The 57671-nt window shown below is 68.2% G+C and carries 48 protein-coding genes and 2 tRNA genes (2 of these 50 cut by a window edge); 30 read left to right on the plus strand and 20 right to left on the minus strand.

All coding sequences use genetic code 11. From position 1 onward, the window contains the following. A protein-coding gene (locus E8A74_RS11160; protein WP_136928943.1) for a Crp/Fnr family transcriptional regulator crosses the window boundary here: on the plus strand, positions 1 to 382 show its 3' portion. Its footprint begins 344 nt before the window's first position; the window shows 382 of its 726 coding nt (coding positions 345–726); its start codon lies off the left edge, out of view; its stop codon occupies positions 380 to 382. Here E8A74_RS11160 and E8A74_RS11165 read toward each other — a convergent pair. After that, entirely contained in the window at positions 336 to 785 is a 450-nt protein-coding gene (locus E8A74_RS11165) for a response regulator (protein WP_136928944.1), read from the minus strand. The two genes, E8A74_RS11160 and E8A74_RS11165, sit on opposite strands and share 47 nt — an antisense overlap. A 456-nt stretch (positions 786 to 1241) precedes the next feature. On the opposite strand from E8A74_RS11165, the gene E8A74_RS11170 reads away from it, so the two are divergent. The 9 genes from E8A74_RS11170 to nhaR all read left to right on the plus strand — a co-directional run bounded on the left by E8A74_RS11170 (position 1242) and on the right by nhaR (position 15892). Beyond that, positions 1242 to 2639, plus strand: a complete 1398-nt coding sequence (locus E8A74_RS11170) for a hypothetical protein (RefSeq protein WP_232379499.1) — start codon at positions 1242 to 1244, stop codon at positions 2637 to 2639. A 103-nt stretch (positions 2640 to 2742) separates the two neighbouring features. After that, a tRNA-Leu gene (locus tag E8A74_RS11175) sits at positions 2743 to 2827 on the plus strand. A 314-nt stretch (positions 2828 to 3141) separates the two neighbouring features. Beyond that, positions 3142 to 6180: a preprotein translocase subunit SecA gene (gene secA, locus E8A74_RS11180; RefSeq protein WP_136928946.1), complete on the plus strand. Its 3039-nt coding sequence runs from the start codon at positions 3142 to 3144 to the stop codon at positions 6178 to 6180. Next, positions 6177 to 8243: a class I SAM-dependent methyltransferase gene (locus E8A74_RS11185; protein ID WP_136928947.1), complete on the plus strand. Its 2067-nt coding sequence runs from the start codon at positions 6177 to 6179 to the stop codon at positions 8241 to 8243. The genes secA and E8A74_RS11185 overlap by 4 nt, the downstream gene beginning before the upstream one ends. Positions 8244 to 8332: 89 nt before the next feature. Further along, positions 8333 to 12202: a hypothetical protein gene (locus tag E8A74_RS11190; protein ID WP_136928948.1), complete on the plus strand. Its 3870-nt coding sequence runs from the start codon at positions 8333 to 8335 to the stop codon at positions 12200 to 12202. Between the two features lie 44 nt (positions 12203 to 12246). Then, positions 12247 to 12972, plus strand: coding sequence for a Crp/Fnr family transcriptional regulator (locus tag E8A74_RS11195; protein ID WP_136928949.1), 726 nt, complete (start codon positions 12247 to 12249; stop codon positions 12970 to 12972). Between the two features lie 126 nt (positions 12973 to 13098). Then, a complete protein-coding gene (gene folB / locus E8A74_RS11200; RefSeq protein WP_136928950.1) occupies positions 13099 to 13476 on the plus strand; it encodes a dihydroneopterin aldolase in 378 nt (125 codons plus the stop codon). Between the two features lie 36 nt (positions 13477 to 13512). After that, on the plus strand, positions 13513 to 14910 hold the full coding sequence (locus tag E8A74_RS53850; RefSeq protein WP_211365333.1) for a CehA/McbA family metallohydrolase domain-containing protein: 1398 nt from the start codon (positions 13513 to 13515) through the stop codon (positions 14908 to 14910). 82 nt (positions 14911 to 14992) lie between these two features. Beyond that, positions 14993 to 15892, plus strand: a complete 900-nt coding sequence (gene nhaR / locus E8A74_RS11205) for a transcriptional activator NhaR (protein ID WP_211365334.1) — start codon at positions 14993 to 14995, stop codon at positions 15890 to 15892. Positions 15893 to 15901: 9 nt separating this feature from the next. Here nhaR and cobA read toward each other — a convergent pair whose 3' ends face one another. Continuing rightward, complete coding sequence (cobA, locus tag E8A74_RS11210) at positions 15902 to 17512, minus strand: uroporphyrinogen-III C-methyltransferase (RefSeq protein WP_136928952.1); 1611 nt, start codon at positions 17510 to 17512, stop codon at positions 15902 to 15904. A 109-nt stretch (positions 17513 to 17621) separates the two neighbouring features. Here cobA and E8A74_RS11215 point away from each other — a divergent pair, with 109 nt between their 5' ends. Beyond that, positions 17622 to 18395, plus strand: coding sequence for a GAF domain-containing protein (locus E8A74_RS11215; RefSeq protein WP_136928953.1), 774 nt, complete (start codon positions 17622 to 17624; stop codon positions 18393 to 18395). 22 nt (positions 18396 to 18417) lie between these two features. On the opposite strand, the gene E8A74_RS11220 is transcribed toward E8A74_RS11215, so the two are convergent. Continuing rightward, positions 18418 to 18492: transfer RNA gene (locus E8A74_RS11220), tRNA-Cys, on the minus strand. A gap of 155 nt (positions 18493 to 18647) precedes the next feature. On the opposite strand from E8A74_RS11220, the gene E8A74_RS11225 reads away from it, so the two are divergent. After that, positions 18648 to 19865, plus strand: a complete 1218-nt coding sequence (locus E8A74_RS11225) for a hypothetical protein (protein ID WP_136928954.1) — start codon at positions 18648 to 18650, stop codon at positions 19863 to 19865. Between the two features lie 4 nt (positions 19866 to 19869). Here E8A74_RS11225 and E8A74_RS11230 read toward each other — a convergent pair whose 3' ends face one another. Both E8A74_RS11230 and E8A74_RS11235 read right to left on the minus strand, forming a co-directional pair. Continuing rightward, positions 19870 to 21081 (minus strand): hypothetical protein, encoded by a 1212-nt coding sequence (locus E8A74_RS11230; RefSeq protein WP_136928955.1) that lies wholly within the window; start codon positions 21079 to 21081, stop codon positions 19870 to 19872. Positions 21082 to 21236: 155 nt separating this feature from the next. Next, positions 21237 to 22622, minus strand: coding sequence for a sigma-54-dependent transcriptional regulator (locus E8A74_RS11235; protein WP_136928956.1), 1386 nt, complete (start codon positions 22620 to 22622; stop codon positions 21237 to 21239). Between the two features lie 287 nt (positions 22623 to 22909). On the opposite strand from E8A74_RS11235, the gene E8A74_RS11240 reads away from it, so the two are divergent. Beyond that, positions 22910 to 24433, plus strand: coding sequence for a tetratricopeptide repeat protein (locus tag E8A74_RS11240; protein WP_136928957.1), 1524 nt, complete (start codon positions 22910 to 22912; stop codon positions 24431 to 24433). A gap of 636 nt (positions 24434 to 25069) precedes the next feature. Here E8A74_RS11240 and E8A74_RS11245 read toward each other — a convergent pair. After that, positions 25070 to 26335, minus strand: coding sequence for a neprosin family prolyl endopeptidase (locus E8A74_RS11245; protein WP_170229047.1), 1266 nt, complete (start codon positions 26333 to 26335; stop codon positions 25070 to 25072). A gap of 270 nt (positions 26336 to 26605) precedes the next feature. Between E8A74_RS11245 and E8A74_RS11250 the strand changes: the two genes are divergently transcribed. Continuing rightward, positions 26606 to 29656, plus strand: a complete 3051-nt coding sequence (locus tag E8A74_RS11250; protein WP_211365335.1) for an N-6 DNA methylase — start codon at positions 26606 to 26608, stop codon at positions 29654 to 29656. A 66-nt stretch (positions 29657 to 29722) separates the two neighbouring features. After that, positions 29723 to 30565 (plus strand): hypothetical protein, encoded by an 843-nt coding sequence (locus tag E8A74_RS11255; protein ID WP_136928959.1) that lies wholly within the window; start codon positions 29723 to 29725, stop codon positions 30563 to 30565. 12 nt (positions 30566 to 30577) lie between these two features. On the opposite strand, the gene E8A74_RS54695 is transcribed toward E8A74_RS11255, so the two are convergent. Further along, positions 30578 to 32503, minus strand: coding sequence for a hypothetical protein (locus E8A74_RS54695; RefSeq protein ID WP_232379500.1), 1926 nt, complete (start codon positions 32501 to 32503; stop codon positions 30578 to 30580). A 147-nt stretch (positions 32504 to 32650) separates the two neighbouring features. Here E8A74_RS54695 and E8A74_RS54700 point away from each other — a divergent pair, with 147 nt between their 5' ends. Beyond that, complete coding sequence (locus E8A74_RS54700) at positions 32651 to 33925, plus strand: metallopeptidase family protein (RefSeq protein WP_136928960.1); 1275 nt, start codon at positions 32651 to 32653, stop codon at positions 33923 to 33925. A gap of 53 nt (positions 33926 to 33978) precedes the next feature. Then, positions 33979 to 35010 (plus strand): peptidyl-prolyl cis-trans isomerase, encoded by a 1032-nt coding sequence (locus E8A74_RS11270; protein WP_136928961.1) that lies wholly within the window; start codon positions 33979 to 33981, stop codon positions 35008 to 35010. 6 nt (positions 35011 to 35016) lie between these two features. Here E8A74_RS11270 and E8A74_RS11275 read toward each other — a convergent pair whose 3' ends face one another. Further along, positions 35017 to 35832 (minus strand): hypothetical protein, encoded by an 816-nt coding sequence (locus E8A74_RS11275; protein WP_232379501.1) that lies wholly within the window; start codon positions 35830 to 35832, stop codon positions 35017 to 35019. 105 nt (positions 35833 to 35937) lie between these two features. Next, a complete protein-coding gene (locus tag E8A74_RS11280) occupies positions 35938 to 36561 on the minus strand; it encodes a zinc ribbon domain-containing protein (RefSeq protein ID WP_232379502.1) in 624 nt (207 codons plus the stop codon). Positions 36562 to 36628: 67 nt separating this feature from the next. Here E8A74_RS11280 and E8A74_RS11285 point away from each other — a divergent pair, with 67 nt between their 5' ends. The 3 genes from E8A74_RS11285 to E8A74_RS11295 are packed head-to-tail and all read left to right on the plus strand — an operon-like array spanning position 36629 to position 38170. After that, entirely contained in the window at positions 36629 to 36925 is a 297-nt protein-coding gene (locus tag E8A74_RS11285; RefSeq protein WP_136928962.1) for a 4a-hydroxytetrahydrobiopterin dehydratase, read from the plus strand. A gap of 19 nt (positions 36926 to 36944) precedes the next feature. Next, positions 36945 to 37730, plus strand: a complete 786-nt coding sequence (gene rnc / locus E8A74_RS11290) for a ribonuclease III (protein WP_136928963.1) — start codon at positions 36945 to 36947, stop codon at positions 37728 to 37730. 23 nt (positions 37731 to 37753) lie between these two features. After that, entirely contained in the window at positions 37754 to 38170 is a 417-nt protein-coding gene (locus E8A74_RS11295) for a hypothetical protein (protein WP_136928964.1), read from the plus strand. Positions 38171 to 38246: 76 nt separating this feature from the next. Here the strand turns inward: E8A74_RS11295 and E8A74_RS11300 are convergent, their stop codons facing one another. After that, the gene (locus E8A74_RS11300; RefSeq protein ID WP_136928965.1) at positions 38247 to 39407 is read right to left on the minus strand and encodes a hypothetical protein; all 1161 of its coding nucleotides are present in this window, start codon (positions 39405 to 39407) and stop codon (positions 38247 to 38249) included. 104 nt (positions 39408 to 39511) lie between these two features. Between E8A74_RS11300 and E8A74_RS11305 the strand changes: the two genes are divergently transcribed. Then, complete coding sequence (locus tag E8A74_RS11305; protein ID WP_232379503.1) at positions 39512 to 40030, plus strand: tRNA (cytidine(34)-2'-O)-methyltransferase; 519 nt, start codon at positions 39512 to 39514, stop codon at positions 40028 to 40030. A 56-nt stretch (positions 40031 to 40086) separates the two neighbouring features. Then, positions 40087 to 40560, plus strand: coding sequence for a hypothetical protein (locus E8A74_RS11310; protein WP_232379504.1), 474 nt, complete (start codon positions 40087 to 40089; stop codon positions 40558 to 40560). An 89-nt stretch (positions 40561 to 40649) separates the two neighbouring features. Here the strand turns inward: E8A74_RS11310 and E8A74_RS11315 are convergent, their stop codons facing one another. The 3 genes from E8A74_RS11315 to E8A74_RS11325 form a co-directional block, all read right to left on the minus strand. Beyond that, a complete protein-coding gene (locus tag E8A74_RS11315; protein WP_136920397.1) occupies positions 40650 to 41156 on the minus strand; it encodes a CarD family transcriptional regulator in 507 nt (168 codons plus the stop codon). A gap of 443 nt (positions 41157 to 41599) precedes the next feature. Then, positions 41600 to 42550 carry a Ppx/GppA phosphatase family protein gene (locus E8A74_RS11320; protein ID WP_136928967.1) on the minus strand — a complete coding sequence of 317 codons (951 nt, stop codon included), beginning with the start codon at positions 42548 to 42550 and terminating at the stop codon, positions 41600 to 41602. A 42-nt stretch (positions 42551 to 42592) separates the two neighbouring features. Further along, positions 42593 to 43417, minus strand: a complete 825-nt coding sequence (locus tag E8A74_RS11325) for an OmpA family protein (RefSeq protein WP_136928968.1) — start codon at positions 43415 to 43417, stop codon at positions 42593 to 42595. Positions 43418 to 43796: 379 nt separating this feature from the next. Here E8A74_RS11325 and E8A74_RS11330 point away from each other — a divergent pair, with 379 nt between their 5' ends. Both E8A74_RS11330 and E8A74_RS11335 read left to right on the plus strand, forming a co-directional pair. Next, positions 43797 to 44138: a histone H1 gene (locus tag E8A74_RS11330; RefSeq protein ID WP_136928969.1), complete on the plus strand. Its 342-nt coding sequence runs from the start codon at positions 43797 to 43799 to the stop codon at positions 44136 to 44138. A 219-nt stretch (positions 44139 to 44357) separates the two neighbouring features. Then, a complete protein-coding gene (locus E8A74_RS11335; RefSeq protein WP_136928970.1) occupies positions 44358 to 45614 on the plus strand; it encodes a spinster family MFS transporter in 1257 nt (418 codons plus the stop codon). On the opposite strand, the gene E8A74_RS11340 is transcribed toward E8A74_RS11335, so the two are convergent. Then, entirely contained in the window at positions 45611 to 47215 is a 1605-nt protein-coding gene (locus E8A74_RS11340) for a hypothetical protein (protein ID WP_136928971.1), read from the minus strand. The genes E8A74_RS11335 and E8A74_RS11340 overlap by 4 nt on opposite strands. A gap of 15 nt (positions 47216 to 47230) precedes the next feature. Beyond that, positions 47231 to 47878 carry an AgmX/PglI C-terminal domain-containing protein gene (locus tag E8A74_RS11345; RefSeq protein WP_136928972.1) on the minus strand — a complete coding sequence of 216 codons (648 nt, stop codon included), beginning with the start codon at positions 47876 to 47878 and terminating at the stop codon, positions 47231 to 47233. A gap of 78 nt (positions 47879 to 47956) precedes the next feature. Here E8A74_RS11345 and E8A74_RS11350 point away from each other — a divergent pair, with 78 nt between their 5' ends. Continuing rightward, entirely contained in the window at positions 47957 to 48418 is a 462-nt protein-coding gene (locus E8A74_RS11350) for a hypothetical protein (protein ID WP_136928973.1), read from the plus strand. Next, the gene (locus E8A74_RS11355; RefSeq protein ID WP_136928974.1) at positions 48415 to 48894 is read left to right on the plus strand and encodes a hypothetical protein; all 480 of its coding nucleotides are present in this window, start codon (positions 48415 to 48417) and stop codon (positions 48892 to 48894) included. The genes E8A74_RS11350 and E8A74_RS11355 overlap by 4 nt, the downstream gene beginning before the upstream one ends. On the opposite strand, the gene E8A74_RS11360 is transcribed toward E8A74_RS11355, so the two are convergent. Continuing rightward, positions 48891 to 49637, minus strand: a complete 747-nt coding sequence (locus E8A74_RS11360) for an HNH endonuclease (protein ID WP_232379505.1) — start codon at positions 49635 to 49637, stop codon at positions 48891 to 48893. The genes E8A74_RS11355 and E8A74_RS11360 overlap by 4 nt on opposite strands. A 111-nt stretch (positions 49638 to 49748) precedes the next feature. Here E8A74_RS11360 and E8A74_RS11365 point away from each other — a divergent pair, with 111 nt between their 5' ends. The 4 genes from E8A74_RS11365 to coaD are packed head-to-tail and all read left to right on the plus strand — an operon-like array spanning position 49749 to position 53499. Continuing rightward, positions 49749 to 50669 carry an SDR family oxidoreductase gene (locus E8A74_RS11365; RefSeq protein ID WP_211365338.1) on the plus strand — a complete coding sequence of 307 codons (921 nt, stop codon included), beginning with the start codon at positions 49749 to 49751 and terminating at the stop codon, positions 50667 to 50669. Further along, positions 50669 to 51511, plus strand: coding sequence for a 3'-5' exonuclease (locus E8A74_RS11370; protein WP_136928975.1), 843 nt, complete (start codon positions 50669 to 50671; stop codon positions 51509 to 51511). The genes E8A74_RS11365 and E8A74_RS11370 overlap by 1 nt, the downstream gene beginning before the upstream one ends. A 26-nt stretch (positions 51512 to 51537) precedes the next feature. Continuing rightward, the gene (locus E8A74_RS11375; protein WP_136928976.1) at positions 51538 to 53010 is read left to right on the plus strand and encodes a tetratricopeptide repeat protein; all 1473 of its coding nucleotides are present in this window, start codon (positions 51538 to 51540) and stop codon (positions 53008 to 53010) included. A gap of 3 nt (positions 53011 to 53013) precedes the next feature. Then, a complete protein-coding gene (gene coaD / locus E8A74_RS11380) occupies positions 53014 to 53499 on the plus strand; it encodes a pantetheine-phosphate adenylyltransferase (RefSeq protein ID WP_136928977.1) in 486 nt (161 codons plus the stop codon). Here the strand turns inward: coaD and E8A74_RS11385 are convergent. From E8A74_RS11385 to E8A74_RS52130, 4 genes are all read right to left on the minus strand, one after another. After that, a complete protein-coding gene (locus E8A74_RS11385; RefSeq protein ID WP_136928978.1) occupies positions 53496 to 53855 on the minus strand; it encodes a hypothetical protein in 360 nt (119 codons plus the stop codon). The genes coaD and E8A74_RS11385 overlap by 4 nt on opposite strands. Positions 53856 to 53896: 41 nt before the next feature. Then, positions 53897 to 56665 carry an ArnT family glycosyltransferase gene (locus tag E8A74_RS11390; RefSeq protein ID WP_136928979.1) on the minus strand — a complete coding sequence of 923 codons (2769 nt, stop codon included), beginning with the start codon at positions 56663 to 56665 and terminating at the stop codon, positions 53897 to 53899. A gap of 257 nt (positions 56666 to 56922) precedes the next feature. Next, entirely contained in the window at positions 56923 to 57381 is a 459-nt protein-coding gene (locus tag E8A74_RS11395) for a toll/interleukin-1 receptor domain-containing protein (RefSeq protein WP_136928980.1), read from the minus strand. A 28-nt stretch (positions 57382 to 57409) separates the two neighbouring features. Continuing rightward, on the minus strand, positions 57410 to 57671 hold the 3' portion of the coding sequence (locus E8A74_RS52130) for a hypothetical protein (RefSeq protein WP_170229048.1). The gene runs 86 nt beyond the window's last position; the window shows 262 of its 348 coding nt (coding positions 87–348); its start codon lies off the right edge, out of view; it ends in the stop codon at positions 57410 to 57412.

The raw sequence follows: 57671 nt of genomic DNA on the forward strand, positions 1-57671 counted from the left end.
AGCCCTCGTGATCCCGGCAGCTCTCGTGCGCCGGCTCACGACCACGGACACCACCTTGCAAGCCGCGGTGGCGCGGGCGCTGCTCGAAGGGCAACGCGCCGCGGAAGACCGGCTCGCCTCTCTCCTCTTGCGCAGCGTGCGCGCGCGGCTCGTCGAGCTCCTCCTCGACGGGCTCGACCGCTGGGGCGAACCCCACGTCCGCGGCATCACCCTCTCTGCGCCCTTCACCCACGCCGATCTCGCGAGCCTCATCGGCTCGACGCGCGAGACGGTCACGCTCGAGCTCGGCAAGTTGCGCCGTGCCAAGCTCATCGAGCTCGACAGGCGCCGGATCGTCATACTCGACCGCGGCGCGCTTGCGCGGTACGGCGAGACGCAGTGATGCGACGCACGAGCGGGAAGATGCCCGAGCGCGGAGCCGCCCGCCGCGACGAACGCGCGCCGAAGACCGCGTCGAGGAGCCGCTCGAACGGATAGGGCTTGACGATCACGTCCGTGAGGTCGGCGGACTCGTGCCGGGGCAAGGGCTGGCTCGTCGTGACGATCACCCGGTGCGGCACGTTTCCGTGCGAGCGCATCCGCTGGAGGATCTCCACGCATTTCGGCGAAGAGTTCGAGAGATCGATGACCGCGACGTCGTACGTCCGGTGCCCGAGCTCTGCGAGCGCCTCGTCGAGCGTCGCCGTCTTCGTCACCTTCGCGCCGCGATTCGTGAGCAAGAGCGCGGTGGCCTCACGCATCAGTTGTTCTTCATCCAAGAGCAGGATCGTCGGTACATTGAGCATGGCGCCGCGGCACCTTGCAGCGCGCGTGCCGTCACGGTTCGGCGTCGGCGAGTTGGTTTCTGAGCTTACCAGCGTTCGTCGACGCGCCCGAAGATCCCAGGTTCAAACAGCGCTCCCGCGGCTGCCTGGCCCCATTCCGTACGATTACGATCTGTGCCCGAAGGGGGCTTGCGTGAGGCTCCTTGCGCGCAAATCGGTGACCAAACACGGGGAATCGTCGTCCGAGGACATTGCAGCGTCGAAGTCGTGCGCGGATTCTTCCCATCAACGAGCGGTCTGGACGTGGAAACGCGGGAGGCCAGACAGAGCAACCAAGGGCGCCCAGCACGTTCTTCCTCGACTCCAAGATCAAACCTGATTTCAGGTACTTGCACGTCCTCGACGTCATGGATCGAATCGTGCACCACGCGGGTCCGCCGGGTCGGTCCTCCCGGCCCAGGTTTCCTTGGAGGCACGATGATGCATTCGCTTCGCGTCATGACGATTTCCACGCTTTCCCTTGCAATGGCCGCGCTCGTGGGCTGCGGCGACGACGAGCCGCCGAACGACGAGAACAAGAGCTGCTCCGTCCAGGCGCAGACGGGATGCGGGACCGGGCTCGTATGCGAGGAGGTCGAAGGAGGAGAGCCGACCTGCTTTTCGCCCGTGGCATTCAAAGGAAAGGTCGTGAACGCCCTCGACGACAAACCCGTCCAGGGAGCACGAATCGTGGCCCGCGACGCAAATGACGCGGCCGTCTCGCCGGTCGCCATTTCGGCGGCAGACGGGACGTACACGCTGCACGTTCCGGCCAAACGCAATGCGGAAGGCAAGCCCCTTCCCGCAAAGCTGACCCTGCGCGCGGACGCGTCGAGCTACCAGACGTTCCCGGTGGCCCCGCGCATCGCGCTGCCGATCGACGTGGACACGGCCACGGGCAGCCCGCCCGTGGTGCAAAACGCATCGACGGACATCGCGCTCGTGCCGCTGCAAAACGCGTCCGGGCTCGGGTCGATCGCAGGCCATGTGGTGGCCGACGAAGGCGTGAACCTGGTGCCCGCGGGGGCGCTCGTGGCCGCCGGCGGATCGACGGGCATCGTGGATTTCGACGGGAACTTCGTCGTGTTCAACGTGCCGGTGAGCATGAGCGTGGACGTGAAGGCCTACGCCGCGGGCCTGCAGATCAGCCCGAAGACGGTGGCCGTCGAGGCGGGCAAGGAGACGGGCAACGTCGAGCTGCACATCACGGGCGCGGCGACGGCGGACGTCTCGGGGAAGCTCTCGATCGTGAACGGCAACGGATTCAGCGCGACGAGCGTGGTGCTCGCGCTGGAGGACACGTTCGTCGAGGATGTGGCCCGCGGCGAGGTGCCGAAGGGGCTGCGCGCGGGCGGCGTGACGGGTGACTTCCTGTTCAAGGGCGTGCCCGACGGGAAGTACGTCGTGCTCGCGGCCTTCGAGAACGACGGGCTCGTCCGGGATCCGGACACCTCCATCGGCGGGACGCAGATCGTCCACATCGAGGTCGCCGGCCAGAACATCGCGCTCGCGGAGAGCTTCAAGGTGACGGGCTCGCTCGCCACCGAGTCGCCCGGCAAGGACGGGATCGAAGAGGTCGCGGGCACGCCGACGTTCGTCTGGGCCGACGACTCGAGCGAGGACAGGTACGAGGTGCGCGTGTTCGACGCGTTCGGCGTGAAGGTCTGGGAAGACCTGGCGGTGCCGAGCGTGAGCGGCTCGAAGACGGTCAGCGTCGCGTACGGCGGCGAGGCGCTGATCCCGGGCATGATCTACCAGTTCCGCGCGACGTCGATCAAAGACGAAACGCCGATCGCCCAGACCGAAGACCTGCGCGGCGTGTTCATCGCCCGCTGACCCTTTTCCACGGCTCGGCGTGGCCCCCCCGAACCTGAAAATCCCGCCCTTCGCCGGAAGAATGCGCAGCTCCGCCACATGCTGCTAGAGTGCCGGTCCCCGAGCACGAGTGGCGGAACTGGCATACGCACCGGGTTTAGGTTCCGGCGCCGCAAGGATTGAGGGTTCGACTCCCTCCTCGTGCACCACCCAACGTGGGGGGCTCCGGTCGGCCCTGGAGCGATTTTTCGCGATGCGAAAGATCGCCGGGCCTTCCTCTGCCCCCCACCCTCCGCGCGCTCCCCTCCCCTTTGCTGCGCTCCGTTGCGGGAAGCGCCTCGAACCGGTACGTGTTCAGGTCCCATCTCGGGGGGCGTGTTCAGGCCCTCCCCTGCGGGAACCCATCCCGCGGGGGATTTGCGCCCGCTTGCCGTAAGGACTACGTTCCGCAGGCTCCGCGCCACCCCCTACGCACCGCACGATCCGACCGGGACGACGAGCCCCGGAGCCAAGGCGAAAGACGATGCTCACCTGGGCGATGAAGAAGATCTTCGGCACCTCGCACGACCGTGCCGTCCGCCGCATGCGACCGAAGGTCGAGGCCATCGGGGCCCTCGAAAAAGACCTGAAAAAGCTCTCGGACGCCGAGCTCCAGGCCAAGACGGCCGAGTTCAAGACCAAGCTCGACAACGGCGCGAAGCTCGACGACATCCTCATCCCAGCCTTCGCCGTCTGCCGCGAAGCCTCCCGGCGCGTGCTGCGCATGCGTCACTACGACGTGCAGCTCATCGGCGGCATGGTGCTCCACCAGGGCTCGATCGCCGAGATGCGCACCGGCGAGGGCAAGACGCTCGTCGCCACCCTGCCCTGCTACCTCAACGCGCTCGAAGGCAAAGGCGTCCACGTCATCACCGTGAACGACTACCTCGCCAAGCGCGACGCCGAGTGGATGGGCAAGCTCTACGGCGCCCTCGGCCTGAGCACGGGCGTCGTCGTCAACCAGCAGAACGACGCCGACAAGCGGCTCGCCTACCGCTGCGACATCACCTACGGCCAGAACAACGAGTTCGGCTTCGACTACCTCCGCGACAACATGAAGTTCTCGGCGCTCGACTACCACCAGCGCCCGCTGAACTACGCGATCGTCGACGAGGTCGACTCCATCCTCATCGACGAGGCCCGCACGCCGCTCATCATCAGCGGCCAGGGCGAGCGGTCGAGCGACAAGTACCGTGTCATCAACGACATCATCCCGCGCCTCCGCAACGAGGAGCACTACAACGTCGACGAGAAGGGCCACTCCGTCACCCTCACCGACGACGGCGTGGAGCTCGCCGAGAAGCTGCTCGAAGCGATCGGGGTCCTGAAGAGCAAGAACCTCTACGACCCGGTCAACCTGGAGACGCTGCACATCCTGAACCAGTGCCTGCGCGCGCACTCGCTCTACAAGCGCGACGTCAACTACCTGGTCAAGGAAGGCAAAGTCCTCATCGTCGACGAGTTCACCGGCCGCGTGCTCGCAGGCCGCAGGTGGTCGGACGGCCTGCACCAGGCCGTCGAAGCCAAGGAGAACGTGCGGATCCAAGAGGAGAGCCGCACGATGGCGACGATCACGTTCCAGAACCTCTTCCGCATCTACAAGAAGCTCTCCGGCATGACCGGCACGGCGGACACCGAGGCCTCGGAGTTCCACAGCACGTACAAGCTCGACGTCATCATCATCCCGACGAACAAGAACATCATCCGCAAGGACGAAGAGGACGTCGTCTACAAGACCGAGCGCGAGAAGTTCACCGCCGTCGTCAAAGAGATCATCGAGAAGAACGAGAAGGGCCAGCCGATCCTGGTCGGCACGACGAGCGTCGAGAAGAGCGCTGCGATCGCGAAGATCCTCTCGAAGAAGGGGATCAAGCACAGCGTGCTGAACGCGAAGCAGCACGAGAACGAGGCCTACGTCGTCGCGCAGGCGGGCCGCAAAGGCGCGATCACGGTCAGCACGAACATGGCCGGCCGCGGCACCGACATCCTCCTCGGCGGCAACCCCGAGATGCTCGCGAAGCTGCGCTTCAAGGAGCAGAACCGCCTCCCCGAGGCCGAACCCGAGGCCTTCGAGGAGCTCACCGATCAGATCCGCAAGGAGTGCGAGGCCGAAGGCGCCGAGGTGCGCGAGGCCGGCGGGCTCTACATCATCGGCACGGAGCGGCACGAGTCGCGGCGCATCGACAACCAGCTCCGCGGCCGCGCCGGCCGCCAGGGCGACCCCGGTTTGTCGCGCTTCTACCTGTCGCTCGAGGACGACCTCATGCGGATCTTCGCGGGCGACCGCGTGAAGAACCTCATGGAGAAGATGGGCATGCCCGACGACGAGCCCATCGAGCACCCCTGGGTCACGAAGAGCGTCGAGAACGCGCAGAAGAAGGTCGAAGAGCGCAACTTCGACATCCGCAAGAACCTGCTCGAGTACGACGACGTGATGAACGCGCAGCGCAAGACGATCTACGACATCCGTCAGCAGTTGCTCGTCGGGCGCTACTCGCCCGACATCGTCGACGAGGAGGGCAAAGCGACGGGCGAGAAGCGCACGATCAAGGCGCTGCCGAAGCTGGTCGAGGACGTGGTGCCCGACGTCGGCTACCTGCTCGGCATGTTCGCGGCCGACCCGATCTCGCCGCGCGACAAGGAAGGCAACCCGCGCACGCTGACGCGCAAGGACTTCGAGAAGGTCGAGAAGTTCGTCGAGACCGACAACCTGCAGAAGGAGCTCTACACGCGTTACGGCGTGAAGGTCGACTTCGAGGGCCGCGAGGACGCGGGCGTCGAGATTTACGACGAGTGCGTCGACCTCGTCCCGCGCGCGCTCACCGAGCAACGCGACCGCTTCCTCGACCTGATGGACCGCATCATCGGCGCGATGGTCGAGGAGAACTGCCCGCCCCGCAAGCCGCCGGAGGACTGGGACTGGGGCGGGATCTTCCAGGGCTTCCGCGAGCACTTCGGGATCGAGCTGCCCGACGAACTCGCCGAGCACGCCGAGCCGCAGGCCCTCGCCGAGGACCTCTTCAACCGCGCCGAGAAGGCCTTCGAGGCCCGCGAGAAGGAGATCGGGACGGAGCTGCTCCTGCGGATCTTCCGTCACGTGTACCTGGAAGAGCTCGACAAGTCCTGGGTCGATCACCTGACCGACATGGACCACCTGCGCGACGGCATCGGCCTGCGCGGCTACGGCCAGAAGGACCCGAAGCAGGAGTACAAGAAGGAAGGCTACAACCTCTTCGTGACCATGGTCGCGCGCGTGCAGTCGAACGTGATGACCAAGGTCTTCGCGATGAAGGTGCGTCGCGAGGAGGAGGAGCAGGCGATCGAGGAGCGAGACCTCGCCCGCCACCAGGAGCAGCTCGACCACGCCGTGGCCCACCACGACGAGGAGCTGCCGCCCGGCGCCTCCGAAGAGCCGCCCGCGCAAGAGCCGATCATCGCGGCCGAGCAGGAGTGCCCCTGCGGCAGCGGGAAGCCCTTCATGCAGTGCCACGGCGCCGAGATGGAGGACGAGGCGTCGGTATGAGCACTGCTGCATCACAAACACCGGTCCACCCGTCGATGGTGCTCGGGGCCTACCTCGAGCGCCTCGTCCGCGCGCGTCGCGTCGCCGTGCTCGGCGACGCGACCCTGGAGCTCGCCGAGAGGCTCGTCGAGCGCGGCGCGAGGCTCGTCCACGCCTACGATCCCGATGCAGCGCGCGCGGCCGAGGCCTTCGCGCGCACCGCGCAGGATCGCGACCGGCATGTGATGCACGCAGTGCTCGCCGGAGACCTCGGCGTGCGTGACGGGGCCTTCGACGTGGTCGTTCTGCCCGACCTGTCGATCTTCGCGGACCCGTCCGACGTGCTCCGCAGAGCACGGAAGCTCGTCGGCACGGCCGGCATCGCCGTGATCGCCTCGCCAAACCCGGATGCGTCCCGGCGCCTGCTCGCGCTCGCCGCGCCGCGCGGCAAGGACACGTCGCCGCCCGGGTACTACGCGCTCTACGACCTCGTCTCGCTCCAGTTCCCCGTCGTGCGCATGCTCGGACAAGCGCCGTTCGTCGGGTACACGGTGGCAGACTTCGCCGCCGGCCCGGATCTCGAGGTCAGCGTCGACACGTCGCTGCTCAAGGCGACCGAGGAGCCCGAGCACTTCATCGCGATCGCCAGCGAGCGCAAGGTCTCCGTCGACGCGTTCGTGGTCGTGGAGCTCTCGCTCTCCGAGGTGCGCGACGCGATCGGGACGGCGGGCGCGAAGGCCGCAGACACGGGCCGCGTGAAGGAGCTCGAAGCCGCGCTCGCCGTGCACGACGAGCGCAAGCGCGCGGACGAAAAATCCGCCGAGGAGCGCGCGGCCGCCGCCGTGGCGACCGCGGCGCGCGTGGTCGAGCTCGAAGCGAAGCTCGAACGGCTGCGCGACGTGGACACGCGCGCGGGCGACACACACGTGCGCGCCGAGCGGCTGACGCACCAGATCCGCGACCTCGACGAGGAGCTGCGTCGCCAGCGCGACCGCGCGACCAAGCTCGCGAAGCAGCTCGACGACGAGAAGAAGTCCCGCACGAAGGCCGAAGTGGAGCTCGGGCTCGCCCGCGGCAGGCCGGAGATCCCGGGCGCGAAGGAGCGCATCGAGCAGCTCACGGCCGAGCTCTCCGCGACGCGCTCGCGGGCCCTGGAGCTCGAAGGCGAGCTCAGCGCGGCAGGCGTCGGCCTCGAGGAGCTCTCGAACGATCGAGCTGGGCTGCGCGCGCGTGTCGCCGAACTCGAGCTCCGGCTCGCCGCCCAGGAAGCAGCCGCGCGGGAGCCGGATCCCGGCCTGCTCTCGCGCGTCGCCCAGCTCGAAGCCGCGCTCGAACGGTCGGAGGCCACACGGCAATCCGCCGTGCGCCGCGCCGACGAGCTCGCCGAGACGCTCGCGGCCACGACGGCCGAGCGGCTTCACCTGGCCGAGAAGACGCAGACGCTCGAAAAGCAGACGGCCGCGCTCCTCGCCGAGCGCGCCGCGAGCGAGTCGCTCGCGCCGGAGATCGACGCGCTCGAAGCGCAGCTCCGGGCGCGGGGCCATCGCATCACCGTGCTCGAAGCAGAGCTGCGCGAGGGCCTGCGCGTGGGCAAGGAGCTCGTCGAGGAGCTCGAAACGCTCCGCGGCGCCGCCGTGGCCCCCGCAGGCGAAGCCGCTCCTCCGGCGGCCACGCCGCAGAATGGCGCGCCCGTCCCCCCGTCGACGCTCGTGGGTCATGCCTCGGCAAGGGAAGCGGCTCCCGCAGAGACCGCCGACGCAACGCCCGTCGACGACACCGAGACGATGAAGACGCAGCTCGACACGCTCGCCGCCCGCGCGGCCCGCTCCGAGGCCGATCTCAAGGCTGCGGAGTGGCGCATCGCGCAGCTCGAGCTTGCCCTCGCGTCCGCCGAGCGCGGCGAGGGAGAGCCCGCGGCCGTGGCGGTCGAGCTGGAGCAAGCCCTCCTCGCGGCCCACCAGGAGCTCGCGACGCTGCGCCGAGCGGTCGGCCCCGAGGGCGGGCACGTCGCGCCGGGCGTGGTCGAGCAGGCAGTCCTGCTCCACCAGATCTCGAATCTGACGATGGGGGACTCCGCTCCGTAAACGGAGCAGCGCCCCCCACCCTCGCCAACTCGACGGCGTCGTCCCCGGACGGCTCGCCCCCCCTGCTTGGCCGCGCTAACACGTCGGCCATGCGTTCTCGCCTGATCGCCGCGATCGCTCGCATCGCAACCGCCGCCACGCTCGTCGCGGCCCTCGGCGCCTGCGGATCGGCCGTCCCCAAGACGGCCGCTGATCCGATCGAGGCCATGCGCGCCGATGCGAGCGCCTCGCAGGACGGCGAGGTCCTCGGCCGGTGGCTCCTCGGCGAGCTGCTCGTCCCCGGCGGCGACGCGGCGCGGGTCCGCGAGGCGCGCGGCAAGCTCGACAAGGCCTCGAACAAGGGCCTCTACGCCTCGCTCGCGCGCGCCGTCGACGACGAGATCCACGGACGCTTCCGCGCGGCCGCCCTCGCCCACCTCGACGCCGTGAACGCCGCTCGCACCACCGATCACCCCGACGCGCCGCTCGTCGGCTGGTACGCGGCGAGCCACCTGCTCCGCCTGCGCTCCAGCGTCCCCGGCATCTGGGACCTCGCGAAGGACACGGTCCTGCGCACGATCGATCAGCCGGGCCACATCGGCTGGCGCGCGCGCAGCGACCTCGCCGAGTGGTGGAGCGTCGAAGGCCTGCGCAAGGATGCCGAAGGCAAGGACAAGAGCCCGACGGAGATCGCGGCCGATCGCTTCGGCTGCGCCAAAAAAGCGCGCGTCGCCGGTCCTTTTGGCCACCTCGCCCCGAGTGATCACCGCATGCATTTCGAGGCCGAACGCGCCGGCCCCTGGCCTCGCCGCTTCCCGGCCGATCCGCGCCGCGCCGATCGCCCGCGTGTCCTCGCCACCGAGCGACGCGGCTGCCAGATCCGCAGCGCCGAGCCTGTCGCCGGCGGCGTCTTCTACGCCGAGACCTACCTCGAGTTGCCGGCCGAGCGTGAGCTCATCGTCGCCGTGCAGGGCGCGTTCTCGATCCGCATCGACGACGTCGAGGTCATCACGCGTGACCCGCGCGACTGGGGCATCTGGCCTCGTTTCGGCGCGCGCGTCCGCCTCTCTGCGGGCCGCCACCGCATCCTCGCGCGGATCGGCAGCGCCGAGACCGGCATCCGCATCCTCGCGCCGAACGGCTTGCCCCTCGGCGCCGAGACCTCCGACGATCCTACGGCGCCGTACGTCCTCGAACCGCCGCTCGTCCTGCCCGATCCCAACGTCCTCGAACCGTTCCTCCTCGCGCTCGGCGTCCCCGCCGCGCCGCGCACCCCGCGCCCGGCGCCGCGCGACACGAACGATCCCGTCGCGCGTTACCTCGCCGCGTGGCTCTCGCACATCGAGGGGCAGGACGACCTCGCCTCCGTGCTGCTCGAACCGCTCGTGAAGGATCCCTCGCGCGCGACCGGACCTGCGCTCTCCACGCAAGCGCTCTTCATCGAGAAGGACCCGATCTTCCCGCAGAACGACGCGCGTGATCTCGTGAAGGACGTACGCGCGCGCGCCGTCGCCAAGGACCCGGACCTCTGGCTCTCGCTCTTCTGGCTCGCGCTCGACGAGGCCGACAAGGTCGGCGCGCCCGAGGCCGCGGCCAAGGTCGCGAGGCTCGCCGATCGTTTTCGCGAGGTCCCGGACATCTTGAAGGGGCTCGGCCGCATGTACGCGCAGATCGGCTGGAGCGTCGAGCATGCGCGCACCGTCAAGGACACGGCCGCGCGCTTCTCCGAGGACACCGAGGCCCTCTTCGCGCTCCTCCGCCTCCACGACGAGCGCGGCGACGTCGCCGAGGCCGACAAGATCGCCAAGCGCATCGAGGCCCTCGACCCCGACGCCGAGGTCGCCCTCCAGCGCGCGCTCGAACGACGCGACTGGGGCGGCGCGATCCGCGAACTCGATCGCATCGGAAAGACCCGCCGCGATCGCACGGACGTCGCCATCAAGATCGCCGATCTCCTCACCCGCGCCGGCGCGCAACGCGAGTCGATCGATGCCCTCGAACGCGCCGTCAAGACCGACCCCGAGAACGCCTCCGCGCGCCTCGCGCTCGCCGACGCGCGCCTCGCCCGCGGCGACAAAACGGCGCTCCGCAGCGCGCTCGTCGAGGCCATCCAGACCGGCGCGGATCCTTCGGCGCTGCGCGAGGCCATCGAGCTCGTCGAGGGCACGACCGAGCTCACGCCGTATCGCATCGAGGGCAAGAAGGTCATCGCGCAGTTCGAGGCGTCGGGCGTCACCATGCCCGGCACCGCGGCGCGCGTCCTCGACTACGCCACGTTGTGGGTCCACGCCGATGGATCGGCGCGCATGCTGGAGCACGAGATCATCGGCATCCAGTCGCGCGAGGCCATCGAGGAGCTCGCCGAGCAGCGCGTGCCGCGTGGCCTCGTGCTCAAGCTCCGCACCGTCAAGAAAGACGGCCGTGTCCTCGAACCCGAGTTCGTCGACGGCAAGCCCACCGTCACCATGCCGCACCTCGAAGTGGGCGACTACATCGAGACCGAGACGCTCTACACGCTGCGCGGCGACGGCCGCGGAGGGCGCAGCTTCGAGGGCCCGCGCTGGTTCTTCCGCGAGGAGAAGATCCCCTACTTCATCAGCGAGTACGTCGTCGTCACGCCCAAGAACCGCCCGCTCGACGTCGAGATCGGCGGCAGCGTCCCGAAGCCGACCCTCAAGGAGAACGGCGCGTTCGTCGAGCGTCGCTTCCGCGTCGATCGCAGCCCCGCGCTCCCCGAGGAGCCTGGCAGCGCGCCGACGCAGGAGTTCTTGCCGAACGTGCGCATCGGCTGGGGCATCAACCTCGAAGACCGCATCGACCGCCTCGTCGACGCCACGAGCGACGAAGTCCCGCGCGACCCGCGCCTCAAGCGGATCGCCGAGAGCATCGTCACCGGCGCCGCGCCCGACGCCGAGGACAAACCTGCCAAGCCGGCGTCCGTCGACGAGCAGGCGCGACGCATCTATCGCTGGGTCCTCGCGAACGTCGAGCAGGGCCGCGATCAGTCTCGTGAAGACGACGGACGTCGCATCGTCATCGGCAAGAGCGGCAACCGCACCGAGGCCTTCCTCTACCTTTGCCGCCTCGTCGGCATCGATGCCTCGCTCGGCATGGTGCGTGATCGCCTCACGCCGCCTTCGAACGGCCCGCTCAGCGACGCCGAATCCTTCAACGCGCTCGCCGTCCGCCTCGGCACCGAGCGTGGCGCGCGCTGGATGGTCGTGCGCGACAAGTTCGCGCCGTTCGGCTACCTCCCGAGCTCCTTGCGTGGCCAGCCTGCCGTCGTCCTCAAGGAGGGCGCGCCGCGCGAGACCACACCGCTCACGGGCTCGCGTGACGGCGTCACCTACGAGGGCACTGTCGATCTCCGCGCCGACGGATCGGCGGCGATCAAGCTCGAACAACGCTTCGAGGGCAAGTTCGCCATCATGCTGCGCAGCGCCCTCGAGAGCCTGCCCGACGCGCAACGCGACGAGGCCATCGAGACCAAGCTCATCGGCCAGGCCTTGCCCGGCGCGCGCCTGCGCTCGCTTGACATCAAGAACGCGGCCGACCTCGACGCGCCCCTCGTCCTCGTCATGGACCTCGAGATGAACGACTTCGCGCGTGTCCGCACCGGCGACATGGTCATCTCGCCGCCCTTCGCGCTCCGCCTCTCGCCCTTCGCCGCCCTCCCCGCGCGTGAGACGCCGCTCTACATCTCCGAACAATCATCGGTTTTTTCGAATGTTCGGCTCCGCGTGAAACTGCCCGAGGGGGCCCGTGTCACGACCCAACTTGCGGCGGCTTCCACCCAGGACGGAGGACGCACGGCGACCGTCAGTGACCGCGTGGATCGCGACACCCTCGTCTTTGAACGGGCGATCACCATCCCCGCCGGCCGGGTACAGCCCGACGCGTATGGGACCTTCCAGAGCTTCGTCCGCGAAGCTGAGGCCGCGTTGCACCGCGACATCGTAATTTCAGTCGGAGCACGTTAGCGATCTCGCGTTACGCCCAATCCTGGTAATATGGACCATGAATCATGGTCACGATCCAGGATAACCGACGCCCCTCGGTGGACGCGCCGAAGGTACGCATCAACCGCGCGTTGAAGCTCTGCTCCCTCTTCGAAAAGGTGGCTCGTGCGACGTTCGACAACGCGCTCGAGGTCGCAGAGCTCGACGTCGTCCGTGCTGGGATGCCCATCCAGAAGCAGGACGACAACGTCACCTCCCTCGCGCTGCTCGGACACGGGCGAGCGCGTCTCGAACGCAAACTTCCGTCCGGACAGACGGTCCCGCTTGGTTACCGCGGCAGCGGTGATCTGCTCGGCGAGGCTGCGCTCGCCGGCGCGCAGACGTACACCGAGAGCGCGATCGCCATCGACGAGAGCGAGGTCGTCCGCTTCCCGGTCGCCTCCATTCACGCGTGGCTCCGCGACGATCCCGCGCTCGGCGTGGCGCTGCTCGGCCTCCTCGTCGATCGCCAGCGCGCGGCGGAGGATCGCATCGAGTCGTTGCTCTTCCGCAACGTGGAAGGCCGCCTCGTCGAGTTCCTCCTCGCCGCCGTCGATCGCTGGGGCGTGCCCGACACGCGCGGCACGTTGATCTCTGCGCCGATCACGCATCTGGAGATCGCGCAGTCGATCGGCTCCACGCGCGAGACCGTCACCATCACCCTCGGCGCGCTCCGCAAGGACGGATTGCTCGCTGTGGCGGGTCGACGGCTCATCGTGGTCGACCGCGACGCGCTCGCGAAGCGCCGGTAACGGAACGCGGCTCGATCCTCGGGGGCGTCGCTCGGCTCGTCCGAACGGAGCCCCCGCGCCTCGACCACGCGCGCGCGTCCTTTTCGCGTGCTCGGCTACGCTCGGGCGTGCTATCGCCCGACCGCGATGTCGATCGCCCAGAGCTACCGGATTCGACTCGAAGGGATCCGGTTCCGCGCGCGCCATGGTGTCTCGCGGGCCGAACGCGACTTGCCGCAGGACTTCGTCGTCCATGTCGAGGTCACGTTGCCCGTCGCGAGTCTGCCCCGGACGGACACCCTCGCGAAGGTCTTCAACTACGACAAGCTCGCGACCCTCGTCGTCGACGAGGGCACGCGCGCCTCGTACAAGCTGCTCGAAATTCTCGCCGAGCGGCTCATCGCGCGCATCCTCGCGGACACGCCTGCGATTGCCGTGACCGTGCAGGTCAAGAAGTTCGGCCCGCCCACGTCGGTCTCGGTCGACGCGGTCTCCGTCGAGCTCTCGGCGAACAGGCCCGCGTAGCCATCCCTCCCGCGAGCGAGCGGCCTATCATGTGCCATGCCTCGCCTCTCGCTCCTCGCGGCACCGCTCGTGCTCCTCGCCCTCGCTTGCTCCGGTGAGGACGTAACCCCCGCCGTCAAACCCGCGCCCCGCGCCTGGGACAAACTCGCCACGCCGAGCGACGTCGCGCTTGGCCCCGTGCGTGGCTTCACGCAGGCCCGCGGCATCGTCCACAGCCACTCGCCCTACTCGCACGACGCTTGTGACGGCAAAGGCCTCGACGACGGCGGCGTGCCGCGGACCGACTGCGTCGCGAACCTCCGCCGCGGCATGTGCGACGCCGCCGAGGACTTCGTCTTCCTCACCGACCACGCCGCCCACATGGCGGACGCCGCGTTCCCCTCGTTGCTCTTCATCCAGCCCGGCGACGAACCCGTCCTCGGCGTGGACGGCGCGCCCATTGGCAACTACGTCGCGTGTGGCGACGGCCGCCGCGTCCTCGTCACCGCGGGCAACGAAAACACCTTCATGTCCGTTGGCCTCGAACGCCACCTCCCTGGCGACCCGGCCACGCGCCGCGCGACCTACGAAGGCGAAGACGCCTCCACCGTCGACGCGATGCACGAAGCAGGCGCCCTCGTCTTCATCGCGCACACCGAGTCCCGCGCGCCCGCGTGGCTCGCCTCGATGCCCTTCGACGGCGTCGAGGTCTACAACGTCCACGCCGCCATCGACCCGGACATCCGCAAGGACTACCTCGGCCTCGAAGCCTACGGCGGCGGCGCCTCCATCCTCCCGTTCACCCGCCAGGACGACGACGGCCCGCAGCCCGACCTCGCGTTCCTCGGCTTCTTCGAGGAGCTGCCCATCTATGGCCAGCGCTGGGACGCCTTGCTCGCCACGCGCCACGTCACGGGCATCGCGGGCACCGACGTCCACGAGAACAGCTTCCCGGGTGTCCTGCGCGACGGCGAGCGTGGCGACAGCTACCGCCGCCTCATGCGGTGGTTCTCGAACATCGCGCTCGTCGACGGCCCGATCACCCCGACCTCCGTCAAGGCTGCCCTCGCCGCTGGCCGGAGCTACGTCGCGTTCGAGATCCTCGGGGCGCCGGACGGCTTCGACTTCCATGCCGAGACAAACGGCGCCCTCGTTGAAATGGGTGGGCAGGCTCCCGCGGGATCGACAATCGTGGCCCGTGCTCCCAACGTCCATAACCTCGATCCTGGCGTCACTGCGCCAACGATCTCCATGCGCTTGCTCCGCATCGACGCGTCCGGGACCACGGTCGCGGCCGAGGGCGACACGATTCGCCTCGAAAATGCGCCGGCCGGCGTGTACCGCGTCGAGGTCCGCATCCTGCCGACCCACCTCCGCCCGCACGTGGGCGACACCGGCGAGGGGTACATCCGCGAGCGCTTGTGGATCCTCGCCAATCCGATTCGGATTTCCTGAAGCCGAAGCGAGATCACTTGCCCGAAAAACCGATGGATCGGACGAGAGACATCGGGAAAGACGATGGTATGCTGGCGCTACTGTGGAGTGGCTCAACTATCATCATCTCCTCTATTTCTGGGTCGTCGCGCGAGAGGGGAGCATCGCGCGGGCGAGCCACGAGCTACGGCTCGCGCAGCCCACGATCAGCGGGCAGATTCGTGCCCTCGAAGAGGCGCTCGGGGAAAAACTGTTCGTCCGCAGCGGCCGTCACCTCGTCCTCACCGAGGTCGGGCGCGTCGTTTTTCGTTATGCCGACGACATCTTCTCCCTCGGCCGTGAGCTGCTCGACACCGTCAAAGGCCGTCCGACGGGCAGGCCGCTTCGGTTTGTGGTGGGAATCGCCGACGTCCTGCCCAAGCTCATCGCGCACCGCCTGCTCGAACCGGCCCTCGGCCTCGCGGAGCCCGTGCGGATGGTTTGTCGCGAGGACAAGGCGGAGCGGCTGATCGCCGAGCTCGCGCTCCACAACCTCGACATGGTGATCACCGACGCGCCGCTCGCCTCCGGTATGAAGATCAAGGCGTACAGCCATCTGCTCGGCGAATGCGGGATCAGCTTCTTCGCCGCGCCCTCGGTCGTGCTCGACACGCGACGGCCTTTCCCGGACATGCTCGACGGCGCGCCTTTCCTCTTGCCGGCCGAGGGCACCACGCTCCGCCGCTCGCTCGAGCAATGGTTCGAGTCCGAAAGGATCCGGCCGCGCGTCGTGGGCGAGTTCGACGACAGCGCGCTCCTCAAGGTCTTTGGCCAGGCCGGCGCGGGCGTGCTCGTCGCGCCTTCGGTGATCGAAAGGGAAATCCAGAACCAGTACGACCTGCACGTCGTCGGCCACACCGACGCCGTGAAAGAGCGCTTTTACGCGATCACCGGCGAGCGAAAAATCAAGAATCCCGCCACGAGCGCGGTCGCCAATGCCGCGCGCAAGCACATCTTCGGCTGAGCCCGCCCTTCATTTTCGCGTAAAATACCTCTCCACCGCCTCCACGAGCCCCTCCATCGTGCTCGTCTCCGCCGTCACGGCGACCTCGATCCCCCGGGCCCGCGCGCTCTCCGTCGTGATCTCTCCAATGCTCGCGACCGTCACGCCCGAAAGCAGCGCGCCTGCCTGCGCCCCGAGCGCCGCGACGAGCCCCTCCACCGTGCTCGTCGCCGAAAGCAATACGACGTCGATCGATTTCTCCGAAAACCGCTGCACGAGCTCCGCCGCCCGCTCGGCCCCTGCTCTCCGCGTCTCGTAGACCGGCACGACCCGCACCTCGCAACCCGCCGCCCGCAGCATCTCGGGCAGCGCCTCCCGCGCCACGAGCGCGCGCGGGATCACCACCCGCACAATCTTCTTTTCCGACAAACGCTCCCGTATTTCCTCGTCCGCCAGAATCGCGACCGCCAATCCCTCGCCACGAAAATCCGCGGGCACGATATCGGCGCGAATCCCCCTTGCGAGCAGCGCTGCCGCCGTCCCCGTCCCGATCGCCGCCACCTTCGCGCGCCCGAAGGCCCGCGCGTCGAGGCCCGCCTCCGCGATCGCCGCGAACAGCCGCTCCACGCCATTCTCGCTGGTGAACGCCACCACGTCCCACGCGCCGAGCTCGTGCACGAGCGCCGACACCGCGGACGGATCCGGCGGCGGACCAATCTCGATCGCCGGCCACACGTAGGGCTCGGCCCCTCGCTGCCGCAGCCGCTTCGCCGCCGATTGCGCTTGACCTCGCGGCCGGAGCAAAGCCACGCGTTTCCCGAACAGCGGACGTGTATCGAACCAGCGCAGCGCCTCCCGCCGCGCGGCCACCGCCCCCACGAGCACGATCCCCGGGCTCCCGAGCCCTTCAGCGCGCGCCTTGTTTGCGATCTCCGCGAGCGTCCCCTGCACGACCCGCTGCTCGGCCCGCGTCCCCCACTGGATCACCGCCGCCGGCGTCGCGGGCTCCCGCCGCGAAGGCCCCAAAAGCCCCGCGACGACCTCCTCCAGGTTGTGCATCCCCATCAGCACGCAAATCGTGCCTTTCACGCTCGCGAGCTCCGACCAGTCGTATCCCGCGCCCGATCGCATCGTCCCGCTCACGAGCGTCACGCTCGACGCGAGATCCCGGTGCGTCAGGGAAAACCCTGCATACGCCGTCGCGCCGAGCGGCGAGCACACGCCGGGCACCACCTCGAACGGAACGCCGGCCCGCGAAAGCGCCTCCGCCTCCTCCGAGCCTCGCCCGAACAGGTAGGGATCACCGCCTTTCAGCCGCACCACGCTCTTTCCTGCGCGCCCGAACCGCACGAGCTCCGCCTCGATCGCGTCCTGCTTCGCTTGCTTCGAGGCGCGATCCGCGCCGCGCTTGCCCACGGCCATCACGACGGCGTCGGGCCGCACACGCGAAAGCAAGGCCGGATGAATCAGCTCATCGTGCAGCACCACCTCGGCGCTCGAAAGAAGCTCGGCCCCACGTTCGGTCAAAAGTCCCGGATCTCCGGGCCCTCCGCCCACCAGGTACACCGTCCCCGGCGCGGCAACGCGTGCCGCAGAGCGCGTCAAATCCCCGCCTTCTTCGCCTTCTGCCCGATTTTTCATGATCCCCGCGCGTACTTTCGTCTTCACCCGATTGTCGTATCCTTGACACAATGCGCAACTGGCCTAGATTCCGCCCATCACGTCCCTTCCTCGTAGGGGATTTTGACGTATGCGATCCATCAAGCTGCTCACCGAACCCAGCGCGGGTGTCGTCGATCGATGGTACGTGTCCGATGGGGCGACCGCGGTGGGTCCTGTCGGCATCGAGCTCATCGCGCGTGGCCTCGAGGCGGGCAAGGTGCCGCTGGGGAGCTACGTTCGTCACGAGGCGTGGAAGGTGTGGCGACCTCTGTCCGAGCTCGCGGTGGTCTCGGTCGACTCCGCGGCGCCCACGCCGCCCTACCATCCTCGCCCCGCGGAGACCATCCCGGGCGGCGGGTGTGACGACATCACGCAGCCGGGTCGGCCGGTTTTTCCCGACGAGGTGATGCCGCAGGACGTCCTCGCGGGCGCTTCGGACCTCGACGACGCGCTGCTCCTCCTGTTCAACGCCGCCGTCGTGCGCACGGGGGCCGACGCGGGCCTCGTGCACGTGGTGCGTCCCGACGGTGCGGTCGTCCTGTACGCCCACGGCCCCTTTTCGCGGGACATGGTGGGCGAGCGGACGAGCCTCGTGGATCCGGCGCTCGCGGCGGCGGCGGAGGGCAACACGGTCGTGGCCGAGCCTGCGCCGGGCCCTGCGGGGCAGGCGGTCCGGGATCGGCTCCTCACCCTCGGCGTCGCGTGTGACGCGGCGTGGATGGTTCCTGTGCTCGCGAACGGCCGGCTCGCCGCGGCCATCGAGCTTGGCCGCAAGGCGCCGCGCCTCCGGGCGAGCGAACTCGCGGTCGTCGAGGCTCTCGTCGACGCCCTGTCGTACCGCGCCGATCACGACGCCTGGTGATCAGGCCGAAGAAGGCGATTTCTGGAGGTGAGGACGGGATTCGAACCCGCGTATGACGGTTTTGCAAACCGTTGCCTAACCGCTTGGCTACCTCACCGCGGTCAGCGAGGCGCGTTTTTGCCCCATCCCGCGCCCTCTGTCAAGCGTCCGTGCACGGCACCTTTCAAGTGACCCTCAGCACATCCCCTTAAACTTTTCGGCGCCGCGCAGCGATCCGGTACGATGGCCGTGGAGGGCGAGCGGAGAACGGGCATGCGTGCGATCGTCGGATGGGTCTGGGCCGCTTGCCTCCTCGCGACGCCATCGTTTGCCCTGGGACAGGGCATCACGTCCACGCCTCCGCGCCGTGTCCAGCGAGAAGCGGACGCGGCGCAGAAGACGGAGTCCGGGTCCAAGCCCGCGGACGCCGGCGCGGCCAAGGACGCCTCGAAGCCGCCGAAGGAGCCGCCGCCGTCAAAGCCCTTGTTCAAGATCGACCTCCACGGCGGCGCCTGGCTCTTCTACTACCAGCCCTTCCAGCCTCCCGAGGAGAAGCCCTTCCTCCGGATGCACGTCGCGCACCTGAATTTCGACGGCTCGATCGGCGATTTTGGCCTCTTCTTCAACGCGAGCGCGCGCGACACCCGCATGCGCGAGTTCTACGAAGGCCCGGCCTGGCTGGAAGAGGGCTATTTTTATTACAAGCACCCGAAGGTCATGGTGAAGGTCGGCAAGGCGTACAGCCGCTTCGGCCTCTTCTGGGACAACTCGTTTTTCGGACCCATCCATTTCTACGACGGCATCAAGCTCGACCCGAACTACGGCGTCTCGATCGAGGGCACCGTGGGCAAGGAGAAGGGCCCGCGCCTCGGCTATTTCGCGCAATACTTCCTCGTCGACGGCCGGACGAACGGCTCGTACGTCGGGCGCGACACGATCAGCATCCCCGGCGCCAGGCGCCGAAACATTGCCGTCCTCCGCCTCGAACCGGCGTACCATTGGAACAAGGACACGTCGCTCCTCCTGGGTGTGTCGGGGCAATACTTCCAGGCCGACATCCCGGCGCTCGCCGGGACGAACCGGGACGTGCTCCGGTTCGCCCTCGATTACACGGTCAACGTAGGCCCGGTGAGCGCGTGGGGCGAGGCCTCACGCCAGCTCGGCCAGAGCGTCACGGAATGGCCGATCCCGCCCGTCCCGGCGACCGCCACGACGCCCGCCGTCCCTGGCCGCGCCTCGGCGAAGAACGACTACCTCCTCGTCGGCGGCGAGGCGCGCATCTGGAAGTTCGTGGCCCGCTACAACCTGAGCGCCGCGCGTTTCCACGACGTCGGCGTCACCGAGTACATGCACCAGCCGGGCCTCGCCTACAACATGAACGACTACCTGCAGTTCCTCGTGGAATACGCGCACTGGACGCAGCACGACGCCCTGGGCTACGGAAAATTCCTCGACCAGAGCGTCGCGACCACGATTCACGGATACTTCTAGGAAACTACTTCACGCACGCGCCGCTGTTCGCGCACGCGAAATCGTCGCAATCGACGAACGGGTTGCCGTCGTTGCTGATGCCGTCGCTGCACTCGGCGAACGTGAGCTCGTGCTGGCAGACGGTGATGCTCGACTTGCGGCTGCAGGAGTTGTCGGCGCAATCGACGAACGTATTCCCGTTGTTGTCGACGTTGTCCGAGCACTCGGCGTCGTTCGCCTCGGGGCAGATCGTGACGTCGGGGCTCAGCGAGCAGCCGAAATCCGCGCAATCGATGAAGTTGTTCCCGTCGTCGGTCGCGCCGTTCGAGCACTCCGCGTTCGCCAGCGCCGTCCACTGGTTCGCCGGGGGCATCGGGTCCGCCGGCACGTTCGCGTTGCACACGATGATGCCCTCGCGCTGACAGCCGGGATCCTCACAATCGGAGAACCCGTCCTTGTCGTCGTCGAGCCCGTTCGAACAGAAGATGTTCGAATCCTCCCGGACGAGGTTCTTGCACGCCGACACGTCCGGGTTCACGATGCACGCATTGTCGGCGCAATCGATGAAGTTGTTCCCGTCCTCGTTTTGCCCGTTCGTGCATTCGTCGTTCGCGAGCGTCCCCCACTCGGCCTGCGCCGGCATCGGGCTGGCCGGCTGGTCGCCCGTGCAGACGACGATGCCCTCGGCCTGGCAATCGGTGTCCATGCAGTCGCTCTTGCCGTCGCCGTCGTTGTCGATCCCGTCGGAACAGCGGCCGTTCGACCATTCACGCTTGCAGAACGCGAGCGCCTGACACGCCGTCTCCTCGCAGTCGGTTTTGCCGTCCATGTCATTGTCGATCCCGTCGGAGCAGAGCGGGTTCGACGCTTCCTGGATCTTCGCGCACGGCGCGACGCTGTCGCAGTTGAAGTCGTTGCAGTCCTTGAAGCCGTCGCAATCGTTGTCGAGGCCGTCGCTACACGCGGCCGTGGTGTTCTCGTCGCCCGTCGGCGTGCACATCGAGCCGCTCGACGACGAGCCGCCCGCCGCGCCCGTGCTCGTCGTGGTCATTCCGCCCGAGCCCATGCCGCCCGACGCGCCCACGCCGCCGCCGCCCGACGCGCCTGCGCCGCCCGAGCCGCCCTCACCACCTTCGCCGCCAAATCCGGTCGTATTGTTGCCCGTCGCGCGACACGCTCCGAGCCCGAGGCCCAGAGCACCCGAAAGAACCAAAGCAACGTACGTCATCGACTTCATGATTATGCTCCTCGCCGCGGCCTACCTCGCCACGACCAAGTTCGTCCCGAGGGGGACGCCTTGCGTCCCCCTCTCGCCCGGGCAAAGCCCGGTCGATTCACCCCCCAAGGGAAGATCGCGCTCCGCGATCTTCCGAGCATCGAATTCTTCGATGCTTACCCTTCGTCCTCGGCCTCCGCCTTGTCGCCGCGCAGCCCGAGCGCCTTGCATTTCTTGTAAAGGTGGCTCCGCTCGAGGCCGAGGCCGCGCGCCGTCGACGCCATCGCCCCGCCGTGGTGCGCGAGCGCCTCCTCCAGGATCCGCCGCTCCGCCTCCTCGGCGAGCACCCGGAACGGCGTGCCGGGACGAAACAGGCCCGTCGGCGTCCCGGCCGACGCGCCGCCCAGACAAACCCGCACGTCCTCCGCGTCGATCTTCGCGTCGGGCGTCAAGATCACGAGCCGCTCGATCAAGTTCCGCAGCTCGCGCACGTTGCCGGGGAAGCCGTAGCCCGTGAGCACCTCGACCGCGCCTTCGGCCAGGACCATGCCGGGCCGATCGTTCGCGGCCATCGCGAGGCCCAGGAAATGCCGCGCGAGCAAGGGCACGTCCTCGCGGCGCGCGCGGAGCGGCGGGAGCGCGAGCGGCACGACGTTGAGCCGGTCGTAGAGGTCGGCGCGGAACTCGCCCTTCTGGCAGGCGGCTTCGAGATCACGGTTCGTCGCGGCCACCACGCGCACGTCGACCTTGATCGTCTCGTGCCCGCCGACGCGCTCGATCTCGCGCTCTTGCAGCACGCGGAGCAGCTTCGCCTGCATCGGCATCGGCATGTCGCCGACCTCGTCGAGGAAGAGCGTGCCGCCGCTCGCGCGCTCGAACTTCCCGCGCCGTTGCTTCGTCGCGCCCGTGAACGCGCCGGCCTCGTGCCCGAACATCTCGCTCTCGATGAGCTCGCTCGGGACGGCGGCGCAGTTCATCTTTTCGAGCGGCCCCTTCGCGCGTTTCCCGGCGATGTGGATCGCGCGGGCCACGAGCTCCTTGCCCGTCCCGCGCTCGCCCGTCACGAGCACCGTCGCGCTCGCCTTCGCGGCCCGCGCGATCTGCTCGCGCAGCGCCACCATCGATCGACTCTCGCCGATCAGCTCCCCGAGCTGCCCGACCTGCGCGCGCAACGTGCGCGCCTCGGCCTCGGCTCGCACGAGGCGGAGCGTGTTGTCGAGCACGAGCAGGAGCCGATCGGTCGAGAGCGGCTTCTCCAGGAAGTCGAGCGCGCCGAGCCGCGTGGCGCGGACGGCGGCGTCGATCGAGGCGTGGCCGCTCATCATCACGATGGGCAGGTCCGAGCCGGAGACGCGGACCTTCTCGAGGAGCGAGACGCCGTCGCCGTCGGGGAGCGCGACGTCGAAGAGCGCGAGGTCGTAGCTCTTCTTGGCGAGCTTCTCCTCGGCGATGCGCACGCCGCCGGCGACGTCCACCGTATAGCCTTCGAGGGAGAGGGCCTTCTGGAGCGTGGTGAGGATGGAGGGCTCGTCATCGACGACGAGCACATGGCCGCGCGGCATTCGCAGACCCTAGCACCCGTCCGGCCAGGGGGGACAACCCCCGACCCGAGGCCCCCTTCACGGCACCCGATCGAGCGGAAACCGTAACGAAATGCTAGCGAAGTGAGTCCAAGCACCACGGGAGCGCGTGGCCCCCGCATCGCCCTGCCCCCCCCGTTCCGTGGGCCTGTACGCCCCTCCGAGCCGCGCTCCCGACCCGGCGGCTTCCCAGCGGAAAGTTCCGTGGCACCCACACCCGGGCAAACGGTGTACGAACGATGGTCGCTTCGTGGTACCTTCGAGCCCTCATGCCTTCCGAGATCCTTCCGACAGCAGAAGGCGATCTCGGGCGAACGCCCTTCGCGCACCTGCTCGTCTACGTGCTGGACAAGCAGCTCACGGGCGCGCTTTTCCTGCGCGAGGCCTCGGGCGTCGAACATGCGATCCGCCTCGAAGCGGGCGCGCCCGTGAAGGTCCGCCCCGGCGATGGGCATGCGCTCCTCGGGCAGATGCTCGTCGAGGCAGGCGCGCTCGACGAGTCCACGCTGCAAGGCGCGCTCTCGATGCACGGGCTGCTCGGAGACGCGCTCTTGCTCGCCGGCTGCGTCGAGCGCGAGCTGCTCGAGCAGACGGCGGCGCGTCAGTTCACGACGCGGATGACGCGTCTTTTCAGCCTCGGCGCGGACACGACGTACAGCTACTTCGACGGTCGCACCGACCTCGTCGACGACGCAGCACCGGCCTCGACGATGCACCCGCTCGCGATCCTCTGGGCCGGCGTGCGCGCGCACGCGGCGGCCTCGTCGATGATGGCCGAGACGATCGAGCGCCTGCACGACGTCACGATCCGCATCCATCCCGCGGCCGCGATCGAGCGGTTCGCGCCGACGCCCGAAGAGCGCGAGATCCTCGATCGGATCCGCGAAAACCCGCTCCCGCTCGCGCAGCTCTTCGCCGCTGGCTTCGCGCCAGAAGAGACGCTCGCCTGGATGGTCTACGCGCTCGTCATCACGCGTTCGCTCGACCTCGACCTCGGCACGACACCGCTCTGCGCGGAGATCCAGCCCGCGCCGCCGCCGGCCGCGGCGCGCCCCGTGACGCTCGCGCGGATCCGCCTGCGCGCCACCGCGTCGCATCGCATGGGCGCTGCGGCGCCGGATCTCGCGGGCGATGGCGAGCGCACGCGCGTGCAACCGCGCCCGCGCAAGCGAGGTCGTCCGAGCGCTTTCACGCTCGCCGCGCGCCGCATCGAGACGCCTCCGCCGAGGGAGGCCGTGAGCGAGCCGCCGCCGTCCGCGGTCGTCGAGACGGACCCCTCGCCGCCGGCCGTCCCCAAGCCCGCGGCAGCCGAGCCGCCGACACATGACACGCCCTCCTCGGAGAGCGACAAAGCGCCCACCGTACCCATGCCGCCCGAGGGGCAACCGGACGCCGCACGCCCGGCGCACGCGCTCTACTGCCTCGCGACGTCGCGCATCGCGGAGCGTGATCTCACGGGTGCGCTCGCGGCTTGCCAGCTCGCGCGCGAGGTCGATCCCACGCAGCCCGACTATGCCGCGCTCGCCGTGTGGATCCGCTCGCTCCTCGGCGGCGCGGATCTCCGCGCCCGCGTGGCCGAGCTCGACGCGCTGCTCGAAGCGCGCGACGACCACGCGCAGGCCTTGTTCTACCGGGGATATCTGCGCCGTCGGATCGGCGACGAGCCGGGCGCGGTGCAGGACCTCCGCCGCGTGCTCGACCTGGATCCGAGCCACCAGGACGCCGCGCGGGAGCTCCACCGGATCGCGATGGGCAAGCCGGCGAAACGGCCGAGCGGCTGGTATCGGATGTAGAAGGGGCCCGCGTTGTCAAGGACGATGGGCCGGCCCCGCGTCCCAATTCATGCGCGGCTTCTTGGAAGGCACCTGCGCGGGAGCCCACGCGTCCGGGGCAGCAGGGTTGCCATTCGGGCAACTCGGGCCCGGCACGAGTATCGCACATTGTTGTCCGGGCCAATTCCCGAACTGTCTACAAGTCATCGTGGGACCTGCCCATTTTTGGCACTCGGCATCCGATTGGCAGGATTGACAGGCCCCTTGCAAGCACAGGTATCCGCCACATTCGTCCTCTCCGACGACTCCCGCGTAAGGTCGAGCCTGCTCGCAACGATGCCCAAAAGGGCGCGCCCGCATGCGAAGCGCGCAGGTTCCACGGTCACAGAACCCATCAGAACAATCCGCGTCTTGGGTGCATGATGCATGAGGCCCGGTGACCCCGCCGTCGCTGGTGCTGACCTCATGGAGCGCGATGGGTCGACAGTCGGTTGCTTGCAGTTCGTCTGCACTTGGGCGAACGACACCATCATTTTGAGGGAACGGCTCTCTCGCTGGAGGTTTTTCCCCGCTGCATCCGTCGAGCAGAACGAGGAGCCACACAGCACCCAGGGGGGCAAGCGGACGCAAACGTCGCTCATTCATGAACAACATACCTCAATTGCACCCGGGCGAGTCGCCGCCGGGGCCACCCACGTACATGACTCGCTCGAATCCAGGCCCCAGGTTGAAGAGCTCGGTGCTCGTGTAGCATGCAGGATCCACCGCGCTCGGAGTGCCTGCACCATCCGGCCATTGTGCCACCCCGGCGGTGTCGAGGTAGACGGGTAATCGGAAGTATGCCGCCCGTCCGAAGCCTTCCGCGGCGAAGTGCCCGCTTCCCATGTCGGTCGCGGTCCAGGATGTGGGGGTGCGATCGAAGACCTCCCCGTACCAATACGCCTCGCAAGCTTCCGACGTCATCACATCGAAGAATTCCGGTGGGTAGTAGCCGAGCCAGTTATAATTATGGCTAATCCACCACCCGCCGGCGATGTTGCGGATCTCGAAGCGTGAGTCGTAGGTGGCTCCACCAACCGTGGACATGGGCATCAGCGCTACCCCTGGTCCGTACGGCGCGCCACCAACGGGCTTGAAGCCCGTGCTCATACCGTCCCACCCGCCCTTGTCGTTCCCGATATTCTTGAAACCTGCCGTGTAGAACTCGACCTGGATTCTTGTAACCGCAGGCTTGCCATCATCCCTGTCGAAATTCGCGCGATCTCGCGACGCCGTAACGCCAACTTGCTCCAGAGTGGTGTCCGGATCGAGCCCATCGCAAGAGACCGCCAATTCGAGCAGGCTCATGGTCGTCGCCTCCACCTTCCCGTCGTAGGAGTTGATAAAGCTGTGGGCACCGATATTCTGCGCGGGCACGGCGATGCCTCCGTAGAGGCGGTCCTGCCCTTCGGGCTGTCCATGTGCTGACTTGGCGAGGAAATCCTCGACCGAGCTCGCCGGCACATCGCCAAACACGTACGGCGCGAACGTGGGCCGGAACATCGGCACCGACCAGGAAGGACCCCTCAGCTCGGGATACACGTCAAGCTCCGTCTGCTGAAGCTCGACGCCGGGCGGCAGTTCGAACTCGGGCGGCGGGGGCGGCGTGACCTCGGAGCCGGGGACGCTCTTCGGATCGAGCCAATCGATGATGTCGCCGAGATACGTCTGCGTCGTGTCGAGGATGACCCACCCCTCGTCATGGTAGCGTTGCGCCAGAAAACGGTTGACTTCGTCTTGCCTCTTCTGCTGCTCCGCGTCGAGCACGGGCGGGTCGACCCGCCGGATCGAAGGCTCGGGGAGCGCGAGGACATCGTCCCCCAGCGTCGTGCAACCAACGAGCAACAGAACCGGGCCTGTCAATGCGGTCGTCCGGAGCGACATCCACATATCCTACCCCAGGGCCCCAGCAGCGTGGCAAGCCGCCCCCCGCGTTCGCTGGCCTCGCCCCGCCTTTCCGGGCAGGGTGCCAGCGGATCGATGGACGCGTGCCAGCGCGTCGCCCGGGCCGTACCAGCGCATGCTGGTCCGCGCTCGGCCGCCCACGGAACGGGCGACCCGAACCGTTGGGCGGGGCCATCCGCCGCTGGTACGGCGCGAGCGACGCGCGGGGGCCCTTGAGCTATCCGCTGCGATGCGACTACCTTGCCGCGCATGACGACAGGGACGATCGATCTCGACAAGCTCGTACGCACCCTGGCGAACCGGAACGCGACGCGCACCGAGGCCAACGTGCAGAGCGGACTGCATGCGCTGCTCCTCGCGGCGCCGCTCTCCCTGGAAGAAGAACAGCTACGCGATCTCGACGTGGTGCTGGAGCAACAAGCGGGCGCTCGCAAGCGGATCGACGTCGAGGCCGGCCTCTGCGTCTTCGAGGTCAAGCGTGACCTCCGCAAGGGCAACGTGAGGCAAGACGCCGAGGCGCAGCTCGCGGGCTACGTCGCCTCGCGGACGCAAGAGATGGGACAACGGTACGTCGGTGTATTGACCGACGGCGCGGAATGGCGCTTGTACCACCTGAAAGGGAGCGCGCTGCACCTGGTCTCGTCCTTCACGGTCGACCCAAGCAAGCCGGATGTCGAAGGGCTCTCGGTATGGCTCGAGGGTGTGCTCGCCACGAGCGCGAAGATTGCGCCCACGCCCCAGGAGATCACGCGCCGTCTCGGCGCCGACAGCCCGGGACACAAACTCGACTTCGCAGAGCTTTACACGCTTTTTGCGCAGCATCGCGACGAGCCCACCGTGAAGCTCAAGCGCGAACTCTGGGCGCGTTTGCTTACCACGGCGTTCGGCACGGGATTCATCGATCGCGACGAGTTGTTCGTCGAGCACACGCTCCTCGTGGCAATCGCGGAGGTGATCGCCCATGCCGTCAGCGGCCTCGATCCCACCGCGCAGGACGTCTCCGCGGCCTCGCTCGTGACCGGCGAGCTCTTCACGGAGGCGCAAATCCGCGGCGTGGTCGACGCAGATTTCTTCGATTGGATCGTCGAGGTCCCCGAAGGCGACCGCTTCATCAAGGTGCTGGCCCGTCGCCTCGCGCGTTTCACCTGGCGCGACGTCGAGCACGACGTGCTCAAGGTACTCTACGAGAGCGTCATCGATACGGCGCAACGCAAGCAACTCGGCGAATACTATACGCCCGACTGGCTCGCGGATCGTATCGTCGACGCGGCCGTGACGGACCCGCTGAACCAGCGCGTGCTCGATCCGTCGTGCGGCTCCGGTACCTTCCTCTTCCACGCGATTCGGCGCTACCTCGACGCCGCCGACGAGGCGAAGCTCGACAATGCGACCGCCCTCTCGGGCCTGACCGGACATGTCTTCGGAATGGACATCCACCCCGTCGCCGTGACGTTCGCCCGCGTCACGTACCTCCTGGCCATCGGCCCCGCGCGCCTTCAGGCCGAGGACCGGCCTTCGATCTCGATTCCCGTCTATCTTGGTGACAGCATCCAGTGGGGACAGGAGCGAACCCTCTTTACAAGCAACGCGCTGGTGATCCCGACGCTCGCTGGGCATCTCTGGTCGACCGAGCTGCGCTTTCCCGCACGGACACTCGCCGACGTGGGTCAGTTCGATCGCCTCGTTGCGGAGCTCTCCGATCTGGCGAGCATCCGCCGTGCGCGTGGCGCGCCGGTCCCTGGGCTCTCGGCGGTCTTCCGTCGTTACGCCATGCATTCCGACGACCAACAGGTGATCACCGAAACATTCAAGACCCTTTGCCGATTGCACGACGATGGCCACAATCACATCTGGGGCTATTACGTGCGCAATCTCGCTCGCCCGGTCTGGCTTACGAGGTCGGAGAATCGCGTCGACGTGCTGATCGGGAACCCCCCATGGCTGTCTTACCGCTTCATGACGGCGGCGATGCAAACCGAATTCCGCAAATTGAGCGAAGAGCGCGGGTTGTGGGCCGGTGCCGCGGTCGCCACCAATCAGGACCTTTCCACCCTGTTCGTCCTTCGCAGCATCGAGCGGTATCTCCGTCCAGGAGGCCGCTTCGGCTTCGTCCTGCCCTGGTCCGTCCTCCGCGGGCGGCAGCACGCCGGGTATCGAAAGGGACGTTATGCCCTCTTTCAATCGAAGGACCTGACCGTCTCGTTCGACGATGCCTGGGACCTCCACGCGGTGAAGCCTGCGTTTTTCCCGGTTCCAAGCTGCGTGATCCTCGGGCAAAACGCAAACGAGCCCAGGGCACTACCCTCCTCCGTCGAGCGATGGTCGGGGCGGCTGCCGCAAACCAATCTACGATGGGAAGCCGCGAAGAAGCACATCACGCGCGCGGGCGCCTCGGTCCAGGAGGCCAAGGATGCGACGCCGGGCAAGGGCTCGGCGTACGAGGAGCGATTCGCGCAGGGGGCCACGGTCGTCCCGCGTTTCCTGCTCGTCGTCGAGCAACGCGCGGCCGGGCCGCTGGGCTCGGGCGCAGGGAGGGTCCCTGTCCGCAGCCGACGGAGTCCGAACGAAAAGGCGCCCTGGAAATCGCTCGCTTCGCTGGAAGGGAGCGTCGACCGCCAGTTCGTGCGATCCATGCACCTCGGCGAGACGGTCCTCCCCTATCGAACGCTACCGCCGCTCAAGGCCATCATCCCCTGGGACGGCAAGCGCCTCCTTCATGGTCGGGACGAGCGCCTCGGGCTCTATCCGGGGCTCGACGATTGGTGGCGGCACGCAGAGTCGCTGTGGGAAGCGCACCGATCGAGCGAGCGCCTCTCCCTGATCGAGCGCGTCGACTACCACCGCGGGCTCTCCAACCAGTTCCCGATCCCGCCGCAGCGTGTCGTTTACAGCAAGAGTGGGATGTACCTCTGCGCCGCCATCCTCCGTGACAACGCCGTCATCGACCACAAGCTGTACTGGGGGACGGCGAGCAGCCTCGAGGAGGCACGTTATCTGGAGGCCATCCTCAATAGCCATGTCGTCACCGAGCGGTTGCGGCCCCTCCAGGCGCGCGGCGAGCACAACCCGCGCGATTACGACAAGTACGTCTGGCACCTCCCGATTCCCTACTACGACCCGGACGACGAACGCCACGCGCGACTGGCGAAGCTCGCCGAGGAAGCGGAACGGATCGCGGCTTCCGTCGCGCTTCCCACGGGCAAGCGATTCGAGACGATGCGAGGTCTCATCCGCAAGGCGATCGCCGCGACCGACACGGGCCGGCAGATCGAGGAGGAAGTCGCCGCGCTGCTGGGATAGACGGCGCGTCCTCATCGCCATGTCACACGGACCCTCTCTCCCCTCGCCCCGATGAAAGGAACCCATATGCCGATCGCATTGACCCCCGAACAACAAACCATTCTGGAAGAGACGCGCGCCGCCTCCAACCCCGCCGAGTTCGAGGCCTTGCTCATCACAGCGCAGCCTGAAACGGACAAGATCGTGCGGGAATCGCTCGCGCCGAACCAGCCGATCGGCGTGACCTTGACCGAGCTCCGCGATCTCTTCCTCGCTGTCACGCAGCACGCGGCGCAGCTCGACGCGCACAACTACGCGGCCGGGCGCCGCGCCCTGTTCCGCGACGCGATCCGCCTGCTCGAGACAGCACACCTTTGGTTTGGCGAAGGCCACCGCACCGGCGCGTTCCGGGTACGGACCGTCGCGGAGGTCGTCGAGGCGAGCCGTCCGTGGCGCGCGCGCCTCGCGGCGTATGGAGAACACGCGTTCGCCTTCGAGCCGGAGCTCGCGGACGTCTTCGGCGATGTGAACACGACAGGTACGCTCGACGAGGAGGTGGACGACCTGCGCGTGCTCCTCCAGGCCGCGAAACAACACAAAGCGGAGCTCGCGGCGGTCGGGATGAGCGACGATTTCGTGAAGCTGGGCGAAGGGCTCCTGCGTGAAGCCGAGAATCGAGACTTGCTCGGCGTCCTCGGGCTACGCAACCAGGAAGAGGCGATGCTGCTGCGGAACCGGATCCTGACGTACGCCGTCCTGCTCGGACGACAAGCACGCGCGGCGGGGGTCAATGCGTGCTTCGACGACGCGGAGGCGCGGCGGAGGTTCGAGGCGGCGTCGTTCCGGGAGGCCCTCCGGCGGCTACGGCCGAAGCGGCGAGGGAGCAAGGAGGAGCCCACGACCCCAGACGGGGCCCCCGCCGATAGCTGATTCACCGGTTCGTCAGGGCGCGAGCCGGACGCCGAAGAGATCGGCGCCGCCGCTGCTCGTGACCGTCCCGAGCGGGTTGCCGAACACGATCTGCTGCTCGAAGCTGCCGCCCAGGATCACGTCGCCTTTGCCGTCGATGGCAGCGGCCCAGGCCGTCTGCGTGCCGTTCCCGCCAAACGTCTTCGTCCAGAGCGGCGCCCAATTCGACGGGGCGAGCTTCGCGACGAAGACATCGTATCCATTGCTCGTCGTGATCGTTCCGGCGCCGAAATCGATCGAGTTGTCGAAATGCCCGGTTACGATGACGTTGCCTGCGCCGTCCGCGGCGATCCCGGCGCCGCGCGAGGTCCCGGTGATCCCGTAGCGCTTGCTGTTCACGTGATTTCCGTTCGACGCAGCGAGCTCGGCCACGTAGAGGTCCGTGTTGCCGGCCGAGGCCATCATCGATCCGCCGCCAAAATTGAGCGAGCCGGTGAAACGGCCGGTGAGGAGGACATTGCCGTTCGGCGCGGCGGCGATGTTTCCATGGAATTGATCTCCACCCGAACCAAAGAGCTTGCTCCAGATGTGATTGCCGTTCGACCCGTTGTACATCGCGACCACGAAATCACGACCGCCGGCACCGTTCATCTGGCCGCCGCCGAGATCCACACCGGACTCATACGTTTCACCCAAAATCGCGACGTTGCCGTCCTTTGTGACCGTGAGGCGCCGTCCTCGCTCGTTACCATTGCTGGCGAAGATCTTGCTCCAAAGGTGATTGCCCGTGGAATCATAACTCGCCAAGAAAATGTCTTCGTCGTCGGGGACAAGGTTGTTGCCCCCGAGGCTCACACTGTCGTCCGTGACCCACCCCGTGACGAAAAGATTCCCCGCGGCGTCGACGTCCACGTCCTGCGCAGATTGTGCGCTCGTCGTGCCGAACCTCTTGCTCCAGACATGCGCGCCCGCCCCATCGAACGTGGCGATGAAGATATCGAGGTCCTGGCTCTGCAGGGCGTCCCCGCCGAAATTGATCGAACCGCTGTATTCGCCCACCACGGTGATCTGACCTGCGCTGCTGACGGTGACGCCACGGGCGAGGGCGACATCCGCAGAAAACGTCTTCGCCCATTGCATGTTTCCGTCCGCGCCGACCTTCGCGACGTAGGCGCTGCCCTGGCTCGCGCTGAAGACGAAAAGATCCTGCCCGAGCGCCGCGTCGACCACCCCTGCAACCACGTATCCACCGTCGGGCGTGAGCGCCACGTCGTACACCCCGTCATCCAGCGGGTCCGAATTTTTCCCGGGCGGCGTGAAACCTTGCTTCACCGTGCCCGTGCACATGGCAATGGCCGTCCCGTCGCAATCCTCGTCGGTCGCCGTCGTGCAATCATCGAACGCAGGAAAGGTCACCTGCATGCAGCCCTCGATGGTCTTCCCATCGCTACTGCACGTCCCCTTCCCAACGGCGCAGGTACCTTCGAGATCCGGCAAGTCGCACTCGACGTCCGCTCCAGGCGCACAAATACATACCTTGTCCATCGCGTCGGCTTCGCCATTGCAGTCCTCGTCCCCGGCCACGTTGCAATCTTCGGCTGCCGCAGGAACGACCTGAGCCTCGCACGGACCAAACTCCGAACCATCGTCCGCGCAGAACTGCGTGCCTGCTTTGCATTTACCGATGCCCTCCGTGCCGGCGGGCCCCGAATAACACGCCCTCGTCTCGCCCGCCGTACACGGCTCGCCGCCCGTGCCGCCCGTGCCGCCCATGCCCCCCGAAGCCCCCGCGCCGCCCATCCCGCCCGCGCCCGCCGTCCCCCCCGAGCCGGCTGCGCCGCCCGGGTTCACGGGCTTCGATCCATACGTGTCGAGCCCACACGCGAGCGGCGCCGCGGAGAGGCCGAGCACGGCGAGCAGACCCAGAGAGCGACGAATCCGACGATCCGCGTGAGGCATGACCATTCTCCTGTGCGAAAAGCAATACGCGCCGAAGACGCGCTGGGGGAGGAATCGACTTTACGGGAGCACGGCGGCCGAATCAATCGGCCCGCGCCCAAGAGCCGACGGGTTGACGCTGGCGCGCTCCGGCATCATCGCCTCGGCGTGCCCCGCCTCTCCGCCCGCGTGCACCTGCCCTCCGGCCGCGTGGCGCGCCTCTCCGACGAGGCCGCCCGGCGCGCCGCCGCACACGCCCGCACGCCCGACGTGCGACCCGGCGGCAGCATGGAAGCGCTCGGGATCCTCGAAGCCAAGGACGTCGCGCGGACCGACGCAGGCGCGCCAATCGACGTGCGCGGGTTGTCCTTGCGCGACTTCCACGTGCTCCGCGCGCTCCTGGTCCACGCCGGCGTGCAAGCCGAGGCGCCCGCCGAGCTGCCGTGCGAAAACTGCGGCGAAGCCTTCCGCGTCGCGCCTTCGAGCCTGCTCGAGATCGCGCCGTTCGTCGACGCAGAGCTCGACGACCCCGAGCTCGACGCGCCCTTCGATCACGAAACGGCCCACGTGATCCCGGCGATCCGCGTGGGCACCGAGCTCGCCCGATCGATCCGGATCGCCGCGCGTACGGTCGAGGAGGCCCTGCCGCTCTTCCGCGCCGAATCCGCGCCGACCCGGATCACGCCTGCGCTCGTCGTCGCCATGGGCATCACCGCGCTCGGCCGCGAGCGCCGCGCCTCCGCGATCGCCAAGGCGCTCGCCGCGGCCCCGGGCGAGGCCTACCAGGCCGTCGCCGATTGCCTCTACGAAGCGCATTATTCGGCGCGCCTCGTCGCCGTGCACCGCTGCGCCGCGTGCGGCGCGCGCAACGACCTCGACGTCCCCTGGCAGCGCGAAATCCCCTACGAGATCGGCGAACCCCGCAAGGCACGCCGCGCCTTCCCGGACCTCGACGCGTTCGAGGCGATGGTGACGAGCGCCGCCGATCGCATCTACCAAGCGCGCCGCGTGCGCAACATCGACCTCATCGTCGACGACGGCGTGCCCGCCTGCGACGACGGCGGCGAGCCGCTGCTCGGCTGCTACACGCCCGGCGGCACGGACGCGACGCTCGGGATCCCACGGGCGCCCGAGATCCGCTTGTTTTATCGGACATTCCAGGCCGAGCACCGCCACGATCGCTCGTTCGACGTGGCCGCCGAAATCGACGAGACGATCGACCACGAGATCACCCACCACCTGCACCACCTCGCCGGCGACGACCCGCTCGACGAGGAAGAACACGCGGTGATCGAGAAGGAAGCGATCCGCAGGATCGGCAAGCGCGAAGCCGCGCGCCGCGCGGGCCGTGGCCTCGCGTCGGAGCTCGCGGGGTTCGTGCGGACGACGTGGCCGCTCTTCGTGATCGCGTTCGTCGCCACGTATTTCACGTTTTGCCGCTGAAAGAAGCGAGCCGGCTTGACCTCGGCCCCCGCCCGGCAAGAATGGCCCTCGTCATGCGTCCTGCCTCGATCCTGCGCGCGATCCTCGCCTCCTCGATCGCGCTCTTCGCCGCCACGGCCACGAGCTCGTACGTGCTCGCCCAGGCGGCCGCGCCGAGCGACGGCGACCCGGTCGTCGCGAAGGTTGGAGTTCGAACGATCACGGTGCGCGAGGTCGAGCGAAAGCTCGCCGCGATGCCGCCGTTCCAGCTCCGCTACTTCGGCAAGACGCACGACGAGATCCGCCGCAAGTTCGTCGAAGAGACGATGCTCAAGGAGACGCTCTACGCCGAGGGCGCCGAGGCCGCGAAGATGCGCGGTCTGCCCGAGGTCGGCGAGCGCATCCGCAGCGTGCTGCGCAACGCGATCGTCTCGCAGATCCGCGCCGAGGTCGCCGCGCAGGGCGCCGTGACCGACGAGGAAGTGCGCGCCTACTACGACACGAACCGCGACAAGTATCACGCGCCGTCGCGCGTCGCGATCTGGCGCATCCTCGTGGCGACGCGCGAGCAGGCGCTCGACGTGATCCAGAAGGCGAAGGCCGACCTCTCGCCAAAGCGCTGGAACGAGCTCGCGCGCGACCTGTCGCTCGACAAGTCGACGAACATGCGCGGCGGCAACCTCGGGCTCGTGGCGCCCGATGGAACGACCACGGACCCGAACGTGAAGGTCGACGTCGCGCTCGTGAAAGCGGCCGAAGGCGTGAAGGACAGCGAGCTCGTGCAAGAGCCGGTCGCCGAAGGCTCGTCGTGGGCCGTCGTCTGGCGGCGCCAGAGCATCAAGGCGGTCGACCGCCCGCTCGACCTCGAAGCGCCCTCGATCAAGCAGATCCTGATGCACGAGCGCACGCAGAAGAAGATCCAGGAGCTCGTGGCCGCGCTGCGCAAGGAGCACCTCGGCGAGACGAACACCGACCTCCTGGAGATGCTCGGCGTGAGCGCGATGGGCGAGGTCGCGCCCGCCAAACGCCCCGGCACCTTGCCCTCGTCGCGGCGCCCCGCCGCCGGCCCGCCTGCGCCCTCGCAGACGCCCGCGGGCCCGCGCTGACGCAGCTCAAGCGAACGCGAACGCCAAGAGCAACCCGAGCGCCGACACGATCGCCGAGATCACCGCGACGACCGTACCCGTGCGCCGCGCGCGCAGCGCCGCATCCTCGGGCAAACCGTACACGCCCTTGAGCAGCGCGTCCGAAGCACGACCCGGCACGCGCATGGAGAGCGCGAGCACCTCGGCCGCCGCCTTCGCGCCGCGCGATCCGAGCATCCAGATCGCGCCGAGCGGACCCGTCATCAGGTCCCAGCCGCAGGAGTACAAACCAAACCGGAGCGCGCGCCTCCGTTGCGGCCGCGCTCCCTGCTTTCGCGCGCCCGCGTCGAGCGCCGCGCCGTGGCTCGCGTGCGCCAGGACCATCCAGAGCGCGAGCGCGGGCACGCCGATCACGAACCACTCGAGCGCCCGCACGCGCATCTCCGGATCCCCGATCACCTGCAGCGCGAGGTGCGGCAACGCGAGCGCCGCGATCGGCAGGAGCATCGCCACCATCGATCCGACCGCGAGCATCTCGGCGACGATCGCGAACCGCACGGCCGGCGGCAACGCGCCGTCCGGCAGCGCCGAGAAAAACGCGTCCGCGCCCTGCGTCGTCGCGAGCGCCGTCCCCCAGAGGCGCGACCACGAGGTCCCTCCAGGACGCTCCCAAGGCACGATGGCCATCACGCCCGAGGCCGTCTCATCCGCCGGCGTGCACCCGGAGCAATCCGACTGGCCGCAGATCGTGCAGAGCACGGCCGCGGGCACCTCGAATGCATCGGTGTCGGACGAGTCCGCTCTCGGCCGGACGCGTTGCGCGCTCATCGGTGTCTTGGCCATGGCGCACCTCCGACGGACCCGCCCCGCGCCGCGCGAAGAAAAGCCGCCGCCCACACAATACGCGAATCCTCGGCCCGTGTCGACCTGGGGCGGCCGCAAAAGCCGCTAATGCAACATCTCGTCGCCCTTGCGTGCCTCGTTCGAACGCATGTCGTCGACGCGCCCGCCGAAGCGCGTCGCGATGCCGAGCGCGAGCAAGCCGAGCACGAACGTCACGTGCAGGCCGTACGCCCACTCGAAGCGAACGGGCCGATGGCGCGTGCTCTCGGGGACCACCGCGACGCGCATGATCACGGTCATGATCACGATCGCCGCCAAAAATCCCACCGCGAGTCGCGCCCCGCGCATCGCATGGATCGAGCGGCGCGAGAGCACGAGCGGGAGCATCACGACCCACGACACGAAAGGCGCCCACATCCACTGCAAGCGCTCCGCGAACCCGAACCCCGTGAGCACCTGGAGCTCCGGTGCCTGCTCGCGCACCCAGGGCAGAAAAAAAGCGACGAGCCCGAGGAGCGCGATCCCAGCGAGCGCGCCGCGTCCACGCGCGGCGTACAGGAACGGCACCGTCTCCATCTCGGGCGGCACCGGCGCCTCGTCTTCGAGCGCCTCGCGCGAGGGCGGCAGCTTGCGGATGTCTTCGAGCGGCAAGCCACACTCGGGGCAGACACGCGCCTCCGAGGGCTCGAACATCTCACGGCAGAAGGGACACGCGACGAGGGCAGGCATCGACGGCGAGGAGTTTAGCGCGCGCCGGGTTCCCAGCGCGCGCCCCACCGTTTACAAATGCCCCACCATGTCGAAGCGACAGAAGCTCGAAGACGACGCCGTCGCCACGTTCCTGGGCGCGCACGCAGGCTGGTCGCGCGCAGGCGAGGCCATCCAGAAGACGTACAAGTTCCCCGACTTCTCCACGGCGCTCGCCTTCGTCGTGCGCGTGGGCCTCGCCGCGGAGAAGCGTGATCATCACCCCGACGTCCACCTCGGCTGGGGCCGCGTCACGGTCGTCTGGTCGACACACGACGCGGGTGGGATCACGGGCGTCGACACGGAGATGGCCGAAGCGACCGATCGCCTCTACGGAGGCCCGTGAGCGAGGATCCGACGCGGTGATGGATTCCCCTCGAGAAGCGCTCCTTTCGCGGCTCGGTCTGAGCGGCGAGTTGCCTCATCTGGAAGAGGCGCTCACGCACCCGAGCTTCTCGAACGAGCAACGCAAGGGCGCGTGCGCCGACAACCAGCGGCTCGAATTCCTCGGCGACGCGGTGCTCGGGCTCTGCGTGGCCGAGCTGCTGATGCAGCGCTTTCCCGGCGCAGACGAAGGCGAGCTCTCGCGGATGCGCGCGGCCCTGGTGAACCCGACCCCGCTCGCCGCATGGGCGCGAAGCGTCGAGCTCGGCGCGGCGCTCCGGCTCGGTCGAGGCGCGCAAGCCGCGGGCGAGCGCGACCGCACGAACGTGCTCGCGGACGCGGTCGAGGCGATGATGGGCGCGCTCTACCTCGATCGTGGCTTCGACGCGGCGCGGCTCTTCGTGCACGCGGTGATCGCCGAGCCGCTCGCACTCCTCACGGAGGGCCCGCAGCGCATGCGAGATCCGAAGAGCGAGCTGCAGGAGCGTGTGCAGGCCACGGGCGGCACATCGCCCCGCTACCGCGTCGTGCGCGTCGAGGGACCGCCGCATCACCGGGACTTCACGGTCGTTGTGGAGATCGACGAACGGATCGTGGGCGAAGGCCAGGGCCGTTCGAAAAAGCTCGCGGAACAGGAAGCCGCGCGAGCCGCGATCCTGAGCTTGTGGTCAGGTGACGTGAACGTCGAGGAGGCGGTATCTTCAGGATCGAACGAGTCCGAGGTTCGTCCGTCCAATGAAGCCCTCCCGCGGACGGAGGACGCCTGAGACTTTCGAGGAGGTTTTCGAAGATGCGCCGGATCGCGCTCGCCGTACTCGTGACGCTCGCGCTGGTCTTCACCGTGCTGCCCGCGTGGGCGGGCAGTTACCTCGACCGCGCCGCGCTTCTGCTCGACGAGGCGCGCAAGGAAGGGGACATGCTCCAGCCTCGTACGTTCGACAAGGAGCTCGTCCTCGTGGTGAAGGCGCTCGCGGAGGCGCGCGCGCGTGTCGGCAGCAAGATGGAGGTGCCCGCGGCCGTGACGAAGGCGCACCCGCACCTCTTGCTCGTGCTCGCGAACTACGAGCGCGCGGCGTCCGCGGCCGAGGACGGGAACTTCAAGAAGTTCATGGAGCACCTCAACGCCGCGCGCGACGAGGACCGGAACTTCCGCGCGATCCTGAAAGAGCTCGGCTACGCGCTGCCGGACGTGAACACGAAAAAATAGCCTCGCGCAGGCTTGAAACGAAACGGGCCGCCTCGAACGAGGTGGCCCGTTTTCGTTCGTGCGTCGTCGCTCGTGCCTAGAGCACGAGGCCGATGTCGAAGGCGAGCGTGTACTGCCGGGGCATGCCGTCGAACTTGTTCACCTTGGTGTCCGCGGCGTCGTTCGGATCCGGCGTGAAGACCTGCGAATCCTCGTCCTGGTTCGCCTCCTGCGGATCGATGACGTCGGTGACGAAGTGCGCGCCGATGCGGATCATCTGGAAGCGGAGCTGCAGGCCCGCGTCGATGCGATGGCGCGTCATGCGCACCGAATCGAAGACGGCCGTGTTGTTGAAGTCCGCGCTCGTGCCCGCGCCGCAGACAGGCTGACCATCGCGGTAGGGCTTGCTGGGGTCGGGCGTGGCCGGAGTGTTGCCGCCCTGGTAGCCGCAGTAGTTCAGCGCGTCGGTGTTCGGCGTGAGGTCGATGAGGCCCGAGTCGCCGAAGATGCGGAGGAACGAGTAACCGACGTACGGCGTGAGCACGACGCTGCCCGCGATCGGGATGGGCTTCGAGAGCTGCGCGTCCGCGGCCGCGACCGTGAGCTGAAACTCGGGGTTGCCCGTGAGGGTCGTGACCGAGCCGCCGACCGCGATGTCCGGGAAGATCGCGGGGATGCCCGTGCGGAAACCTTCGAGCAACGCGATGCGCACGTCGGCGCCGAGGATGCCGATGTTCGAGTTCGCCATGAACCCGATCTTCGTGCCGAGCTCCATGCCGAGGATGCCGAGCGGCAACGAGAGCGGCGCGAAGCCGTACCGGGTCTTCATCGAGAAGACCTGGAGGAAGTCGTCCGGGCCGGTGTTGCGCGTGGAGAAGAGCTTGTTGTTCGGGTCCTGCTTGCCTTGCGTCCCGAGCGCCCAGTACTGCGAGTCCGACGAGATGTTCGTGAACGCGCCCTCGAACGCGAGATCGAACCCGCCGTAGCCGGTCGTCCGCGCCGGATGCATCGCCGTCGGCGCGAGCGCGAAGCCCCACTCGCCGATGAGCTTGGCGAACGCGAGATCATCGGTGCCGCAACGGGAGTAGCCCGAATGCGGGTTGTAGTAGAGGCCGCCGTTTCCGCCCGGCGCGCGGCAACTCTCGTCCGTCACGAGGCGCGCGAGGGCCGGGTCCATCGTGTCCGCCTGTGCCTGGCGAGGCACCGCCACAGCCGCGACGAGCGCGGCAGCCGCCGCGATCCACCCGAATCGACGCATACCAGGATCTCCGAGGCGCGAGGCTACGGTGGGGGCCGCTTTCCCGTCAAGGTCTCTGAGGGCGGAAGCTTGTGCTCGGGGCGCATGCGGCTAGAAAGACGCCCGTGGCCAAGGACCAGCGCCCTCGCCTCCGCGCAAAACCGCTCGATCAGCCCTTCCACGTCGTGCTGATCGAACCCGAAATCCCGCAGAACACCGGCAACATCGCCCGGCTCACGGCCGCCACGAAGAGCAAGCTGCACCTCGTCGGCAAGCTCGGCTTCCGCATCGACGAGCACTCCGTCCGCCGCGCCGGCGTCGACTACTGGCACCTCGTCGAGCTCGAACAACACACGGACTTCGAGCAGTTTCGCGCACGCTTGCCGGCTCCACGGCTCTGCCTCTTCAGCGCCCTGGGCACGAAGAGTTACCTCGACGCGGGCTACAAGCCCGGCGACGCGCTCGTGTTCGGCAAGGAGAGCAAGGGCCTCGACGACGCGCTGCTCGAGCGCTTCCCCGACGACGTCTACGGCATCCCGACGCTCGGGCCCGTGCGCTCGCTGAACCTGGCGAACGCGGTGAGCATCGTGCTCTACGAGGCGCTGCGGCAGATCGGCGCGCTCTCGCAGACGACGCTCGGATGAGGCCAGGCCGCGCCTTTACGCGCACTGACGCACGCGCTACGCCCGGAGCCCGCTCGATGCCGAAGCCCCTCTCCGCACGCCTCGCCGTGCCGCTGCTCGCTGCGACCTTGCTCGTCACGGCTGCGGGCTGTAACCGGCGCCCCGCGAACGCCTCGCCCGACGGCGCCGTGCGTGAGCTCGTCGAGCGGCTGCGGCTCGTGAACGGCGATCCGGCGACGGCGAAGTCTGCGTTCGAGCTGCTCTCGAAGCGCGCGCGCACGAACCTCGCCGAGCGAGCCCAGCGTTACAGCGCGGCGAGCGGCAAGACGATCGCGCCCGAGGCGATGATCGTACCCTCGCGCTTCGTCGTGCGTTTCGAGCCGCAGCGATATGCGGCGCAGATCTCCGGCAACCACGCGCTCGTCGAGATCATCGGCCTCGGGCCCGGGGATCGCGCGCAGGTCGCGTGCGTGTTCGAGGACGAAGCGTGGCGCGTGGATCTCCCGTTTCCCCCGCTGCCGCCCGTGCAGGTTCGTCCGGGAAATAATTAAAAACCGAAGGGCCGATTCCTGCTGGAATCGGCCCTCTTCGGGGAACCGGGCGGGGACCCCAAACCCCCTTGCCCGCGCGGTTCTACGGTTCAGTTGGCGAGAAAGATCGCCTCGATCTCGGTCTTCACCTGCTCCTCGGTTTGACCGCGCGCGATCGCGATCTCCTTCACGATGAGCGAGCGCGCCGTGTCGAGCATGCGACGCTCGCCGAAGGAGAGCTGCTTGTCCGTCTTCAGACGGTAGAGATCACGCAGAACCTCGGCGACGTCGTAAATCGAGCCCGTCTTGATCTTGTCCATGAAACCGCGGTAACGGCGGTTCCAGGTCTGGTTGTCGAACGCGATCGTGCGCTCGCGCAGGATGTCGAAGATCTCGCGGATCTCCTGCTCCGAGATCACCTGACGGAGCCCGACGGCGCTGGCGTTGGAAACCGGCACCATGATCTTGCGGTCGGTGTCGAGGATACGGAGAACGTAGAAGCGCTGGCGGTTCCCGGCGATGTCTTTCTCTTCGATGTTGACGACCTCGGCCACGCCCTGGGCCGGATAAACCGCCTTGTCGCCTACCTTGAACTGGATCTCCGAACGAGCCTGCATACTGTCTCCTTTGCCTACCGCCCCGCCGCTACGATCTCGTGTCCCCGCTGGGCCGAGCGATCCGATCGCTCGAGGTCGGCCAGGAACCGTTGGATCTGGGGTCTCATTCCGAAGAGCCGAGCGCCGCCGCGAAGACCACGATAAGGGCCTGGGGGATGCGGGAGATCGCAGAGCGCTGCTGGTTCGGTCACCATCGAAGACACCGCGGGGGAGCTGACGGTGGAAGGGGTTTCGGGGTTGTTGAGAGAAGTCCCCTCACGTCTCGAGATCTCGACGCCTCGGTGAGGGGTTAGTTTGCGCCAGGCGCGCGCACTCTAGTGAGAACGCCGGGATCTGTCAACCGAATTGGCTCTCGCCGGCGGGCTTCCATACAGTTATGGCAACGGTCCGGTGAAACGGCAACGGACACGCGCATGATTGGGCGGAGGAGCGAGCGGTCGCCGTTACGAAAGGCGCCCTTCTGCCAGCCTCCGCGCGAGCCCCCAGCGCACCCCGCGGTCCGACACCACGAGCTCGACGCTGGATTCCACGGCGGGCGTGTGCGCCACACGCGCCTCCGAGGCCCACGCGAGCACCTCCGCGACGAGAACCCCACCCGCGACGATCACGTCCGCACGCTCCGGCTTGATCGTCCGCAAGGCCCGTCGCGAAACGAGCGGCATGGTCGCGAGCGAGCCCACGGCGCGGACGACCTCGTCCTGCGAGAGACGCGCGCCATGCACGCGGGAGGCGTCATACGGGAACACGTCCCGTGCATAGGCCGCGAGCGTCGTCACCGTGCCGGCCACGCCGACGAGCGCGCCGCTCGGCGAGAAGCCCGTGCGCTCGAGCGAGGCGCGCACGTCCGCCCGCACCGCTTCGACCTCCGCCGCCGTCGGCGGGTCGCTCTTCACGTGCCGCTCCGTGAGCCGCACGCTGCCGATGTCGAGGCTCGTCGCACGCGCGAGCCCTCCGGCCGCGTCCCCCGTCACGATCTCCGTGCTGCCGCCGCCGACGTCGAAGACCGTGACGGGCCCCGGGAGACCAAGGCCTGAGAGCGCGCCCTCGAAGGTGAGCTCTGCCTCCTCGCGCCCCGACACGACACGCGGCTCCACGCCGAGCCGCGCCTTCGCCTCCGCGCGGAACGCGTCGCCGCCGCTCGCGTCACGCATCGCGCTCGTGCCCACGGCGGCGACCTTCGAGGCGCCGGCTGCGCGAAGCTCCTCGCCATACTGCGCGAGGCAGTCGAGCGTGCGCGTCACGGCCTCGGGCGCGAGCTTCCGCGTCGCGTCGACGCCCTGCCCGAGGCGCGTGATCGTGGCGCGCTCGACGATCGGCACGAGTTCGTCGCCCCGCTGCTCGACGACCAGCAAAAGGACGGAGTTCGTGCCGATGTCGATCGCGGCGAATCGCATGGAGCTCCAATGATTGGGGGTCGAAAAAAACGAACGCTCGGCTCAGTTCGCGAGCGTCTTCAGGTCGAGCATCTCCTCGACGTTCGGCAGCACCACGAGCTCGCAGCGGCGGTTCGCGAGCTTGTTCTCGGGCGTGTCGTTCGGCTTCACCGGATCGGTGTCGCCGTAGCCCGCGGCGCTCCAGCGCGCGGGGCTCAGCCCGCCGCCGTTCTTCTCGGGCGTCTCGATGAGGAACGCGAGCACCTCACGCGCGCGCATCACGCTGAGGCCCCAGTTGTCCTTGAAGCGACCGCCCGCGAGTTTGTCGCTGTCCGTGTGACCGGCGACCTGGAACGAGCGCTGCGACAAGGCCGAGTCGTTGCGCACGACCTCGGCGACCTTGAGCAGGATGTCCTGCCCGTCCTTCTTCAACGTCTCCTTGCCCGGATCGAAGAGCACGTCACCCGGGAGCTGGATGACCATGCGGTTGTTGCGCACGGTCACGTTGAGCCCGAGCTTCGTGAGGGCCTGGAGCTTCTCGCGCAGCGTCTCGAAGCGCTTCTTGATCGCCTCGAGCTGCTCGGCGCGGCGGCGGTACTCCTCGAGGGCCTTCGATTGTTCCTCGAGGTTCGCGTTGAGCTTCGAGATATCGACGCCGGCGTTCTTGAGCTGCTGCTTGAGCTGCTCGATCTGCGCCTTCGCGTCGTCGAGCTCGCCGCGGGCCTTCTTGTTTTGCCTCTCCTGATCGGAGAGCTGGCCCTTCAGGGCCTCGATTTCACGGACTTTGGCTTGCATCTCCTCCTCGGAGTAGCCGCACCCGGTAGCGCCCGTGAAGGCGAAGAGCGCGGATCCGAGCAGGAGCCATGAGGTCGTGCGACGCATCGACATCCTGTCCTCCTGGACGCTTGACGAACGTCCGGACCGTAGCCGAGGTCCTACGCATCGCACAAGGGGAGACATACCCCGCGACGCTCGATGCATGAACCGATGCCCATGTCAATAGGCGACGTTTGACGACGAAAGGGGAGGTTGTAGGCGCTTCGGATCGCGAGGGACACCACACCCCATCTGTTCCTGCGTTCCGCCCCCTCGCAATGCTTGCAGAGCGATCTCCCTTCAACCGAAGGGGTACATCAGAGCAGGCCTTGCAAGAATTTCCTTGACCGTCACCATGCGTGGCAATATACGTCGTGCAACATCTGTTGTCTCGGGGCTCGCGACTCAGTGCAAAAGCGAGAGCGAGGCGGCCAATCAGGAGGGTCTACAGATGGCTGCGAAGAAGACTGCGAAGAAGCCCGCGAAGAAGGCGACCAAGAAGGCCACCAAGCCGGCCGCCACGAAGGCGACGAAGGCCGCCAAGAAGCCCGCGAAGAAGGCTGCCGCGAAGAAGACGGCCGCCAAGCGCGCCCCCGCGAAGAAGACGGCTGCCAAGCGCGCCCCCGCGAAGAAGCGCGCCGCCGCCACGACGAAGCGCACGGCGAAGAAGGCCACGAAGCGCGCGCCGGCCAAGAAGTCGGCCGCTCCACGGGGCCGCGCCGCCGCCAAGCCCGCTGCTCCGAAGTCCGCGCCCGCTCCCGCGCCCGCCGCGTCGAGCGACGACGAGGAATAGGCCCAGTAGCTAGCCCGCAAGCTCTTCGCAGCCGTCCCGGAGGCGGACATCGAGTCCGCCTCGCGGGCGTCGGGGCCTCGACGAAGATCGAGGGATGATGTGCCCCGAACCAGCTTGGATCCGCGGCGTTAGGGACATCGAAGAGCCTCGACCGAATGGACGTCGGAAGACCGTACGTCCATTCGTGTTTTTGTGCGCCTCTTTCCGTAGTCTCGTCCCGTGATCAAGAGCCCGCGCGCGATCCTCGCGCTGCTCACGGCCCTGAACCTCCTGAACTACGTCGACCGCTTTGTCGTCACGGCCGTAGGACCGCGCATCCAGGAACACCTCGCGCTCTCCGACAAGGAGCTCGGCTTCGTCACGAGCGCCTTCATGCTCGGTTACTTCGTCACGAGCCCCGTCTTCGGGTGGCTCGGCGACAGGTTCCCCCGCAAAGCCCTCATCGCCGCCGGTGTCCTCGTCTGGTCCGCAGCGACCGCAGCCTCGGGCCTCGCAGGCGCGCTCGCATCGCTCCTCGCCGCGCGTGTCGTCGTCGGCGTGGGCGAGGCGAGCTACGCGACCTTGAGCCCCACGATCATCGACGACGTCGCGCCCGCCGAGAAAAAGAACCGCTGGCTCGGCATCTTCTACGTCGCGATCCCCGCAGGCTCCGCGCTCGGCTTCATCCTCGGCGGCCTGCTCGAGCATCGCTACGGATGGCGCAACGCCTTCTACATCGCAGGCGGGCCCGGCGTGCTGCTCGCGCTCGTCGCGCTTCTTCTACGCGAGCCTTCGCGATCGCTCGCGCAGAAGAAAGACGAGCGCGGCGTCGTCGCGAGCTTCCTCGACGACACACGCGCGCTCGCGCGGAACCGCTCGTACGTGCTCACCGTCGCGGGCTACATCGCGCAGACGTTCGCGCTCGGCGGCTTCGTGCAGTGGGCCGTGCCGTTCCTCTACCGGAGGCTCTGCCTCGATCTGCACGTCGCCGACGGCGCGTTCGGCAAGCTCACGGTGGTCACGGGGCTCGTCGGCACCGCGATCGGCAGCCTCGTCGCGGAGCGCGTGCCCGGCGAGGATCGCGTGCGCGCGGCGCTCTGGGTCTGCGCGATCTCCTCGGCCGTGGCCACGCCGGTCGCCGTCCTCGCGATCTTCGCGCCGTCGTCGACGAGCTTCCTCGCGCTGCTCGGCCTCTGCGAGCTCGCGGTCTTCGCCAGCATGGCCCCGACGAACCTCGCCATCTTGAAGTCGGTGCCCGATGATCGACGCGCGAGCGCGATGGCGCTGTCGATCTTCTTGATCCACCTGCTCGGGGATCTGATCTCGCCGCCGATCGTCGGCGCGGTGAGCGACGCGTTCGGCGACGCGAAGGCGCAGTGCACGTCGGGCACGGGCCTCTTCTGGGGCATGCTCCTCTTGCCCGTCGCGCTCGCGCTGTCCGCCGCGTTCTGGTTTGCCGGCGCGCGCCGGACGAACCCCGCGTCTTCGTCGAGCTAGTCGCCGAGGTAGAGCTTGAGCGATCGCGCCGCGGCGGGACGATCGAAGGGCACGCCCGCGAGCTCGCGTTGCGACATGCGCTCGAAGAGCTGGATCGAAAAATCGTAGAACGCCTCGCACTCGCCCGCGGCCACGTCGAGGCGCGTGGGGTCGAGCAGATCCGCGTCGCGGAGCGCTGCGAGCGAAGCGACGAGCGAGCGCGCGCGCGGGTAGTCGCCGAGCACCACGAGCGGATATCCCATCGCGCGGAAGTAGCCGAGGAAGTCACGCACGAAGCCGAAGCTCTCGGGCACGGCCCACCGGTCGCTCGTGGGATCGGCGTGCCGGAGCTTGCTCGCGAACGCGCGCGTGATCTGCGCGAACATCCACACGTTCTGCCGCACGCGCGCGATCGTCCCGCGCCGCACGCCGACGTCCTCGAAGACGCGCCCCTCCTCCAGCGTCGCCCCGAGCGCGCGTCCGAGGAAGAGCACGCAGAGCTCGATCGCAGGCCGCAAGAGCGCCGTCGCTCCCTGGATCCGCGCGCGCAGATCCTGCTCCGTCAGCTTCGCGTCGGCCGGGGGTAGTTCGTGCTCAAAGATTCGGCGGAGCTCCACGCGCAGGCTCGCCGACACCGTGAGCAGCGCGTCCTTGATCGCCGAGAGCCTTTGCCCTTCGGCCACGAGCGCGTCGTGCCGCGCCCCGATGTCCGACGCGCCGACGCGCCCGAGCTCCCGACCGAACCCCTCTGCGAGCAGCTCGCCCGCGCGCCTGCGCAGGTAGTTCGAGAGCGCGCGCCCGTCGCTGCGCAGCACCGCGAGCACCAGGTACGCGCGCCCCGCGACGCGACGGTCGGTGTGGTCGAGCGCGATCGCGTCGAGCAGGCGCAGGTACCGCAGCATGCGGTAGAGCGACAGGAACGTCAGCGCCACGAGCCGATGCGGGTGCTCGCCCGTCACGTTCTGCATGAGCTCGAGCACCGCCGACGAGCCGATGCGATCGAACTCGGGCCGGAACTCGAGCGCCGAGAGCGGGTTGAAGAACGCGCTCTGCGTGATCTCGCGCATCGTGATCGAGAGGTGCGCGTAGAAGACGCGGTAGCTCACGCGCGGCAGGCGCAGCATCGCCGTGCCCGTCTCGATCAGGTTCGTGAACGCTTGCCGCAAGAGGAACAGCGCTGCCTCGGGCGACTCCTGCGCCATCGTCGCGTAGACGAGCCGCGTGCGCGAGTTGTCCTCGGGCAGGACGGTCTCCAGGTAACGCTGGAACACGAACGCTCGATCGCGCTCGCCGAGCATCATGCGCGCGAGCTGCACGACGCGCAGCATGCCGTCCTTCGCGTGCGCGAGCTGCTCGCGGAAGTCGTGGCTGACGATCGTTTGCCTGCGGCCCGAGCCCGGGTGGTTGCGCGGGTTTGCGAAGCAGGCGAGGCCCTTCAGGAGGATCTCGAGCTCGAAGAGGATCTCGTCCTTTTGCTTCTCGGCGAGCTTCGAGAACCAGGCGTCGCGCGCCTCGCGTTGCTCGCGGCGCAGGCCTCGCGAGTCGCGCAGGAGCTCGACGTACGCGTTGTGCGCGCCGCCCTGGCCCTGGCCGCGTGTGGGAGGGTTCGAATCGCTCGTCAAGGGCTCGTCCGGCGCCTAACGGCGCGCCTTGAACTCGAAGGGGTACGTGAAGATCGTGTCCTTGCCGCTCGGCGACTTCGGGTACGAGAGCCCTTTGGCGACGTCCTGCATGCAGCTCTCGATCTCGGGCGCCTTGATGTCGCTCTCTTCCTGCTTGATCTTCGACTCCTTCAGCCGCCCGTCCGGCGCGAGCTCGAACGTGAAGGCGACCTTCCCCTTCTGCCCCGGGTTGTTCTTCGCCCACAGATCGAAGCAGCAGCGGAACGCGTCGCGCTTCGACTTGATGAGCTCGCTCATCGGCTGGAAGCGATCACTCGCGCCCGCGTCGCCCGCGGTCTGCGCGTTGTTCATCACGACGCCGTTCGCCGGCGGCTCGTTCGTCAGCTCGGCGAGCATGTCCTTGCAGTCGGACGCCTTCTCCGGCGCCTTGCGCGGCGCAGGCGGAGGCGTCGCGGCCGCGCCCGTGCCTTGATCGGCCGCCGCGGCGCCCGGCGAAGGCTTCGCCTCATCCTTCGGCGCTGCCGATTCGCCGCTCGTTCCCTTGTCCGGCGAGGCTTCGGGCGAGCTCGCCTCGGGAGGCGATCCGCTCGCGCACGCCGAGAACAGCGCCGCGAAGGTGAGGCTCAACGTCGCGAAGAAGGAGGCTGTCGCGCAGGCTCGCATGGCGGCCATCCTACCCGATCCTGCCTCCACCCCGTGCGTCACCTCGCCCGGACGCGCGCGCCGAGGCATCCTTCCGTCATGCGTAGGCTCCCCGCCAGGCTCGCGCTCCTCGTGATCCCCCTCGCATTTGCCTTCCCGGCCGCGTGTGGCGACGGCTACGAGGTTCGTCCGTGTGGTCAGATCCCCGAGAAAGGCTGCCCCGTGGGCCGCGGTGGATCCTGCGACGACGCGACGTGCGCGGCCCTTTACGATTGCGTGGACGGCGCCTGGCGCCACGCCGAGGCCTGCCCCGGCGGCGGACAGGACCCAGACGCCGGCGTCTCCCCCGATGGTTGCGCCAAACCTGTGATTGACCACACGGGCGAGACCACGGGGTGCATGCCGGATCTCCAGAACCCGGACTGCCCTGCGGTCGCGGCCGAACAGTGCTTCGAAACCGTTTGCCTCACCGATTGCATCGATTTTTTTCTTTGCACCAAGGAAGGCTGGAACCTCGTGGCATACTGCAATGAAGAAGGGACACTGGAACTGACGCAGTGAGGCGACGAGATTTGCATCGAGGTCCGGGTGCTGCGGCGGTCTTCGTGATGGCGATGGCGCTCGCGGGCTGTCCGGACGAACGTGGTTCGGTCGAGGTCGTGGAACCCGCGGCCGAGACCGCGGCGAAGAGCGCGCGCGCGCCGATCTCGGGCATGGCCGTGGAGGTCGCCTCGGTGCGCTCGGAGGCGGCGATCGACGCCGACGCGGTCCGCGCCGTGCTGCGCGACGCGGAGCCCGCGTTCCTCGCGTGCCTCGACGCCGAGGGCTCGACGGGCGTGATCGCGCTGAAGCTCGGCGTCGAAGAAGACGGCGCGACGCTGGAGGTGGCCTCGCAACAAGCGACGACCTACGGCACGGACGACGCGCGCGCGTGCCTCGAACGAATCGTGGCGGCGTTGCGGTTCCCGACGACGCAGTTACGCGAACGCTTCGAGCTCTTGGTCTCGCTCGAAGTACGCCCCCGCCACGAGCTTTAGGCCGATTTCAAGAACGGCTCCCACTCCTTGAACGGCTCGGGCCGGCCGAGCAAAAGGAGCATGGAGGCCGACCAGCGCGGCGCCGTCGGCGTGCGAAGCAGCCGCATGCTGGCCTCCTCGGGCGTGCGCCGGCCTTTGCGCAGATTGCAGGGGCGGCACGCGGTGACGAGGTTCTCCCACGAGTCGACGCCGCCGCGGGATCGCGGCACGACGTGGTCGATGTTGAGGTCGCGCACGGGCGGCCGCTTCGAGCAGTACTGGCACTGGTGTGCGTCGCGCAGCATCACGTTGCGGCGCGAGAGGCGTACCGTCGGGCGCCGGACGCGCTCGTAGCGGCGCAGGTGCAGGACACGCGGCACGCGGAGCGAGCCGCCGACGATGGGCAGGCCGTCGTCGCTGTCGCGCACGGGCAAGCCGCGCCAGGAGCTGAAATCGTGGACGTCGCCGGCCTCGTCGATGGCGTGCGCGGTGCCGCCGAAGAGAAGCAGGAATGCGCGGCGCGCGGTCGTCACCTGGACAGGATGAAAATGCCGGTTCAACGCGAGGACCGGCAACGTCAGCGGATCACGGCTCCGCCGCTCGGGAGAGAAGATCGTCGGGTGCGCGAACGCGAGATCGTCGTCGATTTCGAACGAGCCGTCGAGCTCGTCGAGCCCGCCCACCACGTCGGCGTCACCAACATCCGAGGGGCTCGTCTGCAGGAGCGAGGCCCCCAATCGCTCGGAGAGCTCAGGCCTTGGCACGGCCTGAATGTAGCAACAAATGGCCCGGCCTGGCGGCCCCCCGCGCGAAAAAAAAGAGCGCCACCGGCCGCGGGTCTTTGCCTCGCGCTCTCCATCGCTTACAGGCTCCGCATGTTCAAAGAGCGATGCTTGCAAGGCAGGACCGCGATCGTGACCGGCGGCGGCACGGGCCTCGGCCTCTCCATGGCGCTCCGCCTCGCCGATCTCGGCGCGAACCTCGTGCTGACGAGCCGCGACCCTGGGCACATCGAGCCCGCCTGCGAAAAGGTCCGCGAGCGCGGCGCCAAAGCCCTCGCGGTGCGCTGCGACGTCCGGCACTTCCCCGAGGTCGAGGCCATGGTCACCGAGGCCGAGCGCACGTTCGGATCGATCGACATCCTCGTCAACAACGCCGCTGGAAACTTCCTCTGCCCCACGGAAGATTTGAGCCCCAACGGCTTCAACGCCGTCGTCTCCATCGTGCTGAACGGCACGTTCCACGCGACGCTCGCCGCGGGCCGGCGCATGATCGCGGCCGGCAAGGGCGGCGTGATCCTGAACATGCTCGCCACGTACGCCTGGACGGGCTCGGGCTTCGTGATCCCGAGCGCGTCGGCGAAGGCGGGCGTGATGGCGATGACGCGCTCGCTCGCCGTCGAGTGGGCGAAATACAAGATCCGCGTGAACGGCATCGCGCCCGGTCCCTTCCCCACGGAGGGCGCGTGGAAGGCGCTCGTGCCGGAAGGCATGGACAGCGTCGGCAAGAGCAAGATCCCGCTCGGTCGGTACGGCGAGCACGAGGAGCTCGCGAACCTCGCGGCATTCCTGGTGAGCGACTATTCCGCGTACATCACGGGCGACGTGATCACGATCGACGGCGGCGCGTGGCTTACCGAAGGCGGCACGTTCAACCAGATCGCCATGATGGAGCCCGACACGATCAAGCCCGTCATCGCGATGATGCGCGGCGCCGGCGCAAAGCCCAGTTCGCCGACTGGGGCTCCGGGTCGCCCTTCGGCGCCCTCCGCCCCAGACCCCGAGTCGAGCGGCTGATGGCGACCGCGGAGGCAGCCGGGCCGCCGCGCGGTTCGCCGTGGGACGATCCCATCGACGAGGCGCCGCTCGTCTTCCTGGACCTGGAAATGACGGGGCTCCGGCCCGCGTCCGACCGCGTGATCGAGCTCTGCGCCGAGCGCACGCGCGGCGGCCGCGTCGAGGCGTCGCTCACGACGCTCGTGCGTCCCGACGACGGCGTCTTCGGCAATGCCCACGTGCACGGCATCCAGCGCGAGGACCTCACGCACGCGCCGACGTTCGCCGAGATCACCGACAAGCTCCTCGCCGTGTGCGCGGGCGGGATCCTCGTCGCGCACGCGGCCTCGTGGGACGTGACGTTCCTCGAAGCGGAGCTCGCGCGGGTGAACCGGCCCGAACGGTTTCCGTTTTTCCTCGATACCCTCGTCCTCTCGCGCCGCGCCTTCGCGCTGCCGACGCACGCGCTCGGATCACTCTGCGCCTCGCTCGGCGTGGCGCAGGCCCGCGCGCACCGGGCCGAGGACGACGTGCACGCGCTGCGCGAGATCTGGAAGAAGATCCGGGACGTCCTCGCGCCTGCGACGCCGCGGGACCTCTGGCATGTTCGTATCGGCCAGCGCTACGCGCGCCCGGCCATCGTGGCGGCGGCCGTCGCGGCGGCCGAGATCGGGAGACCCGTGCGCCTCCGCTACCGCCCTGCCCATCGCGGGCCCGAGGACCTCGAGTTCTGCGTGACGAGCGTGCGAACGGACCTCGACCCTCCGCGGGTTCTCGGCTATCTGCTTCCCTCGCGCAGCCGCAGGGAGCTACGAGCCGATCGGATCCTGCTGATCGAAGCTCCCGGCGAAGCGGGAAAGTAGAAAGCGAAACGTCCGTGGGAAGCAGTATGTCTCGACGAGATTCCGATCGGCCGCTGGGCCGCGTTTCCCTCCTCGGCGCGGCCGCCTTGGCGCTGCTCCTCTCCGGGTGTCCCACGGCGGGCACGCTGCAGAATGCGCGGCCTGCCACGGCCGACAAATGGTTCCAGCGCGCGCAGCAGGACTTCAAGGTCGCCGACATCGAGGACGCGCGGGACGCCGTGAAGCGGGCGCTCGCGATCGTCCCCGACGACCCCGAAGTCCGCAAGCTCGCGGCCCGCATCGCGCTCGCACAGCTCGACTACGCCGAGACGATCCGCCTGCTCAAGGGCATCAAGGGCTCGGAGGCCTCGGGCCTGCGCGGCCGCGCGCTCTGGTACAAGGGCGACCTCGAAGCCGCGGCCGATCAGCTCGACGCGATGCTCAACGATCCTGACGTGGTCGACGACTGGGCCAAGGGGATCACGAAGCTCGCGCGGCGCGGCGCGGGCCGCACGCCGTTCGCGCTCTCGGGCGCGCTGCTCGCGGCGGTGGAGCTCCCGCACGTCAGCCCGCTCGCGCCCTTCTTCGTCGTGCCGGTCGAGATCGACGGCGAGAGCGCGCTCGCGATGATCTCCACGGGCAACGCCGAGGTCGTGCTCGACAGCGCGACGCGGCCCGAGCCGAGCTGGATCTCGCTCCGCTTCGGCAAGAAGCTCGAAGTGCACGACGTGCCTGCGCTGACGCAGGATCTCTCGGGCGTCTCGAAGCAGATGGGCGCGCCGATCAAGGCGCTGCTCGGCGTGAACCTGCTCCGGCACCTGCACGCGACGATCGACTACGACGGCCACCAGTTCGTGGCACGGAGCTTCTCGCCTCCGCCGCCGCCCGACGCGACGCGCGTGGACCTCTCGTACATCCGCGGCGGCGGCATGATCCTGCGCGGCAAGTTCGGCGGCGAGCGCGGTGAGCCGGTGAGCCTTTTGCTCGACACGTCGATGACCTTCCCGCTCGCGCTCGACGAGGGCGGCTGGAAGAAGGCCGGCTCCGTCGCGAAGGACCTCAAGATCGTCGCGGAGGATCCGGAGCAGAAGCTACGCGAGGGCGTGGTCCCGATGGTGCGCCTCGGCGCCTTCGACGTGCCCAAGGTGCCCGGCGTGTTCGGCACGCCCGTCGACCAGATCGAGCGGCAGATCTCGCTCGACATCGACGGCGTGCTCGGCACGGGCCTGCTCGCGCCGTTCCGCGTGACGTTCGGGGATCAGGGCCGCCTGATGTGGCTCGAAGACACGACGCTGCTCATCCAGCGCATCCTGGCCGAGAGCGGCAGCGGGCAGCCGCTCCCCGACGACCCGATGCCGGGGATGCCCGATCCGCTCTCGCCCTTCGGCCCGCAGCCGGGCCTCGGGGATCCGGGCGGGCTGCTCGCGCCGCCGGGCGGCGGCCTCGCGCCTGCACCTGCGCCCGGCGGCAACGCGCCGCCCGGTGGGGCGAAGCCCCCGAAGAAGGCCCCGGAGCGCTGAGCCATGGAGCACCCGATCGCTGTCTACGCGGGCAGCTTCGATCCGCCGACGCTCGGCCACCTCGACCTGATGGAGCGCGCGGCGAAGCTCTTCGATCGCGTGATCATCGCGATCGGCCGCCACCCGACGCGCAACCCGCTCTTCAGCTTCGACGAGCGCCTCGCGTTGCTCGCCGAGGTGACGAAGGGCATCCCGAACCTCACGATCGACTCGTTCGACGGCCTGCTCTTCCAGTATTGCGAGAAGGTCGGCGCGCGCGTGATCGTGAGGGGCCTGCGCGCCGCCACGGACTTCGAGTACGAGCTGCAGATCGCGCACGCGAACGCCGACATGGCGCCGCACATCGACACGGTCTTCCTGCCGACGCGCACGAATTACGGATTCGTCTCGGCCTCGCTCGTGCGTGAAATCGCGAGCCACGGCGGCGACGTGAGCCATTACGCGCCGCCCGCCGTGAGCGAGGCGCTGCGGAAGAAGTTCGGCCGCTAGCGATACGGTTTTACGCTCGCACGTTCCATCGCCAGCAGCGTCCGCACCACGTACGGCACCGACGCGACGCCGGCCAGCTCGGCGAGCGCATACGCAATGTGCTCGCGGCTCGCGTGCGGCGGGATGCCTACGCTCGCGATGCGGTAGCCCTCGCGGGACAGGTCTTCGACGGTCTCGATCTGGACGGCGCTGACGGTCTTGTAGACGGCGATGCGCAGGCGCTTCGGCCGCAGGCGGTCGAGGGCGCGCATCGCGAAGTCGATGCGATCGAACTCTTCGGGGTCGTGGTACTCGACCAGGCGCCGCGGATCGGTCTGCTCGAAGCGGGCGTCCTGGAGCGTGGCGCGCGAGCGCATGGCGGAAGCGTAGCCTGGCCCGGAGGACCTTCCCAGCGCGATCACTCGAACGTCGCGCGCACCAGCCCGAACTTGTTGTTGAGCTCCGGCGTCGTGAGCTTGTCGAAAATGCGCGGGGCGCCGAGCTCGTTCGCGAGCGAGCCCATGCGGCCGTGCTCGGTCATGAAGTAAAAGGTCTTCACGCCCTTCTTCTTCTGCTCCAGGACGTAATCCTGGAACTTCTTGCCGCTGGAGACGAAGGCCGGGACGGCGTTGCCGTTGTAAAAATTCTCGCCCTTCCAGTTCATCTGGAACGCGATGATGGGCCCGGGGATCTCCTGTTTGGCGCGGTAATACGCGAGCACCGTCTCGCGTTGCCCCCAGTGTGGCGAGGTCTTCACGAAATAGACGTCGATGCCCCAGGCCGTGAAGAGCACGGCCACGGCGCAGAGGCCCGTGACGACGTGGCGACGGGCGCGGGCCCATACGAGGGCGAGCGTGAAGAGGGCGGCGGCGCAGGTGAAGACGAGGAGCGCGGTCCGGAAATCGAGCGTCGAGGGGAACACGCGCTTGTAGTTGTACGTGAAGAGGTGGAGCAGCCGCACCGGCCCGAGCATGCCTTCGCGTGCGCCCGCGAGGTCGCGGCCCACGAAAAAGACGAGCAAGCCGCCCGCGATCGCGGCGGCGCCCCACAACACGCGCTCGTATTGCTCGGCGAAGGCGTCCGTGATCTTTCGCGCGCCCGAGCGTTGCACCATCTCGTCGAGCAGAATGCCCGTGAGCATCGCGGCCGGCGGGAGGGCCGGCATGATGTAATGGTGGAACTTCGTGAGCATGAGCGTGAAGAGCACGAACGCGAAGAGGAACCACATCGCGAGGAAGATCGACGCGTCGCTCCTGCGATCGCCCTCCTCGCGGCGCCGGAGCCACGCGACGAGCGCCGCGGGCACGAGGCCGGTCCACGGGAACATCGCGTAGCCGAGCTGCCAGACGTAGAAACGGAAGCCGACGTCGTCCCCCTCGTTCGTGTCGTGCACGTGCGTGAAGGCGCGCTTGAACATGTCGTGGAAGAGCAGCCGATCGGTGAACGGCTGCCCGTGCCGCGCATACATCGCGACGAACCACGGCAGGGCGACGGTGAGCAGAATCAAGAGGCCCGCGACGATTTCGAGGCGGAGCAGGTCGCGATACCGGCGCGACACGACGATGTACGCGAGGGCGCAGAGCACGGGCAAACCAAAGCCGGCCGGCCCCTTGGCCATCGTGGAGAGGGCGGCGAAGAACCAGGCCGCCAGGAAATAAAGCCGCTGCGCGCGCCGCTCGCCCCAGCACATGTAAAGCAAGAGGCCGAGCGCCTGGATCCAGAGGACCGCCTGGAGCGCGGGCTGGAGGCCCTTCAGCACGGGGGACGCATCGCCGCAGGGCTGGTTGCCCGGGAGGCCGCAATTCATGGGCGAGCCGGAGCGGAAGGCGTCGGCGTGAAACCGCAGGGAGAACGGCGACGGGAGGATCTCGAGGTTGCGCGAGATCAGGTACAGGATCTGCGGCAATGCGCAGGCGATGATCATGCCGAGGACGAGGTGATACCCGGAGAAGCGGTATTTCGCTTCGCCCACGGAGACCTCGTACACCCGCACCTCGCGCTCCGCGTCCTCGTGAATGCCGAGCAGGAAGAGGGCCATCGCCGCGGACATCGTGGCGACGAAGGGCATGTCGGTCACGGTCTGGTGCGAGACCAGAAACCACTGCGGCATCGTGGTGAGCACGAGGCCACCGAAAAAGCCTGCGCGGCGACCAAAGACACGCGCGACGGCCTTGTAAAGGAGGTACGTCGCGACGAGCGTGATGAGGAAAAAGGGCAAACGGACGGCCCACTCGGGCCAGGGCACGCGCCCCTCGGCGACGGCGGAGAGCATGGCGCCGGGCTGATATCGGACGCCGAACGTCGCCATCGCGATCGCCTGCATCCAGAAATCGAGGACGGGCTTCGACCAGAACCAGCCGTCCTGGGCCCACCAGAGCGAGATCCAATCATTCCGCGCGAGGATCTCGCGCGCGACCTCGCCATAATGGGTCTCCCACGGATCGCTGAGCGAATGGCTGCCGAGCGCCGGCAAATAAAGGAGCGTCACGAGGGTGACGAGCCAGAATCCGTGGCGGCGAAGGAGCGGGATGGGTTTGCCGGAGGGCTTTTTTTCCCAGGCGCCGAGTTTCTCACCGACGCGGTAGGTGGAGACGACGGCGCCGAGAAAGCAGGCGGGAACGGCGAGGCCGGCGCCGATCGGGCCGAGATATCCGGAGACGGCGAGGGAAACCGAGGCCAAGAGGCCAAGGACGGAGCCCCCGAGGAGGGCGAGGGGCTGGGCGAGGTCAGCGAGCGCGACCCGCTTGGCGACGCGGTCGTCAGGGTCGTCGAAGGTGCCGCAGAGGTCGAGGAGGCCAAAGGTGGCGACGAGGATCGCGACGATGCCGATGGGAACGCCGACGCGATACTGCGGGCGCAGCGCCATGAGGAGGAGCGCGACGAGCGCGCCGGTGGCGAGCGTGGAGGCGCCGCGGACGAGCTGAAGCGGGTTGCCAGGGCGGAGGAGAGGATCGGGGGCGGGAGGGGATTCGGGGTCGTCGCCGGGGTCGTCGTCGTCAGCGGCGTCGTCGTCAGCGGCGTCGTCGTCCGCTTCCGCTTCCGAGCCCGTTGCCGCGTCCGCTTCCGCTTCCGCTTCCGCTTCCGAACCCGCTTCCGGGCCCGCTTCCGTCTCCGTGGCCGGCTGTTCTTCCGGCCGGTCGGCTTCTTCGTCGGCTGCGTCGGTCGGATCTTGCTTGATCTCGCTCATGGCTCGCGGGCTCGGGGAGGCCATGCACTAGCAAGCCTTCGGGCCGGGGCAAAGGGGGAGGTTTCTCCGAGCTGGGGCCTGCGGCGGGAAGGGCCGATGCGCGAAATCACCCCTCCTCGTAGGGAGCACGACCCTGGTAGGGGGCCGAGGTCCGGATCCTCGGCATGCTCGACGCGGTCTCCAAGTCGCAGGCGGCGCCCTCTCCGAGGGACCTCTCGCCACCATCGTCTACGCCGAGCTCGCGCACGCGGGCTTTCCTACGGCGCCCTGAGCTTCTCGACGACCCGACGGATCCCCCGGGCGACGTCGGTCCACGCCTCATCGGGATCGGCCCAGGACTTGATCGGCTTTCCGTCACGCGGCAATGCCTGAACCGCCCCAAAAGGAGTATTCTGCCAGCCGTCGCATTGCCGCAGGATGATCGGAATGACGACTGCCTCTCCGGCCGCGCGACGCTCCATGGCCCGCTTCAACTCGATATCATAGCAGTACTCGGAAGCCACAAAATCGGCACTCACGAGCAGCAGGATGATCGCGGCTTGATTGAGGTTCCCGTCGATGGCGCGCTTCCACTCGTCACCCGCGCCGATCTGTCGATCATGCCAGCTTCGGATGGCGCCGCTGCGCCTCAAGAGGGAAAGGTGCTTCTCCAGCTCGACGCGATAAGCCTCATCCGTGTGCGAATATGAAATAAAGATGTCGAGCGGCGCATTCATGGGGACCTCCTCGATGACGTGACAACACTCACGGATCGTCCAGAAGCACGACGACCTTCGTCGTCCTGTCGGCGTTGGGCGGCGGCGGCGCGTCGAGGGTCGGGGTGAGCGGCATATTCAATCCAATACAAAGAGCAGTCCGCTTGATATCGTCGTGTGCGACGTCCCCCGTTGCCCACGCCGTCTGCCCGACCAACACCTCGACATGGAGACCTTTGCGCTCGAGCATGTCTCCGATGGTCACCGGAACGCGCCGTGAAAAGCGCCCATTTCCTCTCGTCTGGGCGTCC

This window comes from Polyangium fumosum (assembly GCF_005144585.1).
GTDB lineage: Bacteria > Myxococcota_A > Polyangia > Polyangiales > Polyangiaceae > Polyangium > Polyangium fumosum.

Coding starts and splice junctions, on each gene's coding strand:
- E8A74_RS11165 (WP_136928944.1), bottom strand. CDS start 785: ATGCTCAATGTACCGACGATCCTGCTCTTGGATGAAGAACAACTGATG.
- E8A74_RS11170 (WP_232379499.1), top strand. CDS start 1,242: ATGATGCATTCGCTTCGCGTCATGACGATTTCCACGCTTTCCCTTGCA.
- secA (WP_136928946.1), top strand. CDS start 3,142: ATGCTCACCTGGGCGATGAAGAAGATCTTCGGCACCTCGCACGACCGT.
- E8A74_RS11185 (WP_136928947.1), top strand. CDS start 6,177: ATGAGCACTGCTGCATCACAAACACCGGTCCACCCGTCGATGGTGCTC.
- E8A74_RS11190 (WP_136928948.1), top strand. CDS start 8,333: ATGCGTTCTCGCCTGATCGCCGCGATCGCTCGCATCGCAACCGCCGCC.
- E8A74_RS11195 (WP_136928949.1), top strand. CDS start 12,247: ATGGTCACGATCCAGGATAACCGACGCCCCTCGGTGGACGCGCCGAAG.
- folB (WP_136928950.1), top strand. CDS start 13,099: ATGTCGATCGCCCAGAGCTACCGGATTCGACTCGAAGGGATCCGGTTC.
- E8A74_RS53850 (WP_211365333.1), top strand. CDS start 13,513: ATGCCTCGCCTCTCGCTCCTCGCGGCACCGCTCGTGCTCCTCGCCCTC.
- cobA (WP_136928952.1), bottom strand. CDS start 17,512: ATGAAAAATCGGGCAGAAGGCGAAGAAGGCGGGGATTTGACGCGCTCT.
- E8A74_RS11215 (WP_136928953.1), top strand. CDS start 17,622: ATGCGATCCATCAAGCTGCTCACCGAACCCAGCGCGGGTGTCGTCGAT.
- E8A74_RS11225 (WP_136928954.1), top strand. CDS start 18,648: ATGCGTGCGATCGTCGGATGGGTCTGGGCCGCTTGCCTCCTCGCGACG.
- E8A74_RS11230 (WP_136928955.1), bottom strand. CDS start 21,081: ATGAAGTCGATGACGTACGTTGCTTTGGTTCTTTCGGGTGCTCTGGGC.
- E8A74_RS11235 (WP_136928956.1), bottom strand. CDS start 22,622: ATGCCGCGCGGCCATGTGCTCGTCGTCGATGACGAGCCCTCCATCCTC.
- E8A74_RS11240 (WP_136928957.1), top strand. CDS start 22,910: ATGCCTTCCGAGATCCTTCCGACAGCAGAAGGCGATCTCGGGCGAACG.
- E8A74_RS11245 (WP_170229047.1), bottom strand. CDS start 26,335: ATGTCGCTCCGGACGACCGCATTGACAGGCCCGGTTCTGTTGCTCGTT.
- E8A74_RS11250 (WP_211365335.1), top strand. CDS start 26,606: ATGACGACAGGGACGATCGATCTCGACAAGCTCGTACGCACCCTGGCG.
- E8A74_RS11255 (WP_136928959.1), top strand. CDS start 29,723: ATGCCGATCGCATTGACCCCCGAACAACAAACCATTCTGGAAGAGACG.
- E8A74_RS54695 (WP_232379500.1), bottom strand. CDS start 32,503: ATGCCTCACGCGGATCGTCGGATTCGTCGCTCTCTGGGTCTGCTCGCC.
- E8A74_RS11270 (WP_136928961.1), top strand. CDS start 33,979: ATGCGTCCTGCCTCGATCCTGCGCGCGATCCTCGCCTCCTCGATCGCG.
- E8A74_RS11275 (WP_232379501.1), bottom strand. CDS start 35,832: ATGGCCAAGACACCGATGAGCGCGCAACGCGTCCGGCCGAGAGCGGAC.
- E8A74_RS11280 (WP_232379502.1), bottom strand. CDS start 36,561: ATGCCTGCCCTCGTCGCGTGTCCCTTCTGCCGTGAGATGTTCGAGCCC.
- E8A74_RS11285 (WP_136928962.1), top strand. CDS start 36,629: ATGTCGAAGCGACAGAAGCTCGAAGACGACGCCGTCGCCACGTTCCTG.
- rnc (WP_136928963.1), top strand. CDS start 36,945: ATGGATTCCCCTCGAGAAGCGCTCCTTTCGCGGCTCGGTCTGAGCGGC.
- E8A74_RS11295 (WP_136928964.1), top strand. CDS start 37,754: ATGCGCCGGATCGCGCTCGCCGTACTCGTGACGCTCGCGCTGGTCTTC.
- E8A74_RS11300 (WP_136928965.1), bottom strand. CDS start 39,407: ATGCGTCGATTCGGGTGGATCGCGGCGGCTGCCGCGCTCGTCGCGGCT.
- E8A74_RS11310 (WP_232379504.1), top strand. CDS start 40,087: ATGCCGAAGCCCCTCTCCGCACGCCTCGCCGTGCCGCTGCTCGCTGCG.
- E8A74_RS11315 (WP_136920397.1), bottom strand. CDS start 41,156: ATGCAGGCTCGTTCGGAGATCCAGTTCAAGGTAGGCGACAAGGCGGTT.
- E8A74_RS11320 (WP_136928967.1), bottom strand. CDS start 42,550: ATGCGATTCGCCGCGATCGACATCGGCACGAACTCCGTCCTTTTGCTG.
- E8A74_RS11325 (WP_136928968.1), bottom strand. CDS start 43,417: ATGTCGATGCGTCGCACGACCTCATGGCTCCTGCTCGGATCCGCGCTC.
- E8A74_RS11330 (WP_136928969.1), top strand. CDS start 43,797: ATGGCTGCGAAGAAGACTGCGAAGAAGCCCGCGAAGAAGGCGACCAAG.
- E8A74_RS11345 (WP_136928972.1), bottom strand. CDS start 47,878: ATGCGAGCCTGCGCGACAGCCTCCTTCTTCGCGACGTTGAGCCTCACC.
- E8A74_RS11350 (WP_136928973.1), top strand. CDS start 47,957: ATGCGTAGGCTCCCCGCCAGGCTCGCGCTCCTCGTGATCCCCCTCGCA.
- E8A74_RS11365 (WP_211365338.1), top strand. CDS start 49,749: ATGTTCAAAGAGCGATGCTTGCAAGGCAGGACCGCGATCGTGACCGGC.
- E8A74_RS11370 (WP_136928975.1), top strand. CDS start 50,669: ATGGCGACCGCGGAGGCAGCCGGGCCGCCGCGCGGTTCGCCGTGGGAC.
- E8A74_RS11375 (WP_136928976.1), top strand. CDS start 51,538: ATGTCTCGACGAGATTCCGATCGGCCGCTGGGCCGCGTTTCCCTCCTC.
- coaD (WP_136928977.1), top strand. CDS start 53,014: ATGGAGCACCCGATCGCTGTCTACGCGGGCAGCTTCGATCCGCCGACG.
- E8A74_RS11385 (WP_136928978.1), bottom strand. CDS start 53,855: ATGCGCTCGCGCGCCACGCTCCAGGACGCCCGCTTCGAGCAGACCGAT.
- E8A74_RS11390 (WP_136928979.1), bottom strand. CDS start 56,665: ATGAGCGAGATCAAGCAAGATCCGACCGACGCAGCCGACGAAGAAGCC.
- E8A74_RS11395 (WP_136928980.1), bottom strand. CDS start 57,381: ATGAATGCGCCGCTCGACATCTTTATTTCATATTCGCACACGGATGAG.